Consider the following 57,671-nt stretch of genomic DNA (forward strand, 5'->3'; position numbering starts at 1 on the left):
AGTTCCTCTGTAGTAAGATGTGTATAGATCATTTGTGATCACTCTCCTTGTTTTCTTTGGTAGGAAATACAATTTGAGTGTATCACAAATGATTTTTTAGTTGTCTAGCTTAATTTTACAATCGACGATCTTAAAAAATCGGATTTACCTTATGGAAAATTACAATGAGCACTATTGATGAATAATAAAATATAAATATTTTTGAACAGATTAAAATAACTTCTGAAAATCATTGATGGGTCATTTCGTAATGATTAATAATTTGTCCACAGCTTCTAACTGGTAGCAGAAAAAAGCATTATCAAGAGGTTGCTCCATATGGAAACTACCTCAGATAATGCTTATATCATGATATTCCATTTCATTAAAAGAATTAAAATAAATAAACATTACGATAAACGTATCTCATTTGTATTATTGTCTTTCTAACTTCATAAATTTATTAAGACAATAACCATCTTACTTATTTTCTATTTTTTCATAGCTTCTTGTGCCAATAAGTTTAAGTAATTCCAAGGGCGATCAAAATGAGGTTGGAAGAAAAAATCAGAAATTGCTAAGTCTTCGACAGTCATTTTGTTTTGGATTGCTAATGATAAAGTATTTGCTGATTGAGTAATATCGTATTTAGAGATTAATTGTCCTCCTAGAATACGTCTAGTCTCTTTGTCGAAAACGAGTTCCATTGTAACTTTTTCGTTAGTCGGCATAAATTCAGGACGATAGTTATCTTCGAAGACAACTGATTCAGCATCAATCCCTAAAACTTTTGCGCTCTCTGCAGTTAGACCTGTTGAACCGATTTTCCATCCAAATAGGTAAAGACCAGAAGTTCCTTGTGTTCCACGGTAAGCTAGTTTATTTTCTTTAATATTCATTCCGACAAGCATGCCTTGACGAACGGCGTTTGTAGCTAATGGGATATAGTGAGACGTGTTTGTTGGGTTATAGTGAACAACGGTACTGTCTCCAGCGGCAAAAATATCTGGGTTGCTAGTTTTCATGTGATCATCAACAATAATTGCGCCATTTGGCAACATATCAACTTTTTCTTTTAAAAGTTCAGTTGACGGTTTAAAGCCGACACACATGATGACTAAGTCTGCGTTAAATGAATTTGAAGGTGTATTAACCATTGTTGAACCATCTGCTTGGGCTTCGAAAGATTTTACATTTTCGCCTAATGCTAAATTTGCACCACGGTCAACTAATTCTTTTTCAAGAATATCAGTAAACGGTTTATCTAAATATTTATTTAAAATGCGATTAACACCATCAATCAATGTTACTTGTTTGCCTGAATCAATAAAAGCTTCAACTAGTTCAATGCCAATATAACCGCCACCGACAACAACAATTCGGTTTGCGTGTTCAGCTTGACGAATAATTTCATTCGCTTGATTATAGTTTTTACATAATAAAATACTATCTGATTCAATACCTGGGATTGGTGGAATAACTGGCCAAGAGCCGGTAGTCATTACTAATTTATCATAGGAATTAGTTTCAAAGTCGCCAGTCGCTAAATTTTTTGCAGTTACAGTCTTATTTTCTGTATCGATGGATGTCACATCATGCTCCATTTTTACAGTAGCACCTAGAGAAGCTAACTCCTCAGGATTTGAGTAAAACAAACCTTTTGGATCTTTAACTACACCACCTACGTATAATGCAATACCGCAAGAAAGAAAAGAGATATTATCATTTCTTTCATAAACTAAAACCTCTGCATCTGGTTGGTTTGATAATATTCCTTTAACAGCTGCTGTTCCAGCATGTGTACAGCCCACAACGATAACTTTCATAAAAAATCATCCTTTCAATAAATGTGTATCCCAACGCTAGAAAGCGCTGTGACCTAGCATAAATATAACAAAGTAAAAAAAACAGAACGATTTATTTGCTTGTTCACTTCACAAATAATAACCGTTTCGAAATAACTGGTATATAATACGTTATATAATAATTTAGTTTTATAAATATATTCTATATTTATTTTTATACAAATTTTATATATGTGAAAAACATGATTTTTGAAAATATTGTGAAAATAAATACCTAAAAACATTAGTTAAATGAACTGATATGTTTTGTCCGTTTAAAAAAAACCGACTAATAAACAATTAGTCGGTTTTTGATTATCTCACTGTATAACGTGTGATAAAGATTTTTTCTTGATTTTTAGGTAAATCGATTGATCCCCATTCAGGATGATGAATGATATCAGGCAATTCCTGTGTCTCCAAAGCTAGTCCCGCATGAGAGAACATAGGCTGACCGTTCACTTTGAAAGTATCATTAAAACCTGTTGTGCTGAAGATTACGACAGCTTGTCGATTTGTCGAGATGGTCAAGCTGCGACCACTTTCGGGATCAACTAATCTGATTTGTGGACTATCTCCGTTTAACAAGTAAGCATCATCAATTCCTGATGGGAGATGGGCAAGGTTATCTGCTAATCTAGTCTGATTATAGAAGTCATACGGAGAACCGACATTAGATAAGAGTTTTCCAGTTGGTATCTTATTCTCTGTTAATTCTAATCGTTTTAGACTATGTACCGTCAGTACATGTTCGGTAATATCTCGTTTGCTATTACCAGAAAGATTAAAGTAAACATGATTTGTCGGGTTAACAATAGTTGTTTGTGCAGCATGACAACGAGTAGTCATGGTAATACCTGAATGAGTCAGTTCATACGTGTTATCAACGCTGATTGGACCAGGGTAACCAGATAGTGAATCTTTTAAATGAAAAGTAACGCTAACGCTATCATTTGTTTGGTCAAAAGTAAAACTCCAAAATCGACACCACCATCCTTGGCTGCCACCGTGAATATGGTGTTCCCCTTGATTGCGTTCTAATTGTAGGTTACCCCAAGAAGCTTGTTTGATGCGCCCGGCAACTGGTCCGACAGTTGCACCGAATTGTGCTGTATCAGCTAAAATTTCTTGCGGGGTATCTAGACTCAAAAAGATGTTTTCAGCAACACCATTTTTGTCCGGCACAAAGAATTGGTGCATTCTTGCACCAAAATCAACAAAAACAGCTTTCAACGGTCCGTTTTCTAAAGTGATATAATGGATACCTGTTTCTTGATCTTCAACAACATGATAGGCTGTTTCCATATTATTTGCCAGCCCAAACTTTTTCTAAATAAGAAAATGTAATATGCGAAGTATCACTGACAAGAGCGATATCATCTCCTAAATCACTTGCTTTACCGACACCAACGGGCGAGGCTCCACTTGCTTTAATCGATGTGATTCCAGCTTGAGAGTCTTCAATACCGATGCATTCAGCAATAGGAACGTGAATTGCATCCGCTGCTGCGATAAAAATATCTGGTGCTGGCTTACCAGCAGCTACTTCACTTGGATCAGCAATTGCGTCAAAGTATTGGTTAAGATTCATTTTTTCTAATAGCATTGGACCATTTTTACTAGCAGAGGCTAGTGCGATTTTAATATTGTGAGCTTTTAAGTCTTTTAATAATTGAAGAATACCAGGAAAAACATCTTTCTCAGAAATATCTTGAATCATTAATACATAATTATCATTTTTTTCTTTTGCTAATTCAGCAAATTTTTGATCTGAAATTTGATCAGAGATTCCGCCATGCTCAAGAATCAAACGTAATGAATCTTCGCGGCTGACACCTTTTAGGGATTCGTTGAATGTACGGTCGATTGAAATATCTAAATCATTTGCTAATTTTTTCCAAGCTTTATAATGATATTCCGCTGTATCTGTGATAACGCCATCTAAATCAAATAGTACTCCTTTAAACATAAAAAACTTCCTTTCTTTTTATAAAAACCAGAGACGAACAAAAAGGTCTCTGGTTTTGTTTTATTTATTTAAAGCAACATTGATTGTGTCAGTCACTTTATGAACCTCATTATAAATTGTAACATCTAATGGTTCTCCGCTCAATAAAGTAATTGATACATCTTCTGCGACAACAATATACAATAAACGACCACGATAGTTAATGTGGAAGGCATATTTATTCCACTGTTTTGGTAAAAATGGTGAAAAACTTAAAGTTTCGTTGAAAGTCTTCATTTGTGCGAAACCTTGCACGATTGCTAACCAGCTGCCTGTCATTGATGTGATGTGCAGACCGTCTTCAGTATCGTTATTGTAATTATCTAAATCTAAGCGGGCTGTACGTTGATACATTTCGATTGCTTTATCTTCCATACCTAATTCAGCTGCTAAAATAGAATGAATACATGGTGAAAGTGATGATTCATGAACCGTCATCGGCTCGTAGAAATCAAAATTACGACGTTTTTCTTCCATAGTAAATTCGTTATTAAAGAAGTAAATACCTTGTAAGACATCAGCTTGTTTGATGAAGCAAGAGCGTAAAATATGATCCCAAGACCAATTTTGGTTCAATGGAACATCTTTAGCTGTCAAGTCTGTGACGGGCATTAAATCTTTATCTAAGAAAGTATCGTGTTGAACAAATACACCAAGTTCTTCGTCCGTAGGATAATACATGTTCGCAATAATATCTTCCCATTTTGCAGTTTCTTCTTCTGAAATAGCAACTGATGAGACATTATCGAATGAGCGGTAAGACTCTAGAGTATATTTTAATACCCATGTAGCAATCAGATTTGTATACCAGTTGTTGTTGACGTTGTTTTCATACTCATTTGGTCCAGTAACACCATGAATCATATATTTTTTATTTCGTTTTGAGTAGTGAACACGATCAGCCCAAAAACGAGCGATTTCAGTTAGCACTTGTAAACCTTCATTTTCTAGATAATCTCTATCACCTGTGTAATTAGTATAGTTATAAACAGCATAAGCAATGGCCCCGTTACGATGAATTTCCTCAAATGTAATTTCCCATTCATTATGACACTCAACCCCTGTAAAGGTAACCATTGGATAAAGAGCCCCTTTAAGACCTTGTTGGCGAGCATTGTGATGAGCTTCAGGTAATTGATTATGTCGATATTTCAGTAAATTTCTAGTGACTTTAGGGTCAGCTAAAGCTAGATATAACGGCACAGCGTAAGCTTCAGTATCCCAGTAAGTTGCACCGCCGTATTTTTCACCTGTAAATCCTTTTGGACCGATATTTAAACGTTCATCTTCTCCGTAATAAGTAGAGAAAAGTTGGAATAAATTGAAGCGGATGCCTTGTTGAGCCTCATCATCGCCGTCTATCATTACATCTGCCAACTCCCAACGTTTTTCCCAAACGGAAGCATGCAGTGTTTTTAATTCTGCGAATGAAAGTGCAGTGGCATCTAACATTAACTGATCAGCAGTTTGCAGCTGTTCATTCTCCGCAATATCACGTGATGTCACGATTATTACATGTTTTGTCAAGTCAATTTCATTTCCAGCGGCAACATCGTAGACAAAAGTTTCTGTTGCGGATAAGAAGCCGGTTTCTTTAGCAGGTGTTGCAGCGACGTTTGTTGAGTGAGACATTTCCGCAGTAATCGTAAATTGTTCAATGTTAAAATTATTCGGGATTGTTTGAGCCGTTACGAAAGAATGTCCTTCAGGAGAAACACCTGTGTTACGTTCTTCCCAAAACATTTCATCATAGTTGCTATCTTCATTTTGAACATTGTTATCAAGCTTTGATACGACTTTTAGTGTTCCGCTACCTTCAAGAACGGTTGCTTTTAAATTGATAACAGCTAATTCTTTTGTTACTAGACTTAAGAAACGCTCAAAGTTGAATGTCACTTTGAGACCATCGATATCTGCAGTAAATGTACGAGATAAGATACCGTGCTTCATATCAAGCTCTTGATAAAAATCAGAAATGGATGTCGTTGCTAGATCGATTTTTTTATCATTGATGTATAGGTCCATCGCAATAAAATTAATCGCGTTGATAACTTTTCCAAAATATTCTGGGTAACCGTTTTTCCACCAGCCGACACGAGTTTTATCAGGATACCAGACACCAGCAATGTATGTTCCTTGGTGATGATCACCGCCAAATCCTTCTTCAAAATTACCGCGCATACCCATATAACCATTTCCGGTACTTGTTAATGATTCTTGTAAACGCATATCATCAGAATGTAATTGTGTTGTGGTTAATTTCCAAGGGTCAATATCAAATAATCTTTTTAAGTGTTTCATGAGGGTTCCTCCTTTAGTAAATATCTGTAATGCTATCATAAACGCAAACGGTTGCGAAAGCAATAGAAAAATTTAAAAAAATAAAAAAAGTTAATCGATTTTATTTTTTATGTTTGGCATATATAGAAAGAAGTATAAATTAGCAAAAATAAAATAATAAGCCTTTACAATGAAAACAAATACGATTATAATCTAGTTAAGAAACCGATTGCGTGAAATTGCAAGGGATGGAAAGGTGATAAAAATGAAAAAAATATTTAATTTTGAGTTTTGGCAAAAGTTTGGTAAAGCTCTAATGGTGGTTGTGGCAGTTATGCCGGCAGCTGGATTAATGATAAGTATCGGGAAGACGCTTCCTCTAATTAATCCAAATTTAGCACCGCTTGTAACAACGGGAAGTGTTATTGAGAATATAGGATGGGGAGTTATCAGCAATCTTCATATTTTATTTGCGTTAGCAATTGGGGGCAGTTGGGCAAAAGAAAGAGCCGGTGGTGCATTTGCGGCTGGTATTTCTTTTATTTTAATTAATCGTATAACTGGAGCGATTTTTGGTGTAACAAATGAGATGTTAGTAAATGAAAAAGCTTACACCCACACGTTATTTGGTACAAAAATTATGGTGAAAGGCTTCTTCACAAGTGTGTTAGAAGCGCCTGCTTTAAATATGGGAGTTTTTGTAGGGATTATTGCTGGTTTTGTCGGTGCGGTGGCCTTTAATAAATATTATAACTATCGTAAGCTGCCAGATGCTCTGTCGTTCTTCAACGGAAAGCGATTTGTGCCATTTGTAGTTATTCTTTGGTCAGTGATTGTTTCTTTAATTTTGGCAGTTATTTGGCCGAGTATTCAAGCAAGTATCAATAATTTTGGACTATGGATTGCTTCATCGCAAGATACAGCTCCAATTTTAGCACCGTTCTTATATGGTACGCTGGAACGTCTGTTATTACCATTTGGTTTGCACCATATGTTAACGATCCCAATCAATTATACGCAGTTGGGTGGAACTTATGAAATTTTATCAGGTGTTAATGCTGGAACAGTTGTATACGGTCAAGATCCATTATGGCTGGCTTGGGCAACAGATTTGGTTAATCTGCAAAACGCTGGTGACATGACGCAATATAATTATGTTTTAAATCATTGGACACCGGCACGTTTTAAAGTTGGTCAAATGATTGGTGCTACAGGTATTTTAATGGGATTAACTTTAGCAATGTATCGTAATGTTGATGCTGATAAACGTGCGCAATACAAATCAATGTATGTATCTGCTGCTTTAGCGGTATTTTTAACAGGTGTTACGGAACCTTTAGAGTTCATGTTTATGTTTGCTGCTGTACCGCTTTATATTGTTTATGCAATTTTACAAGGGACAGCTTTTGCTTTAGCTGATATAATCAGTTTGCGTGTGCATTCATTTGGTAATATTGAGTTATTAACGAGAGTTCCGATTGCTGTAAAAGCCGGTTTGGGACATGATTTGATTAATTTTGTTTTAGCTTGTATCTTTTATGCAGTCATTACTTATTTCTTAGCGAATTTCCTAATTAAAAAGTTCAATTTTGCAACGCCAGGACGTAATGGTAATTACGAAAGCGAATCAGTTAATTCTGTACCGGAAAATCCAGTGTCTTCATTAGAAGGTGTCAGCCAGCAAGTCATTGATATAGTTAATTTGTTAGGTGGCCGCGAAAATATTGTTGACGTTGATGCTTGTATGACGCGTCTTAGAGTGACAGTACGCTCGACAGGTGATGTGGGACAAGAACAAGACTGGAAGCGTGCTGGCGCGATGGGTCTTATTCTAAAGGACAATGGTGTTCAAGCTGTTTATGGTCCAAAGGCCGACGTTATTAAGTCAGATATTCAAGATTTACTAGAATCTGGAGTCTTGATTCCAAAGTCTGATAGTTTGAAAACCGACGTTGATATTGAAATTGATACCATGAAAGAAAGTAATCAACCGACTAAAGAAATGGACTTTTTAACTGTTGCAGAAGGTGATGTCATTGAATTATCTGATGTAGCTGATCAAGTGTTCTCACAAAAAATGATGGGAGACGGTTTTGCAGTTAATCCAATAAGCAATCTCGTATACTCGCCAGTGGAAGGTACAGTTTTATCAGTATTTCCAACAAAACACGCTATAGGTATCAAAACTGTAGATGGATTAGATGTTCTTGTACATATGGGACTTGATACAGTAGAAATGGCTGGTCAAGCATTTGATGTGAAAGTTGCAGAAGGTGACACTATAAAAGCTGGTGAAGTGATAGCTGAGGCAAATTGGAACTTGGTTGAATCTGAAGGAAAAGGTACATCGATTGTTGTGGTTATTACAAACAGTGATAAGATAGATTCATTGGAAATGCTTCAATTAGGAGAAGTTAAACCCGGTACATCAGTAATAAAAGTATTGTATTAGAGAAAGGTAGATTCTAGATGAAAATGTTGACATTAAATACACATAGCTGGATAGAGGAGGAACCGATGAAAAAAATGCGGCAAATAGCGGCATTCATTCATGAACAATCGATTGATGTTATCGGTTTGCAAGAAATTAATCAGCATATGAATGCAGCAGATAGTCATCTAGATTCTTATTTTATGCCGATTGAGCATGAGTTGATAGCCGTTAAAGATGATAATTTTGCTAAACTTTTAGCGGAAGAGCTGCAAAAATTGGGCAGTTGCTATTATTGGAGTTGGGCATATAGTCATATTGGTTATGATACTTATCATGAAGGAATCGCCATTTTGGCTAAAAGACCTTTCCAAGCTGATTCATTTTTTGCCTCAACTGTTAAAGATCCGCGTAATCACCGTACACGTAAACAAATTGTTGCAACATTTAATCAGGACTTGCAAATAATGAGTGGCCACTATTCATGGTGGACAGGTAATGAAATAGATGGATTTCAAGCAGAATGGCAGAAAACGTTAGCCTATTTAGGTGAGTTTAAGGGGACACAGGTTTTATTGGGAGATTTTAATGCGCCCAGCCAATTAGACAATGAAAGTTATTCGTTAGTTACGAAGTCTTTTGTTGATTGTTATAATTTGGCAGAGAAAAAGATTGGCTCTGATACGGTAAATAAAAAGATTGATGGCTGGGATGATGTCAGTGAATCTATGCGTATTGACTTTGCGTTCGTACGTCCTAAAGTTGATATCGCAGAGTATCAGGTAGTTTTTAATGGTAAAAATCAGCCGGTTGTCAGCGATCATTTTGGTGTAATGGTTGATATTTCAAATAAGTTTGATTCGATGAGTTAAGGGGGAGGGCTTAAGATGAGTGTCACAATCAAAGACGTAGCACGTGTTGTTGGAGTAGCTCCTTCAACTGTGTCAAGGACATTGCAAGATCATCCAAGTATTTCCCAGGAAACTAAAGAAAAAGTCAGAAAAGCTATGGATAAATTAGGATATGTACCAAATGCTTCAGCACAGAATCTTGCGAACAAATTTACAAATACTATTGGAGTCATTCTACCAACAATGGACTCGAAAGAACGCCGGAGCAATCCTTTTTATTTAGAAGTCATTTCAGCAATGAATGAAGAGGCGCGAAAACAGCGCGTAACCATTTCAATTGCATCCGGGCAAACACATGATGAATTGTTGGAGAATGTTCAGTTGATGTATCGTCAAAAAAGAGTTGATGGCTTTATTATGCTATATGTTCAAGAAGAAGATATTATTCTTGATTATTTAGTCGACAATGCGATTCCTTTTACTATTATCGGTCGGCCGTATCGTTATAATAATGAATCAAATTGTGTAGATAATGATAATCAATTATTGGGACAAGCAGCAACTAACCATTTAATTGAAAAAGGACATGAACGAATTGTTTTTGTAACAAACAATGATTCTGAAAATTTCTTTCAAGAGCGGTTTGATGGCTATCGCAAGGCTATGAAATTCCAAGATAAAACATCTCTTGATTATTTTTGTTTATCCCATCCCGAAGATTACCTGTTATTTGAAGACTATTTAAAAACAAAGAAGCCAACAGGCTGTATTGCAATTGATGATATGTTTGCTTTACGTTTAATTCAAATGTTGAATCTGCTCGGTTATCAAGTGCCAGATGATATTTCAGTAATCAGCTTTAATAATTCCATTTTTACAACATTAATTCATCCGTATATTACCTCTCTTGATATTCAGGCTGAATTATTGGGACAAACAGCAGTGGTAGAGTTCTTGATTCAGTTAAAAGAAGAAAACGCAATGAAAAAACATGTGATTATTCCGCATACATTGATTGAAAATGAAACTGTCCGTGATATTTCTAAAGATTAATTAACTAAAATTATATGATTAAGAATGCTAAAGCCAAAGGGTTTTAGTATTCTTTTTTTTATAGTATCGTAAATATTTGAAAATTTTACTAAATTTAATTGAATTTATTTACTAAATATAATACAATAAATTTAGTAAATAATTAACGGGGTGTTAAAATGATGGAAAATCTAACAAAAGAATTTATAAAAGTATTTGAAGAAACATCTGAAAATACTTTTTTTGCGCCTGGTAGAATTAATTTAATCGGTGAACACATTGACTATAATGGGGGACACGTTTTTCCTTGTGCAATTTCATATGGAACATATGGATTAACACGAAAAAGATCGGATCGGATAGTTCGATTGTATTCCATGAACTTTTCGGATCAAGGAATAAAAGAGTTTAGTTTAGATAATTTGGTTTTTAAAGAATCAGATGATTGGGCTAATTATCCTAAAGGCATGATTAGTTATCTATATGACCTAGATTCTTCACAGGCGACCGGTTTTGATATGTTGATTTATGGCAATATTCCAAATGGTGCGGGTCTATCGTCATCCGCTTCAATTGAGTTATTAACGGCAGTCGCTATTGAAAAAATGTGGCAGATTAAACCGGATCGTATTAACTTAGTAAAACTTGGACAAAAAGTTGAAAACGATTTTATAGGTGTGAATTCGGGTATTATGGATCAATTTGCAGTTGGTATGGGACAGTCAAATCATGCACTGTTATTAGATTGTGACACATTAGAATACTCAGTCGTCCCACTTGAATTGCCCCACGAGAAAATATTAATCATGAACACAAACAAACGTCGTGAATTAGCTGATTCTAAATACAATGCACGTCGTTCAGAATGTAATGAAGCCCTAAGAGAATTACAAAAGGTAATTAAAATTGATACACTTAGTGACTTAAGTGTGACTGACTTTGAAAAATATCAAGGTAGTTTGTCCCGCGATATTTTACGTCAACGCGTTCGTCATGTGGTTACTGAAAATCAGCGTACACTTGATGCGAAAGAGGCGTTAGAGGCAGGGGATTTAGTCGTATTTGGACAATTAATGAATGAGTCTCATCAATCTTTAAAGGCTGATTATGAAGTAACTGGAAATGAATTAGATACCATTGTTGAATTAGTACAGAACCAAGAAGGTGTGATTGGCGCTAGAATGACAGGAGCCGGATTTGGTGGTTGTGCAATTGCATTGGTTGAAGATGATAGTCTGGATCGTGTGATTGATCAAGTCGGTCAAGCTTACGCGGATAAAATTGGCTATGAAGCAGATTTTTATATTGCCAGTGTTGGAGATGGAGCAAAAGAAATAATCTAGGAGATGACAGAAAATGACAGTAGCAGTTTTAGGTGGAGCAGGATATATTGGATCACATTTTGTTAAAGCAAGTGTTGAATTAGGTCAGGATACAATTGTAATTGATAATTTATTAACAGGACATCGACAAGCGGTTCATCAAGATGCACGATTTTATGAAGGCGATATCCGTCATCATGATTTTTTGAAAGAAATCTTAGAAAAAGAAAAGGTGACTGAAATTGTTCATTTTGCCGCAAGTAGTATCGTGAATGAATCAGTGATCAATCCTTTGAAATATTTTAATAATAATGTTAGTGGAACTGAAATTGTTTTAGAAGTTATGGCTGAATTAGGTATTAAACGGATTGTCTTTTCTTCAACAGCTGCGACATATGGCGAGCCAAAAATTGTACCGGTCCCTGAAACGTTGGAAACAAATCCTAAAAATCCTTATGGTGAAAGTAAATTAATGATGGAAAAAATGATGCAATGGTGTGATGAAGCTTATGGTATTAAGTATGTAGCATTACGTTACTTTAATGTGGCCGGTGCTAGTCTGGATGATACGATTGGAGAAGATCATCATCCAGAAACACATCTGATTCCAATCGTCCTACAAACAGCTCAAGGCAAACGCGATGCGATTACTATTTTTGGCGATGACTATAATACGCCAGATGGAACGTGTATCAGAGATTACGTTCACGTGGTAGATTTAGCTCAGGCACATCTTTTAGCGCTGGAGTATTTAAAAAAAGGTAATGAAAGTACCGTGTTTAACTTAGGTAGTAATCAAGGTTTTTCAGTCAAGGAAATTGTTGAAGTTGCTAAAAAAATAACAGGTAAAGATATACCTGTTATTATGGGGGAACGCCGTGCTGGAGATCCAGCTCGTCTAATCGCTTCGTCTGATAAAATTAAAGATATGCTGGGCTGGAACCCTGTTAACACAGTGATTGATCAAATAATGGAAACGGCTTGGGTTTGGCATGAAACACACCCAAACGGCTATGAACAATTGGGGGAATAGTAGTGACTAAAGGACAAATAATCTATCAGTTTGTTTCATTTATTATTGAGTCTAGCGACTGGACAGAGTTGGATCGAATTTATTTACAAAACCGTGTGTTAGCGTTTGTTGGTGAAACTGAAATGCCAACAGTGGAGTCAAATCAAAATGAACAGCTGAGCTATTTAGATTTATTGCAGGCACTAGTTGATCTAGGTGTAGCAAATCAAGTGATAACTGATTTATCAAGTGAACGAGATATTTTAGAGAGTCAATTGATGGATTTAATGACTCCTTCACCATCTAAAGTAAATCAGATGTTTTATGAGTTATACCATGACTCACCAGTTAAAGCTACGGACTATTTTTATGGGTTAAGCCGCCTAAATAACTACATAAAAACAAAACAAATTGCTAAAAATATTGAATTTAAATACGAATCAGACTATGGTAATCTGGATATTACTATTAACCTATCAAAACCAGAAAAAGACCCTAAACAAATCGTATTAGCAAAGAATAGTCCTAAAAGTGCCTATCCTAAATGTGCACTATGTCTTGAAAATGAAGGGTATAAAGGCACTTTAACAAGTGCTGCTCGGACCAATCATCGTTTGATTAGACTAGATTTAGCTGGTGATGAATGGGGAATGCAGTATTCACCATATGCCTACTTTACTGAGCACGCGATATTTCTATCAGCCATTCATCGTCCAATGAAAATAGACCGAGTTGGCTTTACTCATCTATTACAAATAGTCGATAAATTTCCACATTATTTTGTAGGTTCAAACGCTGATTTACCGATTGTGGGGGGCTCCATTTTGAGTCACGATCATTTTCAAGGTGGACATTATGAGTTTGCAATGGCTAAAGCTCCAGTTGAAACGGAGATTGCTGTACCTGAGTTTTCTAATGTGTCTTTTGGTATTGTTAAATGGCCAATGTCTGTTGTTCGTCTAAGCAGTAATTCTAGGCAAGATTTAGTTGCTGCAGCGGACCATGTTTTGAAAAAATGGAAAAGCTGTTCATACCCAGAATTAGACATTGTGGCAGAAACAGCTGATGGTATTAATCATCATACAATTACGCCTATCGCACGAAAAAATCAAGATAAGTTTGAATTAGATTTAGTATTAAGAGATAATAATGTATCAGTGGCTTATCCAGACGGCATTTTTCATGCACACCCTGATAAGTATCATATTAAGAAAGAAAACATAGGTTTAATTGAAGTAATGGGTCTAGCTATTTTACCGCCACGACTTAAAGATGAAATAAACGAAGTGATTTATTATCTATTAGGTGAAACAAACCATATCGCTGACTATCATCTAAAGTGGGCTGAAACAATCAAAAAGGAAGTAACAAGAATTACACCTCAAAATGTCGAAAGCATTGTTCATAATGAAATTGGTAAGGTGTTTGAAGGGGTATTACTTGATGCGGGCGTTTTTAAGCGGGATAAGACCGGGCAATTAGCTTTTAAAAACTTTCTGAATAGTTTATAGAAAAGGTGATTTTATGGCGACAATTAAAGATATCGCTGAGAAATCCGGTGTGTCACCGGCAACTGTCTCGCGTGTCTTAAACTATGATCAGGATTTATCAGTTTCAGAAGAGACGAAAAAACGAATTTTTGAAGCAACCGAACAGTTGAACTATACAAAACATTTAGCTAAACGAAAACAATTTGTTGGGAAAATTGGTTTATTGCAATGGTACGATGAAAAAGAAGAACTAGATGATTTATATTATATGTCAATTCGTTTAGGTATTGAAAAAGCAGCCGAACAATTAAATTATACAATCGAAAAGTTGACCTGGTCGGAACAAGAAATGTCAGAAAGTGATTTAGATGGCATTTTAATTTTAGGGAAAGTTAGTCCCACGGAATTGGCAAGATTACGCAGCGAACATGAGACACTTGTTTTTATTGATTATGATGCGCTAAAAGAGGGATTTACTAGTATTGTGGTTGATTATGAACAGAGTGTCTGGCTAGCTTTAGACTACTTTATTAAGCAGGGAATTAAAGATATTGGTATTTTATCTGGTTTGGAAACGACAAAGTGGGAAAAAATTCCATTGGCAGATAGACGATTGACTTATTTTGAAAACTTAATGAAGCAGTATAATTTATATCAATCAAAGTATATTTATCAAACTAATTTCACAGTAGAAGGTGGCTATGATAAGCTCACCCAATTAATTAAGGAAAAGAAACCATTACCACAAGCTTTCTTTTGTTCCAGCGATGCAATCGCTATTGGGGCACAGCGAGCTATTCAAGAGCATGGATTGAGAATACCTGATGATATCCAAATTATTGGATTTAATGATATCAGTACGGCAAAATATGTCCAACCAGCCCTAACAACCGTAAAAGTATATACTGAATGGATGGGTGAATTAGCAGTAAAAACATTACTAGATTTAGTTGAAAGTTCACCACCTGTTCCTCAAAAAATTACGATTGCCTCAGAATTAATTGTACGAGGGAGTACTAAAAAATAACTAAAGGAAAAGGTTGATTAGTTGGAAATCAACCTTTTTTTATTTTTGTTTAGCAAGTACTAGATATTTAAGTTATAATAAAATGGAGTTAACTAAAAGAAAGATAATTTTTACTAAAATGAGGGATATATATGGCTGGAATCCGTGATGTGGCAAAATTAGCCAACGTATCGATTGCAACTGTTTCACGTTTTTTAAATGAGGATCCAAACCTTTCAATTCAAGAAGATACTAAAAAGAGAATATTAGATTCAGCGTCTAAACTAAACTATGTTCATAAAAAAATTAATCGCTCAGTTGCAAACATTACGCTAATTTTAACCGTATCTGAACACGATGAGCTGAATGATCCGTACTTTCGCTTGATAAAACAGGGTGTAATAGATGAAGCAAATCGTTTAAAGATTAAAATTAGTCAGATAGTTCGTCTAACTGGAGAAATATCCAGAATTAGTCTTGAAAAAGTAGATGGTGTCATTTTAATCGGTCAAGTTCAACAAGGATTTTTAAGCTATCTTTTATCAGTTACACCTAATTTAGTTGTGGTGGATGATGAAACACCTAATATGAACTATGACGTGGTTTATCCTGATTTAGGCAATATTATGATTAATTATTTAGATTCTTTTTATGCGCATGGGTATCGCAATATTTTCTATATTGGTGGCAAACGTTTGTTAAAAAACTATCAAAATGATGTCATCATAGAAGAATCAGATATTCGGGAGAGCACTTATCAAGATTGGATGACAGCCCATCAATTGGATAGTCATTGCTATATTGGTGATTGGAGTATTTTTGATGGCATGAGGCTAGCTGATGAGCTATTAAAAGATGTTAATGAAATAAAAAGTCCAACCGTCGTTATTGTGGGAAGCGATCCAATGGCAGTTGGTGTGTATCGCAGTTTTCAAAAGCACGGTATTCTTATTCCAGAACAAGTGTCAATTGTTAGTTTTGATAATATTGAAGTTGCAGAATTTTTAACACCACCATTAACCACAAACCATATTGAAACAGAAGAACTTGGAAAAATTTCTATTCGATTGATTAAAGAACGAATTGATAATATTCGATCGACACCAGTTAGAGTATCAATTTCTGGAGAACTTATTACTAGAGAAAGTGAAAATATCTTCAAATAAACACAACTTGACGATAGCTATTTATAAAGTTAGTTAAATCAACTTTTTAATAGTTATTGTATAAGTTGTTTTTTTTGTTTACTAAAATATTTTAGTAAACAAAGTTGATTTTGTTTAGTAAAAACAATATAATAAATATATCAATAAGAGAGTTAATTTTTTTAATAGGAGGAAATAGAATGAAAGCGAAAAAGTTAGTAATTAGTGGATTGGTACTAGTTGGCTTAACAAGTGTTTTAATTGGCTGTGGAAAAAAAGAAAAACCAAAAAATGGTGAAGTAGAAATTGAATTTTTTTCACAAAAAAAAGAAATGCAAGCACCATTAGATACAATTATTAAAGATTTTGAAAAAGAAAATCCGAAAATTAAAGTTAAATTTACAAACGTACCAGATGCGGGAACAGTTTTAAAAACGCGTATTGCTAGTAATGATATTCCTGACGTTATTAATGTATTTCCTCAAAATGCTGACTTTCAAGAATGGGCTAAAGCAGATATATTTGAAGATTTGACAGGTAAAGACTATTTGAACCGTTTGAAAGCTGGAGCAGCAGAAGCATATGCTATAAATGATAAAATTTACTCAGTACCTCTAACAAGTAACGCTTGGGGATTTTATTATAATGATACAAAGTTTAAAGAGTTCGGATTAACACCACCTAAGGATTGGACAGAGTTTGAAAAACTAGTATCAACAATTAAGGAAAAAGGGAAAGATCCTTTTGCATTATCTTTGACCCAAGCTGATGCATGGACGCTAAATGGATACCATCAATTGGCATGGGCAACGGTAACTGGAGGATTTAAAGCCGCTAATGACGCATTAGTAAGAAGCCCTAAAGACGGTATTAAAACAAATAAAGCAGCGTTTAAAAAAGTAACACACGAACTAGATTTACTACATGGAAACGGCCAAAAAAACGCAAACGGGGCAACTTATGATGATGCAATAGCAGCTTTTTCTAAAGAGAATGCACTTATTCTTCCAAATGGAACATGGGCTTTACCAGCAATTAAAAATCAAAAACCAAAATTTGATATAAAAATGTTTGCTTATCCTGGACAAAATGAAGGAGACGATTTGACTGTAGGTGCAGCAGACTTAGCCTTATCAATCAGTAAAACATCAGAACAAAAAGAAGCAGCAGAAAAATTTGTAGATTATATGACAACGAAACAAGCTATGCAAAAATATTATGATGTGGATGGTTCGCCAACTTCTGTTATTGATGTAGATACAAAAGGCAAGTTTCCAGAAACAGAAGGTGTAACACAGTATGTTTTTACAGAACATCAAATCATTTGGCTACAAAAAGATTGGAAATCTGAAGAAGACTTCCATAGTTTAACAGTAGAGTACGTAAACGATCCAAACCCTAAAGAATTAGCGAATAATTTAAATGCATTTTTTAATGTTATGAAAAAATAAAAAAGGAGAGTATTAATTATGAAGCAAAAAGGTTTTATAAATCGCTATTGGGCGTATTTATTTTTAATAGTGCCAATTTGTTTACAAATTATTTTTTTCTATTTGCCAATGTTAAAAGGATTCTTTTATGGCTTAACAGATTGGACAGGTTTAACAATGAACTATAGTTTTGTCGGGTTTGACAATTTTAAACGGATTCCAACAGATTCAAAATTTATAACATCGATTAGTTTTACCTTTCTATTTACTATCGTTTTAATTATTGGTGAGGTACTCATTGGCCTGTTTATTGCTCGTATGTTAAATAAAAAAATGAAAGGAACTGGCATTTTTCGCGTAACCTATTTCTTTCCGGCAGTTCTAAGTACGGTGACGTTAGGCTTAATTTTTAAGCAAGTCTTTAATTATGGTATTCCTCAGATTGCTGAAAAGTTTGGTCTTAATTTTTTGAATCAAAATTTATTAACAAATGAAAAGACAGTGTTTTGGGGAGTCATTTTTGTAGCATTATGGCAAGGAATTGCAATGCCTGTAGTTATTTTCTTAGCTGGATTGCAAAGTATACCAGATGATGTTATTGAAGCAGCTTCTATAGACGGTGCAGTTCCAAGACAAATATTTAGACATATTGAGATACCTTATTTAATGTCTTCAATTAGTATGGTGTTTATTATGGCTCTTAAATCAGGATTAACGGCTTTTGATTTGATTTATGCTTTAACAGGTGGTGGTCCTAATAACCAAACAGCCACTTTAGGATTATTAGTTTATAATTATGCATTTAAAAATAACCAATATGGTTATGCCAATGCAATTGCAACGGTATTGTTTGTTTTAATAGCGGTTATTTCAATCATTCAAATCAAAGTATCTAAAAAGTATGAAGTATAGGGGGAGAGAGAAAAATGAAAAAAAAAGCTAATGTGTTTACCTATTTATTTTTAATTTTAGGGACTATCTTAATTTTGATCCCCTTATGTTTGACGATAATTAACTCATTTAAAGACACTAATCAAATTACTAGTAATTTTTTTGGTTTACCAAATCCTTTTACAGGAAATAACTTTTCAAGGCTATTACAAGATGGTGTGGGTCAATATTTCTTTAACTCAGCATTAATTACTGTGGTTTCTATTGTACTTATTATGCTTGTTGTACCAATGGCAGCATTCTCAATTGCAAGGAATATTAGTAAGAAAAAAGCATTTTCTATAATGTACTTTTTATTAGTTTTGGGAATTTTTGTTCCTTTTCAAGTTATTATGATTCCGATTACAAGTATGATGACTAGATATGGCTTATCAAATATTATGGGGTTAATTATTTTATATTTAGCGTATTCTATACCACAGACCTTATTTTTATATGTGGGTTACATAAAAACGTCTATCCCTGTAGAACTTGATGAAGCAGCTGAAATAGATGGTAGTGGTCGATTTAGACTATATTTCAAAATAATTTTTCCATTAATGAAACCAATGCATGCGACAACTTTAATTATTAATGCACTTTGGATCTGGAATGACTTCTTATTACCATTATTAATTTTGAACAAAGACAATACGAAATGGACATTACCATTGTTCCAATACAATTATCAAGGACAATATTTTAGCGATTATGGTCCATCATTTGCATCTTACGTTGTCGGTATTGTTGTCATATTAATCGTTTACTTAGTTTTCCAAAAAAATATTATTTCCGGTATGACTAACGGATCAGTAAAATAGGAGGAGCAACATGCCATTAATTACATTTAACTCAGAAAATAAAACGTTTCATCTATCAAATAATTCAATCAGCTATATTATGACAATTGAGGAAGGTGGTTATCTAGCACATTTGTATTATGGTCGTAAAATTAAAGAGTACAATGGGTTATCCGATTATCCACGGATTAATCGCTCGTTCTCACCAAATTTACCAGGAAGTACTGATAGAATGTATTCATTAGATACTTTATTGATGGAGTATCCTGGTTTTGGTAATGGTGACTTTAGACAACCAGCTCACATGATTTATCATAAAAATGGAACACAGGTAACCGACTTCAAATATTTAACGCATGAAATTGTTAAAGGCAAGCCTAAATTAGCTGGATTACCAGCGACATATACAACGCGAGATGATGAAGCTGAAACTTTAATCATCACGTTAATTGATGAGCTAACACAGATGACGGTTGATTTATTATATACTATTTTTGCTGCTGAAAATGTCATAACACGATCTAGTTTATTTAAAAATAATGGGGTAGACGACGTCAGATTACAAAAAGTTGCAAGTATGTCGATGGATATCGCAAGTTGTGACTTAGACTTAATTCATTTTCCAGGGACTTGGGCGAGAGAACGTCAGTTAGTTCGTGAAAAAATATCTTCGGGCCAAAAAAAATTAGACAGTAAGCGTGGTTCAAGTAGTCATCAACAAAATCCAGTTATTATTTTAGCTGATCCTAAAACGACTGAACAGCAAGGCGAAGCATTTGGCTTTTCATTAGTATATAGTGGTAATCATGAAATTCAAATTGAAAAAGATCCTTACCAACAAACAAGAATTATGTTAGGCATCAATTCATTTGATTTTAATTGGTTATTAACACCGGGACATAACTTTCAAACGCCAGAAGTTATTATGAGTTATTCAAGTCGTGGTCTTAATGACTTATCTGCAACGAATCATCGAGTGATTAATAAACATTTAATTAGAGGAAATTATAAAAACCAAGAAAGACCGATTCTAGTTAATAATTGGGAAGCGACTTATTTTGATTTTGATGAAGATAAAATTATGGCAATTGTCGATGAGGCACACGATTTAGGTATCGAATTATTTGTACTTGATGACGGTTGGTTTGGTAAACGTGAGGATGATAACTCATCTTTAGGTGATTGGTTTGAAAATGAAGGAAAATTAAAAAATGGATTGAAAGGTTTATCTGAAAAAGTGCACGCTAAAGGTATGTCGTTTGGTTTATGGTTTGAACCAGAGATGATTTCAGAAATTAGCGAATTATTTAAAACTCATCCTGAGTGGGTGCTTAAAATTCCTGATAGAGCAAGTTCACCAAGTCGTGGTCAACTAGTATTAGATTTTTCGAGAGCCGATGTTCGCAAATATATTTATCAAAAGATGACAGCTATTTTAGATAACGTCGCGATTGATTATATAAAATGGGATATGAATCGAAATATGTCAGATGTTTATTCAAATAATTTAACATCAGAACATCAAGGTAGTGTGTCTCACCGTTATATGCTTGGACTGTATGATCTTTTGGAGCAACTCACGACAGAATATCCAGAAGTATTGTTTGAAAGCTGCTCAGGTGGAGGTGGACGTTTTGATGCAGGTATGTTATATTACATGCCACAAACGTGGACAAGTGATAATACTGATGCGATTGCTCGCCTAAATATTCAGTATAGTACAAGTATGTTTTATCCAACTTCAACCATGGGTTCTCATGTTTCTGCTATTCCAAATCATCAGACAGAACGTGAAACAAGCTTATCAATTCGTGGAAATGTAGCAATGTCAGGTGTCTTTGGTTACGAATTAGATTTAAGTTTATTATCAGATGAAGAAAAGAATCAGATAAAAGAGCAAGTTGCTTTTTATAAAGAACACCGTCATTTATTACAATATGGTACATTTATTCGCTTATTAAGTCCTTATGAATCAAATGACGTGGCGTGGATGTATGTTAATCAAGATCAAAGTGAAGCAATTGTTTTCTACTTTAGAGTACTATCAGAAGAATCTTATCCATTAGTTAAGTTGACATTGGACGGTTTAGCAAAAGACAAAGTTTATGACTGTCGGGGGCAAAAAGCATATGGTGATGAACTGATGTACAGCGGATTTTATGTTGATCCACAATTAAAAGGAGATTACGCTACAGAGATGTATCACTTTAAAGAACTATCATAAAAAAATAAGATCGCAAGCTATTATTCAGCATGCGATCTTATTTTTTAAAATTTTAATCGATTGATTCGTTCAAATGACTCTGATAAAACTGCTAGACTTTGTGTGGCTGCTAATCTGACATAATCATCACCGCTGTCACCAAAGGCTTTTCCCGGAATTACCAAGACTTGCTGTTCTTTAAGCAACTTCATGGCAAAGTCAACAGATGTTAACCCTGTCTTAGAAATATTGATAAAAGCATACATACTACCTTTAACTGGATGTAAACTTAGAAAAGGACAATTTTGGACTTGTTCGTCAACAAAATCTAAACGTTCCTTAAAAGTATCTGTGATGGTTGGTGTGATTGTTTCATAATGATTTATTGCATAGATTCCTGCTCGTTGAGATGGAGTGGGTGCAGAATAGGTAATATCTTCATTTAATAGTGCACATGCTTCGTTGATATAAGCAGGAGCTATCATATAGCCAATTCTCCATCCTGTCATTGCAAAAGCTTTCGAAAAGCTACTGAAGGTAATGGTGTGATTTGGCGCATATTTAGCCATAGGGACGAAATTTTCATAGAAACTAAAAGCTTCATAGACTTCATCGGATAGAATATAAAAGTTGTTCTTAATGGCCAATTCAGCAATGGCCTTAATTGTTTTCTCAGAAAAAACTGCCCCAGTCGGGTTGTTCGGTGAATTAATAATTAAGGCTTTTGTGTTTGGAGTAATTGCTTTTTTTAATATATCAATATTTATTTGGAAACCGTCCTCTTCGTATGTGGGAATAATGACAGGAGTTCCGCCAGCCTCAAGGACTTGATTTTTATATGGTGAGAAAAAAGGTTCATGAATGATAACTTCGTCACCTTTATTCAGCAGAACCTGCATTGTCAAATACATACCTTGTAGGGCACCGACTGTTGCTCGGACTTGCTCTGGCTTAAAGTCTAACTGATAGTGACGCTTATAAAAAGTGAGTATACTGTTAATAAAATCAGCACTTCCGTTAGATGCCGTATAGTGTGTATGCCCCGCCATCACATCTTTAAAGGCCGCTTCAATAATGCTGTCAGGTGTCTTTAAATCCGGATCCCCGATTGATAAATTTAGTAAATTTTCTGTTTTGCTGGCAGCAGAAATAAATTCCATTAACAAATTATCTGCTGGTTGCTGATAGTATGTTGCTAAATACGTGTTATCCATTAAAATGACCTCCTGTTTTTTAATAAAATAGAACAAAGAATAGATTCTTTGTTCTATAGTTTATAACACTTTCTTTAAAAAGTCTTGTGTTCGTATATTTTTTGGATGATTAAATAATTCTTCTGGTGTCCCTTCTTCTTGAATATATCCATCAGCCATGAAAATAACTCGATCGGCTACTTCCTTAGCAAAGCCCATTTCATGTGTTACTACGACCATTGTCATTCCTTCTTTAGCTAGAGCATTCATAACATTTAACACTTCGCCAACCATTTCAGGATCAAGTGCGGAAGTCGGTTCATCAAATAGCATGACATCAGGTTTCATTGCTAAAGCACGCGCAATTGCAACGCGTTGCTGCTGACCACCGGATAATTGTGAAGGATAGCTGCTGGCTTTGTCTTTTAAACCTACTTTTTCAAGTAGGGAAAGTGCAGTATCACTGGCAATTTGTTCAGATTCTCCCTTGACCTTGATTGGGCTAATTGTTAAATTTTCTAGAACTGTTTTATGTGGAAATAAATTAAAATTTTGGAAAACCATACCCATTTTTTCTCTTAATTGATTGATATCAACTTTAGGGTCCAATAAATTAGTTCCCTCAAAATCAATTTGACCAGAAGTAGGGACTTCTAATAAATTTAAACAGCGAAGCAAGGTGCTTTTACCACTTCCGGAAGGTCCGATAATTACGACCACTTCATTTTTATGTACATCTGCATTAATCCCTTTTAGGACCTCATTATCTCCAAACGATTTTTTTAAGTCTTTAATCTTAATCATTAGCACCCATTCTCCTTTCAGCAACTCCTAATAAACGTGATAAAGTAAAGGTTAAAATAAAGTATAAAATAGAAGCAATTACTATAGGCAAGAATGGTTTGAAACTAGCTCCTTGTACAACACCAGCTTGGAACATTAATTCTGAAACACCGATAACAGAAACGACTGACGATTCTTTGATAACTGTGACAAACTCATTACCGAGTGCAGGTAGAATATTTTTAATCGCTTGCGGCAGAACAATATAGCGCATAGCTTGTACATGATTCATTCCAAGTGAACGAGCAGCTTCCATCTGTCCTTTATTGATTGCATTTAGACCGGCTCTGATAATCTCAGCAACATAGGCACCGCTGTTAAGTGCTAGGGCCAAACAGCCTGCCATCAAAGCACTCATGTTTAATCCAATGGCACCAAATCCAAAGAAAACTAAAAAAATCTGAACTAATAATGGTGTTCCTCTAACATATTCAATATAAACGACTGCAATCCATTTAAACAGCTTGTTTTTAGATAGTTTCATAAAGGCTAGTATTGTTCCTAGAACAGCACCGAATAAAACACCGATAAAGGCTAAGAATAATGTGTAGCCAACACCTTTAACATAATAGCTGCCATATTTTTTGAAGAAAGATTTTTTTTCTATCATTAAATCAGAAGCATTTTTCTTATAGACATCAATCAGATTATCTTTTTTTATTTCAGCAATCGATTGATTAACAGCTGCTAATAAACCGGGTGCGTTTTTAGGAATTGCGATTGCATTCTGTTTGTCTGTGTTTTTAAATTTTACACCATCAGCAAACGCTAAACTTTCATTTTGATTGACATAGGCTTCGGCAACGGCACCTTCTACAACAGCACCATCAATTTTTTTGTTTTGCAGCTGCAACATAATATCTGGAAGCTTTTGTAAAGAAACTGCGTCAGCGTGCAATTCATTTTTAGCTAGTTCTTCTTGTAATGATTGTTTTTGCGCACCTACTTTAACACCGTTAAAATCAGTAATTGATTTATATTTGCTTAAATCTTCTTTTCGAACAATGACATTTTGTGTGGCTTGCATATAAGCGTCAGAAAAGTTTACTTCCTGCAGCCTTTCAGGGGTAGGCGACATACCAGAAATAATCAAATCAATTTTTCCAGTTTTTAACGCACCTAATAAAGCGTCAAAACCGTATTCTTCAATTTTTAACTTTACGCCCATATCATCTGCAATTTTTTTGGCAATATCGACATCAATACCGACGATTTCATCTTTTCCATCAACAGTTGCGTGGAATTCATAAGGAGCGTAGTCAGCTGAAAGCCCTACGGTTAGTGTACCCTTCTCCTTAATTTTATCTAATACTGGATCTGCATCAGCTGCTGATGCGAAGCTTGGTATAATCATCGTCAAGATGGTCGAGATGATGAAAATGGCTGCTGCCATTTTGCTGAAAATTTTCTTCATAGTAACAACTCCTATTAGTCTTTTTTAAAAGTATACTCTTTTATGAATTATTATGCAATAAAAATTTTAAAATATTCAAAAAATAACTGATTAAATAGAATATATTCATTTTACGATGAATATTATTTAAAAATACAGCTAAAGTACCATAATACATTTTATTTAAATATGTTATAATAGTATCATCAAAAAAAGGTGGGGATGGTAATGACAGTTGTTGAAGTAAAAGATTTGAAAAAGATCTACGGCTCAGGTGATACAGCATTTGAGGCGTTAAAAGGGATTAATTTACAAATTAATAAGGGTGAGTCAGTAGCGATTATCGGAAAGAGCGGTTCAGGGAAATCGACATTAATGCATATTCTAGCTTTGTTAGATAAGCCGACAAGTGGGTCGATTCGAATTTTAGATAAAGATGTTAGAGATGTTAAAAAGAAAGAATTAAATCATATTCGTAACGAAACATTTGGCTTTGTTTTTCAACAATTTTTCATGAATCCTCAAGATACCGTTTTAGAGAATGTTGTTCTGCCTTTGAAAATTTCTGGTATGTCACGTAAAGAACGTGATGCGAAGGGGATGGCGGCTTTAAAAGCCGTTGAATTAGAAAGTAAGGCAAAAAATAAGGCCAATGATTTATCAGGTGGTCAAAAGCAAAGAGTTTGTATCGCTAGAGCACTAGTGAATGATCCGAGTATTATTTTTGCGGATGAACCGACTGGTAATTTAGATTCAACAACAGGAGAAAAAATCGAAAAATTACTTTTTTCATTAAAAGAAGAAAAAGGTATTACTTTAATTATCGTCACACATGATCCTGATTTAGCAAAGCGTTGTGACCGTCAAATTCAAATCAGTGATGGGCTGGTTGTTGGGGAGGATTTATAAATATGAAACTATGGGATATTATTCGTTCAGCAAATGCAAATTTATTCAGGAACAGAAGTCGCACGATTTTGACAATCATTGCTATTTTTATTGGAGCCTTCACAATATCTTTAACAGTCGGTATTAATATAGGTGTTAATGATTATGTGGATAAGCAGTTGAGCAGCCTAGGCGATGCTGATCAAATCATGATTATGCCTAAGAACGATGATAACAGTAATAATGTGATGTCAGAAAATAAAGGTCCTAAGGAATATAAAGAAGGTTCTAAGCCAAATTCAGAACAAAATTTTTTGAGTCAAAAAGATATTGAAAAATTAAAAGACATCAAAGGACTTAAGAAGGTACAGCCTTTTGAGATGTACACGATGGACTATATTCAAGCAGATGGAACGAAGAAATATGAAATGTCTGCTCAGCCAGATACGGGTGTAAAGGTTGACCAGGCCACCGGTAAACAAGTAAACAATGATACGTCAGATTATGAATTAAATCTGTCAGAAGATTATGTTAAGACATTAGGTTTCAAAAATAATAAGGATGCTGTTGGTAAAGAAGTGACACTGGGGGTTACAGAAACTGCTTCTGGAAAGCAAGAAACAGTTAAAGCTAAAATTACCGGTATTCGTGCGAAAAGTATTATTCAAAACGGAACAAGTTTAACAAATCAACCATTATCTGATAAGTTAATAGCGATTAACGAAACAGGATTACCCGATAATATGAAACATAAAATCCCATTGGCTACAGCTCTCATGGATTCATCTTATAAAACTGAAGATATCAATCAATTAAAAAAACGTTTATCTAAAGAAGGCTTCACAGGTCAAACGATTGAAGATGGTATCGGCATGGTTAAGAGTGTAATAAATGGAATCACAGGTGTTTTGACTATGTTTGGTGGGATTGCTTTATTGGCAGCAAGCTTTGGTATTATCAATACACTGTATATGTCAGTGCAAGAACGAACTCGTGAAATCGGCTTGATGAAGGCGATGGGGATGAGTGGCGGTAAAATTTTTACCTTGTTTAGTGTTGAAGCGTTATTGATTGGTTTTTGGGGTTCCATTCTAGGTGTTTTAGGTGCAATGGGTGCTGGCAAATTGATTAACCATTATGCGGCACAAGGATTTTTGAAGAATCTAGATGGTTTGACACTGATTGAATTTAGTGTTCAGCCGATTGCTATAATTATTCTCATTATTATGCTGATTGCATTTTTGGCCGGTACATTCCCAGCTAAACGAGCTGCTAAATTGGACCCTATTACTGCTTTACGTTATGAATAAATCATAAAAAACTTTGCCTTTAACTGGTGAAGTTTTTTTGTTTTTCGGTATAATGATAGAAATTGGAAGAGGTGTAGTTATGTCTAAAATATTAGAAAGATTTTTACGTTACGTTAAAATTAATACTCGGTCAGATGCTAATAGTTTGACCATTCCGACCACATCGGGTCAAACGGAACTGCTGTTGATATTACAAGAAGAGTTGGAACAACAGGGACTCAGTAAAATTAAGTATAATACAAAGAATGCATTTTTAACTGGGTGTTTGACTAAAAATACAGAGAATATGATACCTGCAATTGGGTTTATTGCACATGTCGATACAGCAGATTTTCCGGCAGACTTTGCATATACAGTAGATAGCGGCCGAATCGGACATTTTGAGTATGAGACATTTAACGCGGCAAAAGCTATACTGACTATTTCTGGGACAAGTGTGCACCCTGGAACAGCATATGGCATGATGGTTAATGCGCTAAAAATTGCTTATCAAATAGATAGTTGTTTACCCCAAATGGATGTGCCAGAGCATACTAAAGGTTATGAAGGTTTTTATTTACTGCATGATTTATCTGGAACTATCAGCTGTGCACAAATGACCTATATTATTAGAGACCATGACCAAGTATTATTTGCCCATCGTAAAAATGAGCTTAAGCGAATTGTTGCTGAACTAAATAGACAATTTGACTCACCAAGGATTTCTCTTGAAATGAAGGATCAGTATTACAATATGAAAGAAGTCATCATGCAGCAGATGCGCTGTGTAGATTTAGCTTTACATACAATGAAAAAAAATCAAATTGAACCGATTATCACACCATTTAGAGGTGGTACAGATGGCTCAAAAATTTCTTTAATGGGCTTACCGACACCAAATATTTTTACAGGTGGAGAGAATTTTCATGGTCAATATGAGTTTATCACCCTGGAAGCAATGGAATTAACAGCAAACATATTGATAGAAATTGTCAAAGAGAATGTTGTTTTTTATAATTCTTGTGCAAATATAAGATGATGATATAATTAATTCGTACTACCTAATTAAGACGAGGAAGGTGTTTCGAATGATTGATTTAAGAAATAAAAGAATAATTGTCACGGGAGCTGGGTCTGGCATTGGTCGAGCGACTGCGTTAAAATTGGCTGAATTAGGTGCAATTATCGGAGTGATTGATATTAGTGAATCGTCACTAGACGGTATCGTACGAGATATCCGGGCAAACAATGGTGAAGCCTATTATGAGATTGTTGATGTTTCAAAAGAACAGGAACTGATAGATGCAATTGACTCATTAGTCGAAAGAATGGGTGGCTTGGAAGGTTTAGCATGTAATGCAGGAATTAACGGAACTTGGGCTCCGATTGAGACACTGTCATTAGAAGATTGGCATAAGACAATGAATACGAATCTAACGAGTACCTTTATTTCTCTAAAAGCGTCAATCCCTTATTTAAAAGAAAATGGCGGAGCAATTGTTATCACAAGTTCAATTAATGGTAATCGAATTTATAATAATTTTGGAGCGAGTGCCTACAGTACATCAAAAGCTGGACAGGTTGCCTTAATGAAGATGGCCGCTCTCGAGTTGGGACGTGATAATATTCGGGTGAATGCAGTCTGCCCTGGTGCGATAGATACAGCAATAAATAGTAAGACTATCATTGCCAAAGAAACCGAAGAAGTGGCAATCAAGGTTGAATTTCCTGAGGGTGAACGACCATTGAAAGAAGATACTGGTCAGCCAGATCAAGTAGCTAATACAATTGCTTTCTTACTATCTGCAGATTCGGGTAATGTTTCTGGCACAGAGTTATATGTAGATGGTGCTGAATCATTACTATAGCGTTATTTATTTAATGTGCAAGATTTTTAATCAAGTAATTTTACGTTCAATACATGAAGAAACTAACAAGATAGATAAACAAAAAATAAAAGTCATTGATAACAAAATTATCAATGACTTTTTACTTTATGAAGAACGTTTTATAATCTGTGAAAAAATTATAAAAAGGATTGTAATCGGTTAAAAAATAGGGTAAAATCTAGAAGTGTTGTTACATACTGAACAAAACGTAAAAGGAGAATTTATATGAAGAGCAAGTTATTAAAAACAATCACGCTAAGTTCAGCATTGTTGGTAATTCTAGCGGGGTGTGGTGACGGAAAAACAGAGACGAAAGATACTAGTAAGAAAGAAGCTAAAACTGAAAAATCTAGTACAGATGCGGATTCTGGAGCTTCTGCGCAAGCGTATACAAATCCTAAAGATTTAAAAGAAGATTATGATATTATTATTGTTGGAGCTGGTGGTGCGGGCATGTCTGCGGCTATTCAAGCAAAAGAAGATGGAAAAAATCCTGTTATCTTAGAAAAAATGCCTGTGGCTGGCGGTAATACATTGAAATCTTCTAGTGGAATGAATGCTTCTGAAACTAAGTTTCAAAAAGAGCAAGGTATCGAAGATAGCAACGATAAATTCTATGAAGAAACTCTTAAAGGTGGACATGAAACAAATGATAAAGAATTATTGCGTTATTATGTAGACCATTCGGCATCAGCTATTGATTGGTTGGATTCAATGGGAATTCGTTTAAATAATTTAACAATTACTGGTGGTATGAGTGAAAAACGTACACATCGTCCAGAAGATGGTTCAGCAGTTGGTGAATACTTGGTTCACGGTTTACTGAAAAATGTACATGACCGTAAAATTCCGATTTTTGTTAATGCCGATGTAACGGATATTAAGGAAAAAGATGGAAAAGTTGACGGTGTAACCGTTGAGATGAAAGAAACAAAAGAGGAAAAAGAAGTTAAAGGGAAAGCAGTTGTTGTAACTACTGGCGGTTATGGTGCAAATGCTAAAATGATCGAAGCTGAGAAACCTGAATTAAAAAGTTATGTGACAACTAACCAAGAGGGAAGTACTGGTGATGGTATTAAAATGATTGAAAAACTTGGCGGACAAACAGTGGATATGGATCAAATCCAAATTCACCCAACAGTTCAACAAGATACAGGAATCTTAATTGGTGAAGCTGTTCGTGGCGAAGGCGGTATCTTGGTATCCAAAGATGGTACTCGTTTTGTAAACGAACTGGATACACGTGATAAAGTATCAGCGGCTATTAATAAATTAGATGATAAGTCAGCTTATTTAGTCTTTGACAGCGGAGTTCGTAAACGTGTTAAAGCTATTGATTTTTATGACAAAAAAGGCTTTGTTAAAAAAGGTGATTCAGTTAAAGATTTAGCAAAAGAAATTGGTGTCAAAGATACCGATTTAGAAAAAACAGTAACTGATTGGAATAAAGCAGTTGCCGATAAGAAAGATACTTTGTTTAATCGTACAACTGGTATGGATCAACCTTTAGATAAAGGGCCATACTACGCAATTAAAATAGCTCCTGGTATTCACTATACTATGGGAGGCGTAAAAATTAATGATAAGACTGAAGTCTTAACTAAGGACGGAAAGGCAATTCCTGGATTATACGCAGCAGGTGAAGTAACAGGTGGTCTTCATGGTGAAAATAGAATCGGCGGCAACTCAGTAGGAGACATTATTGTATTTGGTCGTCAGGCTGGGGAACAATCAGCAAAATATATTAAGTAAAAATAGTAAAAAAGTTATTATTAAAGCTCACTGGATATTTTTCAGTGAGCTTTTTTTTAAAAAGAAAAATTGCAAAAATATGGAGATTATAGTATAAATTGAATATAAAAGAGGTGATAAAATTGACTGATATGAACGATGTGGCTCGCTTAGCAGGAGTGTCTAGAGGATCTGTATCAAATTATATTAATGGGGTAAAGGTTAAAGAAAGTACACGTATTAAAGTGGAAGCTGCAATTAAAGAATTGAACTATGTACCTAATATGGCAGGACGTTTTTTAAAAACACAAAAGAGTGATATTGTTGTCTTTATTTTACCGACAATTTGGAATCCATTTTTTTCAGAATTGGCGTTTTATCTGGAAAAAGAATTGAGAAATCATCAATTAAAAATGATTCTATGTAATTCAGAAGATGACTACCGACAAGAAATGGAATATATTAACATGGCGAAAGAACAGAAAGTCCAAGGAATTATAACTATTTCTTATAGCGATATTTCTCCATATATTACTTCAGATATTCCAATAGTATCCATTGAACGATATTTTAATAATAAGATTCCGTATGTTACTAGCAATAACTTCCAAGGAGGAGAACTTGCAGCAGACGTATTGCATAGGTTAGGGGCCAAGAGGCTACTAATGGTGGGTCGTGATATTGAAAATAATCTGGGTGTCATTGAGCGCTTAAATGGTTTTAAAAGTTTTTGTTTGAAGTATAATTTATCGTTTGGCACATTTGTGGAACGAAGTGATTCAGAAGATTTTAAGAAAAATTTAAAAAAAGAAATTCAGAAAATTTATAGCCAAAGCGTGAAGTATGATGGAATATTTGCAGCAACGGATAGATATGCACAGTATTGTATAAATAGTTTAAGTGAACTGGGTATTCAGATACCAAAAGATGTTCAAATTATCGGTTTTGATGGAGCAAAAAATTTTAAAAATGAAGAGCAACTAGTTTCTTCAATACGTCAACCAGTAAAACAAATAGCAGAAATTTCAGTAAAAGAATTATTACAGCTGCCGCGAACTAAAGAACAAATTCAAAAAAAGCATATTTTACCTGTCACTTTTACTGAAGGGATAACTACAAAAAGAGAAAGTTAAAAAACGCTTGAAAAATGAAAACGTTCCATTTATAATAATAGGTGCATAGGAATGTTTTTATTTTTAACACTTTTATTGGAACGTTCCAAAAATAAAATAATAAATAGGAAAAGGTGGGTTATTATGGATTACAATCGTATAGCTAAAGAAGTTATAGCGGCAATAGGCGGCAAGGATAATATTGAGAATGCAGCTCATTGCGTTACTAGGTTGTGTTTAGTTTTAAAAGACGATACAAAATATAGTAAAGAAGAATTAGAAAGCATTGAAGGTGCCAAGGGCGTTTTCTTTAATAGTGGTCAACTACAAATTATTTTTGGACCTGGAACAGTTGAAAAAGTTTTTGCTGCTTTTCAAGAATGTGCAGGTATTAAAGAGGCCTCGTTGCAAGATGTAAAACAATCAGGAACAAAAAAACAAAATAAACTTCAACAAGCATTCAAAGTATTTTCTGATATCTTTGTACCGATTATACCTGCGTTTGTAGGTGCTGCTATGATTCTCGGATTACGAGCATTGTTAACGACTCATTTTGGCTTTTTGGGTGGATCTATGGCAGAAAATTGGATGTGGGCTCAAGACTTAGCACGTTTTTTTGAGGTTATTGCCACAACCTTTGCATATTTACCAGTATTAGTCATGTATTCTGCGGTTAAACGTTTTGGTGGGAGTCCTGTTTTAGGCTTAGTCGTCGGTTTTGTTATGGTAACACCGCAACTATTAGACCGGGGTGTTTATCTGGCAGGTGAATTTGATAAATTAGATGTTTGGCATTTTTTCAGTTTTCAAATTCCGCAAGTTGGTTACCAAGGTGGGGTCTTTCCGGCAATTTTAACAGCATGGTTTTTAGCTCAAACTGAAAAATTTATTAAGAAAAAATCACCGCAAACTTTAAGTTTTATTTTAGTTCCAACAGTCACAATTATTGTATCCGCCGCAGCACTATTTCTAGTTTTTGGGCCAATTGGCAATATGATAGGTGATGGATTAGGTTGGGTGATTGATGTCCTATATAATCGTGCAGGTATTTTTGGAGCCTTTGTTTTTGCAGCAATGCTCCAACCGTTAACTGTCACTGGGACTCAGCATGCTATTCAAGGAATTGAAGCTCAATTAGTGGCAACAACAGGGTTTAATTATATCCAGCCGTTATGGTCTGTGTCTATCATTGCACAGGGAGGTGCGGCAATCGGTATGTATTTGTTAGCTAAAAAGAATTCAAAAAGACGTGAAGTTGCGTTATCAAGTTTTATTCCAACATTAGTCGGAATTTCCGAGCCTGCGATTTTTGCTGTTAATATGCGTGATTCAATGGTTCCATTTTTCTCGGCTGCGTTTTCTGCCGGAATCGGCGGAGCCTTCATGAAGCTATTTGATGTTAAAGCTAATGGATTTGCTTTGACGGTCTTGCCGGGTTTAACTATTTCAAATCCGCCAACGATTATTTTCTATGTCATAGGCAATTTAATTTCATTTATTTTACCAATTGTTATCTTATTTGTTTGGAATAATTCACGTGGTGTTAAAGGTGCTGAAGTCGGTAGGGGTAAAGTTTTAACCAATCAATAAATGTTTGTTTTTAACAGGAAAAATAAGACTTGCATAGATTATAAGGAGAGAGGTTTAGTGAAGAAAAAATCAATTGAAAAATATACATTTTATTCTCCTGAATGGGATAATTATTTGGATGAGGTCGCACAATATGTACAAACCAGCCGTTTTTTACCAAAGTACCATCTCTACCCTAAAACGGGTTTAATGAATGATCCCAATGGATTAAGTTATTTTAATGGAAAGTATCATGTGTTTTATCAATGGTTCCCATTTGATGCTGCTCATGGTATGAAGCATTGGGGACATGCGACTAGTGATAATTTGGTTTCATTTGAAGATCAAGGATATGCTATTATTCCAGATGAAGAATATGAACGACATGGTGCCTATTCAGGAAATGCTTTTGAGTATGAAGGGAAATTATACTTATATTATACTGCAAACTATAAAACAGATAATGGTAAAATTGCCAAACAAGCTTTGGCAGTAATGGATCAAACCGGTAAAATCGAGAAATATTCAGGAAATCCTATTATTGAGGGAGCACCGACTGGTTTCAGTGATGAATTACGTGATCCTTTTGTCTTCAAACGCGATGGGAATTTTTATATGCTGTTAGGCGGTAGTCGATTTGCTGATGGACAGCGGCGAATCGGTTTTGGGGATATTGGTGAAATACTACTCTATAAAAGTGATGACTTATTTCACTGGGAATATTTAGGGACAATTGATTTGCCGATTGATAAAGGCTATATGCTTGAATGTCCCAGTCTAACAAGAATAGATGGCAAAGATGTTTTGATTTTGTCGCCAATGGGTGTGAAGCGAGAAAAGTACCGTTTTCAAAATAGATTTGCAGCGATTTACTTAATCGGTAAGCTGGATGTTAAAAATAGAACGTTCCAAGTTGAAATGCTCGATGAATTAGACAGCGGATTTGATTTTTATGCACCGCAAACTTTTTATGGTAGAGCAGATCAATCATTAATGATCGGCTGGTTTGGGTGCGGTGAACAGATATATCCAACCGATGATGAGATGTGGAAACATGGATTGACGATGTCACAAAATTTATCTATACATAATAATCGCTTATACCGTTACCCTATTGAAGAATTAACCAATTCTTTTGAACTGAATCAGTGCAAAAAAGTTAAAGAATTATTCCCGAATACCAAACATTATCACGTATCTTTTGATATAAATATTAATGAAAACTTTGAATTAAAAGTAGGCTCGGAAGATGATTACTGGGTGTTCAGTAATCAAGTAGAAACAGGTTTAGTAAGTATTCATCGTGGATCGCTTTCTGCTAAAATAGACGAAGGCTATGGTCAAGTCCGATCGATTAAGGCAGGGGACTATTTTGAGAATAATGTTACAGTTGATATATTTGTAGATAACAGTTTTGTTGAAGTATATTTAAATAAAGGTGAACGGGTTTTTAGTTTTAGGGTATTTTTAGTTAATGAAAAACAAATAGTAAAATTCTCAAAACAAAAGAAAGCAACTTTAGGGAACTACAGGGAAACACATTACGTCAAGTAGTGTGTTTCTTTTTTTATATACTAGTGTATCGTTTTTTGATACACTAGACAAAGAAAGTCATAGATAAAAGGATGATGAAGTTGAAACGAATCGATCGTGTGTATGATTGGGTGAAATCGCAAACAGTATTATTGGATAAGACTAATTCGGCTGATATTTCAGGTGTTACGACACTCGAAGTGGCCGAGGCTTTGGCTATTCAACGGAGCAATGCAAGTAAGGATTTAAATACTTTGGTCAAAGAAGGGATTTTAGATAAAGTTGATGGTCGTCCGGTTCGGTATATCTGCCGGTCTGTATTACGTCATAAACCATTAACAAAACATGTCGAAAGTTATTTAGAAACATCAAAGTCAGATATCGTTCCCACTAGAAACACAAAATTATATGATACATCGATGTCTATGTCAGGTGATATTTTTAATCGAATTGTTGGGGCTAATGGCAGTATGAGAAATCCTGTGGAACAAGCCAAGGCTTCAATTCTATATCCGCCAAAGGGTTTGAACTGTCTTATTGTCGGTCCGACTGGGTCAGGGAAAACATACTTTGCCCATACGATGTTTCAGTTCGCAAAACAACGGCAGGTTGTGGCCGAAGATAAAGATATGATAGTTTTTAATTGTGCTGATTATGCCAGTAATCCGGAGTTGTTGATGAGTCATTTGTTCGGACATGCAAAAGGTGCTTTTACGGGAGCAACTGAGACAAAAGATGGTCTGTTAGCATTAGCAGATAATAGTTTTCTGTTTTTGGATGAGATTCACAGATTGCCGCCAGAAGGACAAGAGATGGTTTTTTATTTTATGGATACAGGAAAGTACGCTCGCTTAGGTGAGACAACAAAACAGAACAGCGCGAATGTTAGAATAATTTGTGCGACAACGGAAGATCCATCTTCGGCACTGTTAAATACGTTTGTCAGAAGGATACCAATAACTATTCAATTACCGAATTTTGTTGATCGCCCTGAAAAGGAAAAAGTTGATTTAGTCCGGGTGATGATGTCAATGGAAGCCAAAAGAATCCAGCGGCGGATTATTTTAACAGACGACGTTGTAAAAGCTTTGATTGGTAGTGTTGGCTACGGGAATGTGGGCCAATTGAAGTCGAATGTACAGTTAGTGTCTGCTAGGGCTTTTTTAAATCATATGGATAAGGACGAATTGCTTATTACAGTAAATGAATTAAATGAGTCGATTAAAGAAGGGCTTGCCAAGTTGGCCATGAATCGTCAAGATATGGCTGAGTTAGCTTACTTTATTCCCCAGAAGATGATTGTGACACCTAATGAAGAACATTATACATTTGAGACAGACTCATATGAATTACCGTATAATTTATATGAAATTATTGGTGATAAAGCGGCTGTTTTAAAAGATGAGGGGTTTAATCAAGAGGCAATCAATCATTTTATTTCAACGGATATCAACGTTCATTTGAAATCATTCTATCGAAATCATGGATTTAGTTTTGATACTGATAATCAATTACTAGAGATTATGGCCGAGCCCGTCATTAACACAACCAAAATTATCTATGAGTTTGCGAAACAAGCATTAAATTATGATTTTCAAACAAATTTTCTGTATGCAATGGGGTTGCACATCAGTTCATTTTTAAGTCGACTGCAGATGGGAATTCATCAGTCAAATCAAGATAATGAGAGTATCGAAAAAATGGTTATTCATTACCCCGCAGAGTATCAAACTGCTTCAGAAATTAAAACTATTATTGAAGAAGAGCATCATGTTTCAGTTCCTGCTTCAGAAATTAATTATTTAACGGTATTACTTGTTTCACTAAAAGAAAACAAATCAGATGGCCGAATTGGGATAGTTGTTGCAGCTCACGGCAATACAACTGCTTCGAGTATGGTACAAGTTGTTACACAACTTTTAAGTGTAGATAATATTCGCAGTGTGGACATGCCACTTGATATGTCGCCGAAAGATGCGAAAGAAAAAATTGTTAAAGAAGTTGTTGCTGTCAATGAAGGCAGTGGTGTATTGCTGTTAGTCGATATGGGCTCACTAGGGACTTTTTCGGGGGATATTCAAAATCAAACCAATATTTTGGTGAAAACAGTTGATATGGTAACGACTGCCACAGTCTTAGAGGCAGCTAGAAAATCTAGTTTGATTGAAACAGATATTAATCAACTGCATCGTGCATTGGCAGATTTTCATGGTTATTCGAAACAAGTTGCAGAAGTTGAAAATGCTAATTTACTTGATTCGTCCAAAAAAGCCATTGTGGCAATTTGCGCCTCTGGTCAAGGAACCGCTCAGAGAATGAAAACTCTTCTCGACGAATATATTCAAAGTAGCTTGGGAGAAAATCATGATATTACGGTATTCCCAGTTTCGATTTTAGAAGTTACCAAACGGTTAGCTGAAATAGAGAAAACAAATAAAGTTATTGCTATTACGGGCATCACAAAACCAAATACGGATATTCCTTTTATCCCGATGGATATTTTGTTTTCTGTAGAAGGTAAGCAAACAATCCTGAATATTATTAAAAGTCAGTATGAAGAACATCATCCTAAACTAGACATGGTGGAAGCCAAAGAACTTTGTTTAGAATTTATGTTGAAAAGCTTTACATTTATTAATCCTAAAAAGCTATTGGATCCAATTTGGCATGTGGCTGAGTTACTAGTGTCAAGTTTAAAGATGACTGATAATCCAGCCTTTTATACAAATTTTTCACTCCATGTTGCTGGCTCGATTGAACGTGTATTGCGGAATGATACACTAACAGTACTGGACGAAGATATTGATTTAATGAAACATGACCCGATTTATGATCGAGTTGTCCTTGCATTGAGCTACTTACGTGATACACTGAAAATAGAGTTTGATGATAGCGAGATATTTTATACATATCAGATTATTAAAAATACATAAAAAACGATACACAAAAGATACACTAAAAAAGTGTATCTTTTTTGAAATTATTTTTAGTAGATTCTTAATATTACGGCGTTTATACTGTATTAAAAAAGTTGGCATGATACTTGCTTATAAAAGATGAAGAGTTAATACATACATTTTATTTGATTAAGGGGTGGAATCAATGGATATTCGCTTAGTCCGGATAGATGACAGATTGATACATGGTCAGGTCGCAACTGTGTGGACAAAGCACACCAATGTAAGTCGAATTTTAGTGGTTAGCGATGAAGTTGCACAAGATGAATTGAGAAAGCTATTACTTATTCAAGCAGCACCGGTCGGCGTAAAAGTAAATGTTATACCAGTTGTTAAATTAATAGAACTCGCAAAGGATATCCGTGTTTTGACAGATAATTCAAAAATAATGCTATTATTTACTAATCCAAAAGATGTCAGACGTGTGGTTGATGCGGGGATTTTTATTGATACAGTAAATGTGGGTGGTATGAGCTTTCAGTCAGGTAAACGGATGATTACAAATGCTGTTGCTGTCGATGATGATGATATTGCTGAATTTGCTTATCTTGGTAAAAAGAATATCAGTATTGAAATCAGAAAAGTTGTTGCTGACAGTTCTATTGATTTATTAGGACTGTTGCGCAAGGAACAATTAATCAAATAGATAATATAAATTAACACTTAATGCTAATTAGGAGGTAGGAATTATGGTAGGGATCATTTTAGCAAGTCATGGTGAATTCGCTAAAGGTATTTTACAATCTGGTTCAATGATTTTTGGTGAACAAGAGAATGTACAAGCTGTTACATTGATGCCAAGCGAAGGCCCGGATGATTTGAAAGCTAAGTTGGAAGAAGCAATTAAATCATTTGATAACCAAGAACAAATTTTATTTTTAGTCGATTTATGGGGTGGTACACCATTTAATCAAGCAAATACTTTGTTTGAAGAACACAAAGATAATTGGGCAATTGTCAGCGGATTAAATTTACCGATGTTAATTGAAGCTTACGCATCACGTCTCTCTATGGAGTCAGCTCATGACATTGCGGCTCATGTGATTGAAACAGCTAAAGAAGGCGTTAAAGTCCGTCCTGAAGAGTTGGATGTGGTTGAGGAAAAAGTGGCAGTCAAAGATGAGGTTGATTATTCGTCATTACCGACTGAAGGCCAAATGAAAGTTGTTTTAGCACGTATCGATTCTCGTTTACTTCATGGACAAGTTGCAACAGCGTGGACAAAAACAGTTGGACCAAATCGAATTATTGTTGTGTCTGATAACGTGGCTAAAGATGATTTAAGAAAAACGTTGATAACACAAGCAGCTCCTCCTGGAGTAAAAGCCAATGTTATTCCAATTAAAAAATTAGCTGAGATTTGGAAAGATCCGCGTTTTGCGAAGACAAAAGCATTATTACTATTTGAAAACCCTGAAGATGTTGCTGCTGCTGTAGATCTAGGCGTTGATTTGACAGAAGTTAATGTTGGCTCAATGGCTCACTCTGAAGGTAAGGTAATGGTTAATAATGTATTATCAGTTAATCAAGAAGATGTGAACTCATTTGAACACTTAAAAGAAAAAGGAATCAAGTTTGATGTAAGAAAAGTACCAAGTGATTCTTCTAAGAATTTATGGGACTTACTTGCAAAAACAGGAATGACAAAATAAGGAGGATTTATCATGTCAATTATTGCTGTTACATTCGTTGTATTAATAGCATTTTTAGCCGGTATTGGAGGGATTTTAGATCAATTCCAATTCCATCAACCGATTGTTGCCTGTACATTAATCGGTATGGCAACTGGTAATTTAGCAGAAGGTATTATGTTGGGCGGTCAATTACAATTAATCGCTTTAGGTTGGATGAATATTGGGGCTGCTGTTGCACCCGATGCTGCATTAGCATCTGTTGCCGCTGCCATTTTAGTTACCATGAAAGGTGCAAGTGTTTCTGAGGGTATCGCTTTAGCTATTCCTTTAGCTGTCGCTGGTCAAGTACTAACAATTTTCGTTCGTTCAATCACTGTTGGTTTGGCACATGGTGCTGATAAAAAAGCTGAAGAAGGTTCAATTAAAGGTGTGGAAGTGTTCCATATTATTGCACTGGTTCTTCAAGGATTGCGTATTGCGATTCCAGCTGCTATTGTAGTTGCTGTTCCTGCTGAAGCTGTAACAACAGCATTACATGCAATTCCAGATTGGATTACTGGTGGTTTAGCTGTCGCTGGTGGCTTCATCGTAGCTGTTGGTTATGCAATGGTTATCAACATGATGGCAACACCAAAATTATGGCCATTCTTCTTCCTAGGTTTCGCTCTAGCAGCTGTTTCTGAATTAAACTTAATTGCAATGGGTCTTATTGGTTTAGCTCTAGCATTAGTTTACTTACAATTGGCGCCTGAATTTAACGGCGGTGGCGGTAATGGATCTGGACCAAGTAAAGGTGATCCGCTAGACGATATTTTAAATGATTACTAAGGAGGAGACAGAAAATGACTGAACAAAAATTAGTGAAATTAAATAAAAAAGATCGTATTTCAGTATGGTGGAGAAGTCAGTTCTTGCAAGCTTCTTGGAACTATGAACGTATGCAAAACGTAGGTTGGGCATATGCTATGATGCCAGCCATTAAAAAGTTGTATCATACAAAAGAAGATCGCTCATTGGCATTAAAACGTCACTTAGAATTCTTTAACACACATCCATATTTAGCTGCACCGATTTTAGGTGTTACGCTAACACTTGAAGAAGAAAAGGCTGCCGGAGCGCCAATTGATAACGCTGCAATTCAAGGTGTTAAGATTGGTATGATGGGACCTCTAGCCGGTGTGGGTGATCCGATTTTCTGGGGTACCTTACGTCCCGTAATCGGAGCGTTCGCAGCTTCACTTGCCTTGCAAGGAAGTATTGTCGGACCGTTAGTTTTCTTCTTTGCTTGGAATATCATTCGTATGGCTTTCTTATGGTACACACAAGAACTTGGCTACCGTCAAGGATCTAATATTACTCAAGATTTAAGCGGTGGAGTTATGCAAAAAATTACTGTTGGTGCGTCAATTCTAGGGATGTTTATCATGGGGGTACTGGTACCACGATGGACAACTATGAACTTCCCAATGGTCTTATCAAAAGTAGATGTTGATAAAAAATCATTAGTTAACTTCTCAGGTATGGTTGATGCAGCAAATAATGGTAAATTAAATGTAAACATGATTCGTGACGTTGTTAATCAAATTAACGGCGGTTCAAATGTCAACCCTCAAAAAGTCATGACATTAGGCGACATGTTCAATCAATTAATTCCTGGATTAATGCCATTATTACTAACTTTAGGTTGTATGTGGTTGTTAAGAAAGAAAGTCAGCCCAATCACAATTATCTTTGGTTTATTCGTAATCGGTATTTTAGGATATGTTCTTGGTATTTTCGGTTAATATTAATTATTTTAAAGAGACAGACAGTCTTTCCTGTCTGTTTCTTTTTTTGTTATACTGATAAAAAGAGAAAGCAAGGGGGTTTCTGAAAATGGTAGAGAGTCTTAATCAAGAGGTTGATGTTGCAGTCAAAGCAAATGCCTTTTTGAATCCTGTAAACCCTAAAACGGGAATAATGGCAATAGGTGATAAAGGTGTAGAGTTTAGGGAAACAGATGGTGCTGGGTATGTACAAGTTCCCTGGCAAAATATCGTTCAGGTTCGTGCACAAGTGTATCTAAAGGGAAAATACATTCGCAGTTTTGATATTGTTACAGATGCAAATCAAAGTCTCAACTTCGTAACAACAGATGCAATTGATGCATTAAAAGCGATGCGGAAGCATCTAACCAAAGAACAAATGATTCAAGCACCGGGAAATTTTAAACGATTATTTAAATTTGGTAAAAAAAAATAATGTCAGCAGCGAGGAGTAAAATAAACTCTTCGCTTTTTTTGTTGCTCTATTTGGGGTATTCTAGATAATAAAAAGATGTGAGGGGGAGCCTATTTTATGTTGGTCAATAATTTTCAAAAAAATCAGCAAAAACTTAATTCTCAAGAACATGAAATCATTCGTTTTTTAAGGACAAATATTCAGCTTATTAGAGAAAAAACATTAAAAGATGTGGCAGGAGAACTGTATGTTTCACCGAATACTATTGTACGACTTGCAAAAAAACTTGAATTTAAAGGATATTCAGAATTAAAATTAGCAATTCTAATGGAGGATGAAAAAAAACCGACTGTTATTGATGAAGATAAGTTATCACTAATTGATCAAATTACTAAAACTTCAGATGCTTTACGGAATGATCAGATGTCTGAAATCATTAATACTATAAAAGAAAGTAGTCATGTCTACTTTTTTGCATGCGGCCCATCTAAATATCCATGTGAAGAAATGAAAGAAAAGCTAAGAATTTGTGGGATTGAAGCATCGCTGTATTACGAACCGCATGTGATGAGACAACGAGCTAAACAACTAAAATCGACGGATACGCTGATAGTAGTCAGCTTAAGTGGGGAGACAGCCACTCCGTTAGAAGCAACTAAAATCGCCAAAATGACCGAAGCCACAATTATCTCACTAACTGGCTTTTCTCAAAACAGTATTGCAAAGATTGCGGATCATTCATTGTATGTTTTTTATGAGCGAATTCAAGTAAACGAAATGGATGTATCTTCAAGGATAGGTGTATATTATGTATTGAACACAATTTTTGAAAGACTAATTAACTTGTGTTGAGCAACACGCAAATGTGTTTAAAGTGATAGTTTGTGTTGATGTGAGACATCATATTAAATCTATTGTGTTCCTTTTTATTTTTATTAGAATAAGAGTATAAATTAATAGGGGGAACACATTATGACTAAAAGCAAAAAGAATAATATTGTTATTGTTGGTGGAGGATCAACATGGTCACCAGGTATATTAAAAGCATTAACAAAACACCAAGATATATTTCCATTCAACAAAATTACTTTATACGATACAGATGGTGAGCGACAAGAAGTAATCGGAAAATTTGGTGAAATTTTATTTAGAGAAGAAACACCAGATATCGAATTTTCATATACGACAGATAAAAAAGAGGCCTTTACAGATGTTGATTTTGTTTTCTGTCAAATGAGAACCGGCGGATACCCAATGCGAGAAAAAGATGAAAAAATTCCTTTATCAATGGGATTAATCGGTCAAGAAACTTGTGGGCCTGGTGGATTTGCTTATGGATTTCGTTCAATTAGAGACATGATTGAGTTAGTGGAGGATGTTCGTTCTTTAAGTCCAAATGCATGGATATTGAATTATACAAATCCTGCAGCAATTGTGGCTCATGCTTTAAACATGGCATTTCCAGAGGATAAGCGGATCTTAAATATTTGCGATCAGCCCGTGAATTTACTTCGTTCATTCGGTCGTCTGATTAACCGCGACTTTAATGAATTTGAACCGACTTATTTTGGACTAAATCATTTTGGTTGGTTTACTCACATATATGATAAAGAAGGAAATGACTTACTTCCTGAAATTAAAGACTACACGATAAAAAACGGTTTTTTACCTGTCGATGCAGAACAGCGAGATCAGTCTTGGCTTGATACATACGCAATGGTAGAAGATATGGTTAATGATTTTCCAGATTACTTGCCAAATACTTATTTACAATATTATTTATACCCTGAATATAAATTATCAAAATTAGATCCAAATTATACACGTGCGAATGAAGTAATGGATGGTCGTGAAAAACGTGTGTTTGAGGAATGTCGAAGAATTGCTGAAGCTGGAACTGCAAAGGATTCACATATTGTACATAATGATGCTCATGGTGACATGATCGTTGAGGTAGCTGCATCAATCTATGGAAATTTAAGAAGAACATTTATTGTTATTGTTCCGAACAATGGAATTGTTTCTAACTTACCAAATGATTTAATGATTGAAGTTGCAGCTTCATTAGGGGCTAACGGCCCTGCACCATATGCAGTTGGAGAAATAGGTACTTTTTATAAGGGATTGATTGAAGGTCAATATGCGTATGAAAAATTAACTTGTGAAGCATATTTTGAAAAATCTTATGTTAAAGCGTTACAAGCATTAACACTGAACAGAACTATTGGGGATGCAAAAAAAGCTAGACAGATATTAGATGCTCTAATCGTGGCTAATGGCGATTATTGGCCAGAATTAAATTAAGGGATGTTGAATTGAGAGGGCTAAAAAGCTCTCTCTTGTTTTTAATAATAATGAAACCGATTTTATTTAGGGGGATAAGTGATGAATAAAGATAGGCTGTTGGAAGCATTTCAAAAACTTGGGAAGGTATTAATGGCACCGGTTTTGATTTTACCGATTTCGGGTATTTTAGTTGGTATAGGTAGTGCCTTTAGTAATCCGAATTTAATTAAGTCTGTGCCATTTTTAGGTAATACTTTTTTTAATTATTTTTTCCAGATTTTAAAGGCTGCTGGTAATGTGGTTAATGATCATATTCCTGTTATTTTTGCTATATCTATTGCATACGGATTTGCTAAATCTGAAAAAGGAACGGCTGCTTTATCAGGGTTCCTTGGTTATATGACTATGAACACGGTTATGGGAACTTTTCTGACACTTAGAGGAACGATTACACCAGAGGAGCTTTTAACTGGTCAAAAAAGTATTTTAGGAGTACTGACTTTAGACACAGGAGTATTTGGGGGAATATTAATTGGACTATTAGTCAGCTATTTACATAATAGATATTACAAAATTGAATTACCACCAGTATTTTCTTTGTTTAATGGAACCAGGTTTATTCCCGTAGTTACTATTATTGTATCTTGTTTTGCTGGATTGGCTATGTCGTTTATTTTTCCGCCAATTCAATCAGGGTTGAATATTTCTTCAGAATTTATCGTAGCTACAGGATCTTTTGGAGCATTTGCCTATGGTTTCTTGGAAAGAATGTTATTACCATTTGGACTGCATCATTTTATATATCTGCCATTCTTTTTCACAAGTCTTGGGGGCGTAGCTGATATTGGCGGTGAGGTTGTTGAAGGCGCTGTAAATATTTATAACGCCATTTTAAATACACCCGGTGCTATGTTTGATATTAGTGTCAGTCGTTTTTTAATGAATGGTAAAGTTATCTTTGCTATGTTTGGTCTTCCTGGAGCAGCTTTTGCGATTTATAAAACAGCACTTCCAGAAAATAGAAAAAAGATTGGTTCACTAATGATAGCAGTAGTTATTCCGTGCGCATTGATGGGAATCAGTGAACCTTTAGAATATAGCTTTTTATTTGTTGCTCCGGCTTTATTTGGTATTCATGCAGTTTTTTCAGGAATTGCATACCTATTAACGTATATTGTTCAATTTAATGTTGTTGGATCTGCTAGTTTTGGCGGGCCTTTTATGTCTTTGATTTTTAATGGTATTTTGGGTGCAGATAAAGGATCGAATTGGTTATGGGTATTTCCGTTAGGTATCAGTTACTTTTTAATTTATTATTTTGTTTTTAAATTTGCTATTGAAAAATGGAACTTAAAAACACCCGGGCGTGTTCTTGAAACGGAAGATGGGGTACAAGAGGAAATTGGAAAAGAAGAAAGCGAATTTTTAGACACATTAATTCTTGCAGTCGGTGGTAAAGAAAATATTGATAAAGTAGATGCTTGTTTTACCAGATTAAGATTAACATTGAAAGATCCTAAAGATGTTAAAGATAAGGATTTCTTTATTAATAAATTACACGCTAATGGTGTTGTTAATGTGCCATCAGGTATCCAAATTATTTATGGTAATAAAGCAGCTGTGTATAAAACAGAGATGCGAGAGTATTTAAATATGGAATAAATTAATTTTTTAAAAGCTAAATGTCAAAAGGCATTTAGCTTTTTTTAGTATAAATATAAGACATTCTATTGCATTTTAATAATACGTCATATATAATTCAATCATACGTATCATATAGGAGGTATTATTAATGAAACAAGTGTATCAATTTCATGAAGGACAAGGCAGCATGCGTCAATTATTAGGAGGTAAAGGTGCAAACTTAGCAGAGATGACTCGCTTAGGATTACCGGTACCACCAGGTTTTACGATAACAACGGAAGCATGTATTTATTATTTAACTAATGGAAAGCGCTTAACAAATGAATTAAGACAAGAAATTGAAACACATATACTTGAATTGGAAAAACAAACAGGTAAAAAAATAAATGATCCGGATAATTTATTATTATTATCTGTCCGTAGCGGGTCAAAATTTTCAATGCCAGGTATGATGGATACAATTTTAAATTTAGGTTTAAATGATACAAATGTTGAAATATTTGCACAGTTAACTGGAAATCCACAGTTTGCATACGATTGTTACCGCCGTTTGCTACAGATGTATGGTAATGTTGTCTACAATATCGACGGTCAACTATTTGAAGAAATTATTGAATCAACTAAGTTGAGATACCGCGTAAAACAAGATTTTGAGTTAACTGTTGATCAATTAAAAGAAATTATTGAACAATTTAAAGACGTATATCACAGACAAAAAGGTCAAGATTTTCCGCAAGATGTCAATGATCAATTGTATCAAGCCGTTGAAGCTGTTTTTTCTTCTTGGAATAATAATCGTGCTCGGGTCTATCGTGAATTACATGATATTGATCACAATTTAGGGACAGCTGTCAACGTACAAACAATGGTTTTCGGGAATAGTGGAGTAGAAAGCGGAACGGGTGTATTATTTACGAGAAATCCTTCGACTGGAGAGAACAAATTATTTGGTGAATATTTAATTAATGCTCAAGGTGAAGATGTCGTTGCAGGTGTCAGAACACCTCTTGATATTCAGCATTTGGCTGAAGATATGCCAGAAATTTATGAACGATTAACTAAAATGGCGACTGATTTAGAAAAGCATTACAAAGATATGCAGGATATTGAATTTACAATTGATAACCGTCGTTTGTATTTATTGCAGACTCGTAATGGTAAAAGAACAGCACAGGCAGCTGTTAAAATTGCTGTTGATTTAGAAAAAGAGGGATTAATTTCAGTAGATGAAGCGTTATTAAGTATTAACCCTGAATCGATTAATAGCTTACTGCATCCTATTTTTGATGAAACTGCAATTAATGATGATCAAGTATTATCTACAAGCGGTCTGCCAGCAAGTCCTGGGTCAGCTACAGGGAAAATCTGCTTTGATACAATTGCAGCAAAAGAAATGGTTAGTCAAGGATATCAAGTGGTCTTACTGCGTCAAGAAACTTCTCCGGAAGATATTGAAGGAATGGTTATCAGTGAAGCAATCGTTACAAGTCGTGGCGGTATGACATCTCATGCAGCTGTTGTTGCACGTGGCATGGGGACATGTTGTGTTGCTGGTTGTTCAGATTTAGATGTAGATGAGGATAAGAAACAAGTTCGTTGTGGTGATATACTATTAAATGAAGGGGATGTTATCTCAGTTAACGGTTCAAAAGGTCATCTGTACGTCGGTGAGATTCCCCTAATTATTAATGAAAATAACGAGTATTTAGATAAGATTATGATGTGGGCACAAACTAGAGCCCGACTTGATATCAGAATGAATGCTGAAACTGTTACAGATATTCAAACAGGTTTAGATTTTAATGCTTCGGGTATTGGGTTAGTTCGAACAGAACATATGTTTTTTGCTCCAGAACGCCTAAAAGAAATGCGACGTTTTATTCTATCACAAAATTTAGAAGAACGTCAGTCAGCATTAACAGATATCTTAACATATCAGTTGGATGACTTTAAGGCAATTTTTCAAACAATCGCTGATAAACCGGCTGTTATCCGTTTGTTGGATCCACCACTACATGAATTTGTACCAACTAAAGCATATGAAATTAAACGGTTATCTGAAGAATTGGCTGTGTCTGAGGAAATTCTTGGGACAAGAATAAATGAATTGCATGAATTGAATCCAATGCTTGGACATCGTGGCTGTCGATTGGCTATTACCTTTCCTGAGTTATATCTAATGCAGGCAGAGGCAATTATTAGAAGTGCCATAGCTTATCAAAATGAAACAGGTGTCCGTGTTTCTCCCGAAATCATGATACCGTTAGTTGGGATGACATCAGAATTAGTTCAATTAAAAAATCAAATTAGTCAGCATATTGAAAAAATACTTAATGATGAATCAGTAAAAATTGAGTATACTATAGGTACAATGATTGAGATTCCAAGAGCTTGTTTAATTGCAGATGAAATTGCTGCCGAGGCAGACTTTTTCAGTTTTGGAACAAATGATTTAACGCAGATGACATTTGGTTTTTCTAGAGATGATGCTGGGAAATTCATTACTCAGTATGAAGAACAAGGTATTTTACCTAAAGATCCCTTCCAAACGCTTGACGTGGAAGGTGTAGGTGAGTTAATTAAAGTTGCCGTGGAACGTGCTCGTTCTGAAAAGCCAAACTTAAAAATCGGTGTTTGTGGAGAATTGGGCGGAGATCCGGTATCCATTGAGTACTTCAATAAATGGGGACTTGATTATGTATCTTGTTCACCGTTTAGAGTGCCTATTGCTTATTTAGCAGCAGCACAAAGTCAGATTAAACAATCATTATAAGAGTGTATAGAATGAGGGATAGAGATGGAATTATCTGAGCGTCAAAAAAAAATTATTGAAATTGTTAAAGCTAATGAACCGATTAGTGCGGATAATATCGCAGGGGAGTTGGGATTGACTAAACCAACATTACGCAGCGATTTAGCTGTTTTAACAATGACTGGAGTTTTGGATGCCCGACCTAAAGTTGGGTATGTATACTCAGGTATTTCGTTTAAACCACTCTTAGAAGATCAATTGTTTCAGACTAAAGTGGACGAATTGATGTCGTCACCTGTCTTAGTATATCCTGAGACGACAATTCGTGATGCAACAACTTCACTTTTTATGTATGACTGTGGATCACTTTACGTGGTTGATTCTGAATCAAAGGATTTAGTCGGTATTGTGTCACGTAAAGATTTATTGCGGAGTTTACTGAATAATCAAGATAATGAATTAGCTGTAGCTATAATTATGACGAGAATGCCTAATTTAGTCGTTGCTACGGTAGAAATGACCGTCTTGCAAGCTGGCGAGTTGTTAGTTACACATGAGATAGATTCATTACCAGTCGTTGCTAAGGATTCATCAAAACAAATTATCGGTAAACTATCGAAAACACGCATCATGCGTCACTTTATTCAAATAGGGAGTGGTAAGTAAATGAATAGTTTGCAGCAAAGACGAGATAAAAAATTAACACTTTTTGTTATTTCAGATTCGATTGGTGAAACTGCTCAGCGCGTTATTCACGCTGTCTTAGCACAGTTTCCAAAGTTAACAGAATATGATATTAAGACATTTTCATTTATAGATTCTGAAGATGTTTTGACTGATATTCTGACAGATGCATTAAAAGAGAAAGCCGTCATTATAACTACGTTGGTTAATCAAACGTTGAATCAGCAATGTGATAAGTTTTGTAGGAAAACGGGATTAGAACGCATTGATTACATGAGTCCTCTACTAGATATTATCTCTGAACGAACACAGCAAACACCAACTTATGAAAGCGGTTCACAGTATCAGCTCAATCAAGATTATTTTAAACGAGTGGAGGCAGTCGAATTTGCTGTCAGATATGATGATGGAAAAGAATCAAAGGGATTCCCTAAAGCAGACATTGTTGTTTTAGGTGTATCCCGCACATCAAAAACACCATTAAGTATGTACTTAGCGAATAAATCTTTTAAAGTTGCCAATCTGCCTCTTATTCCTGAAGTTTCATTGCCTAAAGAAATTAACGACTTAGAAAATAAGGTAGTTATTGGATTGACAGCTAATGCTAATTATCTAATGAATGTTAGACAGTCGCGCCTAAATTCGTTGGGCCTTGGCGGAAATTCATCTTATGTTGAATTAGAACGGATCAAACAAGAATTGGCTTATGCCAGAGAAGTTTTTGATCAAACAAATGCTTATGTTATAGATGTGACTAATCAGTCAATTGAAGAAACGGCACAGCAAATTATCGCATATGTAACGAATGGTGAATAAAATAATAAAAAAGTGCTTGGATAATTTTTCCGAGCACTTTTTTTGACGTTTAAAAAAGCGATAGTTAAGTTATAGTTATCATATTAAGAAAAGATTAAGAATTAACCTGATAAATCATTAAGAAATAATTGGTATGATTAAGTTAGTTAGGGGGGATCTTTAAAATGAATGAGAAAATACTAGTAGTTGACGATGACGAAGATATCAGGCAGGCTGTTGCAATTTATTTAAAACAAGAAAACTATCAGGTTTTAGAGGCAGCTGACGGAATTGAAGCTTTAGATATTTTAGGGAATCAATCAGTTCATTTAATTATTTTAGATGTGATGATGCCGAATTTAGATGGTATTGTGACAGCTTACCGGATTAGGGAAAAAGCGAATGTGCCAATTTTGATGTTGAGTGCCAAAGGCGAAGATGTCGATAAAGTTTACGGCTTACAAGTCGGTGCAGATGATTATTTGACTAAACCATTTAATCCGATGGAACTATTAGCACGAGTCAAATCAATGCTCAGACGGTATATGACACTCGGCGAATTTCAAAAAGGGCCGGAATCATTGATTGAAGTAGGTGGTCTACAATTAGACACTGCTAGTAAAGAAGTCATTGTGGATGGGCGTAAGGTTCACTTAACTAAAACAGAGTTTAATATTTTAGAACTTTTGATGGTTAATAAAGGGAAAGTCTTTTCTGTGGATAATATTTATGAATCGGTGTGGAAAGAGCCAAGCTTCAATGCTGATAATACCGTTTCAGTTCATATTAGAAAAATACGTGAAAAAATTGAATTAGATCCGAAGAGTCCAAATTATTTAAAGGTGGTGTGGGGAGTTGGCTATAAAGTGGAAGAATAGTTTAATAGTGGTTGTGCTGGGAACTATTATGACATTAGGGTTATTGTTAATTAATATAAAGGTAGAATATCATGTAAGCGACTATACTATGGAAGATATAAATGAGGGTATGACTAACCTGTACAAACAAAAATTATTGCAGGAAATTACGGACAAGGGTGAGGTAGTTCCAACTGATGAAATGGTTGAAATTTATCGTAATTATTATGGTGATTTATCAACCCAAATTAAGTCGATTCAAAAAGAATATAGCCATAAAAAATCATCTAATAAAGACATTCAAAAGGAGCTAGACAAAGAAGAACAAGAAAAGATTAATCGTATTGTGGAAAATTTTACGGATAATGATCAGGTTAAGCAAAAAATTAAGACAGAAAGCCAACGTTATTTAGAGAAAAGCGGACCAAAAGAATTAGCAAAAGTATCAGATCAGGTTGAAAAATTTTCTAAAAATTATCAATATGCTTTTTCTGATGACAAAGGCCATTTTTATACTAATATTCCTGGGGCCACTGCTTCAATGTCTAAACAAGAAATGAAAAAAGCAATGACACCTGTTAAAGGAATAACGGTAGAAACTACTAATTCTATGTTATATCCAGAAACATACCCAAGTTCTAATTATTTAATGACTGTTATGTTAGCAGGTCGTGATACTGTATCAATGACAGGTGTGTATCTACCACAAAAGGGAAGTGATTTAGTCACATCTATCTTAAAATTAGAGAATAAAAATAAAAAAATAGCTACCTATCATAAAATTGGTATCATTTTGTTAAGTTTTACAATAATAATTTGGTTAATATTAGTCTATTTTAAACGACTCAGTCCCAGTATTCCTTGGTTTAAATTACCAATCGATAGTGTCATTATTTTTTATATTATCGGTAGCTTAATTTATCTTTTGAACCTTCCATATCAGAGTTTTCAAATTTTTGAAAGAAAGTTAGTTTTGCATATTATTCCGTTAGTTATCGGATCTTGGATTCTTATATCTGCTATAACGAGCGTCATCAGAGTTATTCAAATTAAAAAGAGTTCCAAGATGTTCAAACAGTTATGGCATCAGACCCTGATGTTTCGACTGAATAAGTGGAATGAAATGAAATTTAATCAGTCATCACTCGTATCACAATTTATTATTGTGATGCTAAATATTATTTTGGCTGGTTATACTGCGTACACCTTAACACATGGTGTTTATGATTGGATTATTCATCCGTTATTCACTTTATTAAGTATGATCTGGTTAATTTATTTCCTTGTTTTTATGTTGAGATATGCTTCTGAGTATAATAAATTACGACAAAAACAAATCGATTTTTTAAAAAAAATAGATGAAGCAGAAACCACGAGTCACGGTTTTAAAGATAATCTAACCAATTTTGAAAAGATTGAGACCATTGTTAATCACGCTAAGCTTAGCGAACAAAACTCTAATTCATTGAAGTCAGAGTTACTAACAAATATTGGTCATGATTTGCGGACACCGCTGACCTCAATTATTTCTTATAGTGATTTGTTAGCGAAGACCAATTTAACGACAGTCGAACAAAATGATTATGTTGATATTATTTCTAGAAAGGCTAATCACATGAAATATCTTGTGGATGATTTATTTACGATTACTAAAATCGAACATGGAGAAATTTCCTTAGTTAAAGAAGATATTGCCGTAGACCAATTGCTGCAGCAGATTATTTCAGAACAAACAGATGAGTTCAAACAACGAGATTTAGCAATACTGTATCGTAAGCCCGAAGAATCTGTAGTTGCATCAGTTGATGGCGGTAAGATGTGGCGCGTATTTGATAATCTGTTGGGGAATGCGCTGAAGTATAGCTTGGCACATACTCGTGTCTATGTGAGAGTTATGGAAGGCGACGATGATATTTTAATTGAGGTCAAAAATATTGCAAATTATCATTTAAATGAAGATGCCGATCGATTAATTGATAAATTTCAGCGAGCGGATGAATCAAGACATACTGAAGGATCAGGCCTTGGTTTAGCTATTGTGCAATCAATTATAGAAGCTCATGGCGGAAGTTTAAAGGTATCAGTTGACGGCGACATGTTCAAGGTAAAGGTTTCGTTGAAGAAATCTTTATAACAGTTTATAACACCAACGGTCATCGGTTGGTGTTTTTTGTGGTAGGATAGACTAAAAGATTAAAAGCTGAGGTGAATAAGTGATGCAAAAAATTTTTATTGTGGAAGATGATCCCGTTATTTGTCAGGGATTGAAACAGCATTTTACACAGTGGGGATTTCAATGTGAAACAGTTGCTGATTTTGAAAGAGTTGCAGATGAGATTAAAGTAAGTCAAGCTGATTTAGTTTTGATGGATATTTCTCTACCATTTTTTAATGGTTTTTATTGGTGTGAAAAACTACGAAAAACGTCTGAAATTCCGATTATTTTCCTATCATCCGCGAGTGATAATATGAATATGGTAATGGCAATGAATATGGGCGCTGATGATTTTGTTGCCAAACCATTTGATATGTCAGTTTTAGTTGCGAAAGTCCAAGCACTATTGAGACGTAGTTATCAGTTTGGTGGCATTCCAGATTTTCAATATGGCGGATATAAACTTAATCCGCAAGAAAATCGGGTTGTTTATCAAGAGCAGTCTGTGGATGTCTCACCTACCGAATGCAAAATTTTAAGTCTGCTGTTTCAATCCAGCGGTCAAGTTGTGACTAAAGAGCTGATTATGGAGAAGTTGTGGGAAGGAGATCACTTTATTGACAGCAATACATTAGCAGTCAATATGACCCGATTGCGTAAAAAGGTTAGTGTTATCGGCTTGGACCAATTAATTCAAACGGTTAAAGGCAAAGGTTATTTGTTGGAGAGGGTTGATTAGTGATGCGTTTTATCTTGATGTATATGAAGGAACATCGAGCACTTTATTTTAATTATCTATTGTTGTGCTTATTGTTTTTTTCGACTTTTTATTTATATGATTTGTCCTTACAGCCTTTTCTAGATAGCTTATTATTTTCATGTTTTACACTGGTGATATGGACACTGTATGCTGCTAGAAGAGATAATCGTCATCATCGGCAATTGCAATTGTTATTAAAACAAGAAATGATAGACAGTCACAGTTATCAACAATTGACAGAGGGTCAGACACAAATAATTCGCGATTATCAACAGTTGTTGATAAAGGTCGGTAAAGAAAATCAACAATTAAAAAATCAAGCACTTGAGGAACAGCAGGAATTGCTGGATTACTATGCGATGTGGAGTCATCAGATTAAGACCCCTTTGGCTGCACTACAAGTTTTAATTCAGACACAGCCTGATGCGGTGCCGCAAATGAAAAATGAAGTAGCCACGATAGACGGTTATTTAACAATGATGTTGCATTATTTAAAAATGGCAACTATTGAACAAGATTTAGTATTAAAGCGAATTAATATCTACCCTGTTGTGAAACAGGTTGTGCGCAAGTATGCGATGTTTTTTATTCAAAAGGATTTGAGTGTTGACTTGGAAAACTTTACTAAAGAGGTTGTAACAGATGAAAAATGGTTAAGTTTTATTTTGGAACAGCTTATTTTTAACAGCATAAAATATACAAATCAAGGAATGATTCGAATCTTTATGATAGATGATCGTTTAGTGATACAAGATACGGGAATTGGAATTTTGGCACAAGACTTACCAAGAATTTTTGAATCTGGATATACTGGTTTTAATGGTCGTGGTAATCAGAAAGCGACTGGTTTAGGGCTGCACATGAGCCATGAAATTGCCAAAAAATTAAGTATAGAGCTTGACGTTGCATCGCAAGTCGGTGTGGGCACAAAGGTTACACTCACATTTAATCAACGTGAAAGAATAGTTGAATAGCCAAACTTACTGACCTGTAAGTTTGGCTATTTCTTTGTAAGTGTTAATATTTTCAAGAAATCGGTAAGATAGATTTAAGTAAACAAGAGATAAATATGGAGGAATTAATAATGAAATTATTAGAAGTGAATAATGTTAAAAAGACGTATCACACACGTTTGGGAGGTAATAAAGTTGATGCATTAAAGCAAATAAATTTTTCAGTAGAAGCTGGCGAGTACGTGGCGATTATGGGCGAATCGGGTTCCGGTAAAAGTACATTGTTAAATTTATTAGCGACTTTAGATCAGCCGTCGTCAGGCGACATAAAGTTAAATGGAATCGATTTGAATCACATTAAAGAGAAGGACGCTGCCGCCTTTCGCCGTGAACATCTAGGCTTTGTGTTTCAGCAGTTTAATTTATTGGATACTTTTTCCGTTAAAGATAATATTATGTTGCCGCTGGTTTTAGCTAAAACAGCTGTTGTTGATATGGAAGCACGGTTGATGATTCTTGCACCGCAGCTTGGGCTGGAGAGTTTATTAGAAAAATATCCATACGAATTATCTGGTGGTCAGCAACAGCGGGTAGCAGCAGCTAGAGCGTTAATAACAAATCCTGATCTAATTTTAGCTGATGAGCCGACGGGTGCACTGGACTCAAAAACATCTGCACAATTGTTATCACTGTTTCAAAAAGTTAATGAAGAGGGACAGACTATCTTGATGGTTACGCATAGCGCAGTGGCTGCAAGTCATGCTAATCGTGTTTTATTTATTAAGGATGGACAAGTGTACAATCAAATCTATCGTGGCAATCAATCCAATGAACAATTTCTTAATCAAATATCTGAAACGATGACAGTTTTACTAACTGGGGAGGTGTAAGCATGTTTTATTTAAAATTAGCGATGACTAACTTAAAAAAGAACAGGCGAGCCTACACACCCTTTTTAGCATCTATGATTTTCTTAATTGTTGTGAATGTTGTGATGCGCGTATTGCTGACCAATAAGGGGATGAGTGAATTGCCGAGTGCAATGGCCGCAAAATCATTGTTTGGTTTCGGCAGTGTCGTTATCATGATTTTTACGGTAATTTTTTCACTGTATACGAACAGTTTTTTATTGAAACAGCGAAAGAAAGAATTAGGTTTGTATAATATTCTTGGGTTGGGGAAAAAAGAACTAGCACGTGTCCTATTTCTCGAAAGCTTAGTTGCATCATTATTTTCAATTGTTGCCGGGTTGATATCAGGTATTATTTTTTCAAAACTATCTTTTTTGATTTTGAAGAAGATTAGCGGTTTTGGAGAAGATTTTACTTACTCGCTTGATGCCAAAAATATTGGCTTGATTGTTTTATTTTTTGTCGCGGTTTTTCTAGTTTTATTCATTTTAAACGTGATTCAGTTAAAAATGGTTAATCCATTAGAATTGCTTGGCGGCAGTCAACATGGCGAAAAAGAACCTAAGGCTAAATGGTTGACAGCGTTAATCGGTATCGTCTGTATTGGTGCCGGCTACTTTATTTCTGTGACAATTCAATCACCGCTAGAAGCTATTACACAATTTTTTATTGCTGTCGTACTGGTAATTATTGGAACATACGCATTGTTTACAGCAAGCAGTATTGTAGTATTGAAACTTTTGAAACGGAATAAAAGGTATTATTATCAACCAAATCATTTTATTTCAGTTTCTAGTATGATGTATCGTATGAAACAAAATGCGGTCGGTTTGGCTAGTATTTGTGTCTTAAGTACAATGGTTTTGGTTACAGTAGCAACGACTGCAAGTCTATATTTTGGAATGGATGATGTGACTAATAACCGTAATCCTTATGATGTCAGTCTATCGACATCCGATAAAAAGCAAATTCAAAACATTGAAAAGACATACAAAGAAACTGCTAAAAAACATGATATTAGAATTAAGGAAGTACAGTCGCTTGAGATGTCGGGTGGCATGGCTATTGTTAAAAAAAGCAATCAATATCAAGTTGTCGATTTCAAAACGGGCAGTTCAATGAAAGAATTAAGTCAAGCAGAGATGTTGAGTTTTATGACCGAGGCTGAGTACAATCGTTTAACGAAAGAAAATTTGTTATTAAAAGATAAAGAAGCGGTTGTCTTTAGTATGGAAAAGCCTTATGAAGAAAAAACAATGAATTTAGCCGGAGACAATTTAAAAGTTGTCAAGACGATAGATAAATTATCTTTTATACCACAAGTACAAGGTGTTTCAAATGTTTTGCTTGTGATTTTAGCTAATCAGTCTGATATTAAGCAGGCGATTCAAAGTTTATATGGCAGTAATCAAGAACAGAAAGAATTTCAAAAAGTTAACTACACGGTCTATGCTAATTTGGTTGGCAGTCAAAAAAATCAGCAAGCTTTTTCAAGGGAAATAAAAAAAGAAATGTCAACACAATATCCTGGTGAGACATTTACTTCAGCTTCATTGGACCGTGAGGAATCTAAAAATTTTATGGGAGGATTTTTATTCTTGGGTTTAATTTTCGGACTAACTTTCACGTTAGCGACAGGAATAATTATTTATTACAAACAAATTTCAGAAGGTAATCAAGATCAGCAACGGTATGATATCATGCAAAAAGTTGGTATGAGTCATGCTGAAGTGAAGAAAACAATTCAAAGCCAAATTTGGATGGTCTTCTTCTTCCCAATTGCACTAGCAGCTCTGCATTTGGCCTTTGCGTTTCCAATGATTCAAAAAATGTTAGTATTATTCGGACTAAGTAATTGGA

Annotated in this window: 45 protein-coding genes (1 of these 45 running past the window's edge); 38 read left to right on the plus strand and 7 right to left on the minus strand. The window is 35.0% G+C overall.

The features are described 5' to 3' along the window. Positions 1 to 470 precede the first annotated feature (470 nt). The 4 genes from CBF37_RS05280 to CBF37_RS05295 all read right to left on the minus strand — a co-directional run bounded on the left by CBF37_RS05280 (position 471) and on the right by CBF37_RS05295 (position 6,132). The gene (locus CBF37_RS05280) at positions 471 to 1,805 is read right to left on the minus strand and encodes an FAD-dependent oxidoreductase (protein WP_125983708.1); all 1,335 of its coding nucleotides are present in this window, start codon (positions 1,803 to 1,805) and stop codon (positions 471 to 473) included. Positions 1,806 to 2,138: 333 nt separating this feature from the next. Continuing rightward, the gene (locus tag CBF37_RS05285; protein ID WP_125983709.1) at positions 2,139 to 3,128 is read right to left on the minus strand and encodes an aldose epimerase family protein; all 990 of its coding nucleotides are present in this window, start codon (positions 3,126 to 3,128) and stop codon (positions 2,139 to 2,141) included. Position 3,129: 1 nt separating this feature from the next. Then, a complete protein-coding gene (gene pgmB / locus CBF37_RS05290) occupies positions 3,130 to 3,792 on the minus strand; it encodes a beta-phosphoglucomutase (protein ID WP_125983710.1) in 663 nt (220 codons plus the stop codon). A gap of 60 nt (positions 3,793 to 3,852) precedes the next feature. Then, positions 3,853 to 6,132 carry a glycoside hydrolase family 65 protein gene (locus CBF37_RS05295; protein WP_125983711.1) on the minus strand — a complete coding sequence of 760 codons (2,280 nt, stop codon included), beginning with the start codon at positions 6,130 to 6,132 and terminating at the stop codon, positions 3,853 to 3,855. A 244-nt stretch (positions 6,133 to 6,376) separates the two neighbouring features. Between CBF37_RS05295 and CBF37_RS05300 the strand changes: the two genes are divergently transcribed. From CBF37_RS05300 to CBF37_RS05355, 12 genes are all read left to right on the plus strand, one after another. Beyond that, the gene (locus CBF37_RS05300) at positions 6,377 to 8,563 is read left to right on the plus strand and encodes a PTS transporter subunit IIBC (protein ID WP_125983712.1); all 2,187 of its coding nucleotides are present in this window, start codon (positions 6,377 to 6,379) and stop codon (positions 8,561 to 8,563) included. 65 nt (positions 8,564 to 8,628) lie between these two features. Continuing rightward, positions 8,629 to 9,414, plus strand: coding sequence for an endonuclease/exonuclease/phosphatase family protein (locus tag CBF37_RS05305; protein WP_165866645.1), 786 nt, complete (start codon positions 8,629 to 8,631; stop codon positions 9,412 to 9,414). 15 nt (positions 9,415 to 9,429) lie between these two features. Further along, a complete protein-coding gene (locus CBF37_RS05310) occupies positions 9,430 to 10,446 on the plus strand; it encodes a LacI family DNA-binding transcriptional regulator (RefSeq protein ID WP_125983714.1) in 1,017 nt (338 codons plus the stop codon). Between the two features lie 158 nt (positions 10,447 to 10,604). Further along, complete coding sequence (locus CBF37_RS05315; protein ID WP_125983715.1) at positions 10,605 to 11,768, plus strand: galactokinase; 1,164 nt, start codon at positions 10,605 to 10,607, stop codon at positions 11,766 to 11,768. 13 nt (positions 11,769 to 11,781) lie between these two features. Further along, the gene (gene galE / locus CBF37_RS05320) at positions 11,782 to 12,780 is read left to right on the plus strand and encodes a UDP-glucose 4-epimerase GalE (protein WP_125983716.1); all 999 of its coding nucleotides are present in this window, start codon (positions 11,782 to 11,784) and stop codon (positions 12,778 to 12,780) included. 2 nt (positions 12,781 to 12,782) lie between these two features. Beyond that, positions 12,783 to 14,270, plus strand: a complete 1,488-nt coding sequence (galT, locus tag CBF37_RS05325; protein ID WP_125983717.1) for a UDP-glucose--hexose-1-phosphate uridylyltransferase — start codon at positions 12,783 to 12,785, stop codon at positions 14,268 to 14,270. 13 nt (positions 14,271 to 14,283) lie between these two features. Further along, positions 14,284 to 15,276 (plus strand): LacI family DNA-binding transcriptional regulator, encoded by a 993-nt coding sequence (locus tag CBF37_RS05330; RefSeq protein ID WP_125983718.1) that lies wholly within the window; start codon positions 14,284 to 14,286, stop codon positions 15,274 to 15,276. A gap of 131 nt (positions 15,277 to 15,407) precedes the next feature. Continuing rightward, positions 15,408 to 16,421: a LacI family DNA-binding transcriptional regulator gene (locus CBF37_RS05335; protein WP_125983719.1), complete on the plus strand. Its 1,014-nt coding sequence runs from the start codon at positions 15,408 to 15,410 to the stop codon at positions 16,419 to 16,421. Between the two features lie 179 nt (positions 16,422 to 16,600). After that, positions 16,601 to 17,851 carry an extracellular solute-binding protein gene (locus tag CBF37_RS05340; RefSeq protein ID WP_125983720.1) on the plus strand — a complete coding sequence of 417 codons (1,251 nt, stop codon included), beginning with the start codon at positions 16,601 to 16,603 and terminating at the stop codon, positions 17,849 to 17,851. An 18-nt stretch (positions 17,852 to 17,869) separates the two neighbouring features. Next, positions 17,870 to 18,742 carry a carbohydrate ABC transporter permease gene (locus CBF37_RS05345; protein ID WP_125983721.1) on the plus strand — a complete coding sequence of 291 codons (873 nt, stop codon included), beginning with the start codon at positions 17,870 to 17,872 and terminating at the stop codon, positions 18,740 to 18,742. Between the two features lie 14 nt (positions 18,743 to 18,756). Continuing rightward, positions 18,757 to 19,581 (plus strand): carbohydrate ABC transporter permease, encoded by an 825-nt coding sequence (locus tag CBF37_RS05350; RefSeq protein ID WP_125983722.1) that lies wholly within the window; start codon positions 18,757 to 18,759, stop codon positions 19,579 to 19,581. Positions 19,582 to 19,591: 10 nt separating this feature from the next. Beyond that, positions 19,592 to 21,784, plus strand: a complete 2,193-nt coding sequence (locus CBF37_RS05355; RefSeq protein ID WP_125983723.1) for an alpha-galactosidase — start codon at positions 19,592 to 19,594, stop codon at positions 21,782 to 21,784. 44 nt (positions 21,785 to 21,828) lie between these two features. Here the strand turns inward: CBF37_RS05355 and CBF37_RS05360 are convergent, their stop codons facing one another. From CBF37_RS05360 to CBF37_RS05370, 3 genes are read right to left on the minus strand one after another with little or no spacing between them, the layout of a single operon-like run. Next, positions 21,829 to 22,977, minus strand: a complete 1,149-nt coding sequence (locus tag CBF37_RS05360; protein ID WP_125983724.1) for a pyridoxal phosphate-dependent aminotransferase — start codon at positions 22,975 to 22,977, stop codon at positions 21,829 to 21,831. A gap of 60 nt (positions 22,978 to 23,037) precedes the next feature. Further along, positions 23,038 to 23,760 (minus strand): amino acid ABC transporter ATP-binding protein, encoded by a 723-nt coding sequence (locus CBF37_RS05365; RefSeq protein WP_125983725.1) that lies wholly within the window; start codon positions 23,758 to 23,760, stop codon positions 23,038 to 23,040. Beyond that, the gene (locus CBF37_RS05370) at positions 23,753 to 25,213 is read right to left on the minus strand and encodes an ABC transporter substrate-binding protein/permease (RefSeq protein ID WP_125983726.1); all 1,461 of its coding nucleotides are present in this window, start codon (positions 25,211 to 25,213) and stop codon (positions 23,753 to 23,755) included. Before CBF37_RS05370 ends, CBF37_RS05365 begins: the two co-directional genes overlap by 8 nt. A 207-nt stretch (positions 25,214 to 25,420) precedes the next feature. Here CBF37_RS05370 and CBF37_RS05375 point away from each other — a divergent pair, with 207 nt between their 5' ends. From CBF37_RS05375 to CBF37_RS05500, 26 genes are all read left to right on the plus strand, one after another. Continuing rightward, positions 25,421 to 26,101, plus strand: coding sequence for an ABC transporter ATP-binding protein (locus CBF37_RS05375; protein WP_125983727.1), 681 nt, complete (start codon positions 25,421 to 25,423; stop codon positions 26,099 to 26,101). Positions 26,102 to 26,103: 2 nt separating this feature from the next. Further along, positions 26,104 to 27,390: an ABC transporter permease gene (locus CBF37_RS05380; protein WP_125983728.1), complete on the plus strand. Its 1,287-nt coding sequence runs from the start codon at positions 26,104 to 26,106 to the stop codon at positions 27,388 to 27,390. 79 nt (positions 27,391 to 27,469) lie between these two features. Then, positions 27,470 to 28,408, plus strand: a complete 939-nt coding sequence (pepT, locus tag CBF37_RS05385) for a peptidase T (protein WP_125983729.1) — start codon at positions 27,470 to 27,472, stop codon at positions 28,406 to 28,408. A 49-nt stretch (positions 28,409 to 28,457) separates the two neighbouring features. Next, positions 28,458 to 29,237, plus strand: coding sequence for an SDR family oxidoreductase (locus CBF37_RS05390; RefSeq protein WP_125983730.1), 780 nt, complete (start codon positions 28,458 to 28,460; stop codon positions 29,235 to 29,237). Between the two features lie 246 nt (positions 29,238 to 29,483). After that, on the plus strand, positions 29,484 to 31,010 hold the full coding sequence (locus CBF37_RS05395; RefSeq protein WP_125983731.1) for a flavocytochrome c: 1,527 nt from the start codon (positions 29,484 to 29,486) through the stop codon (positions 31,008 to 31,010). Positions 31,011 to 31,141: 131 nt separating this feature from the next. Next, entirely contained in the window at positions 31,142 to 32,122 is a 981-nt protein-coding gene (locus CBF37_RS05400) for a LacI family DNA-binding transcriptional regulator (RefSeq protein ID WP_240626670.1), read from the plus strand. Positions 32,123 to 32,245: 123 nt separating this feature from the next. Further along, the gene (locus tag CBF37_RS05405; protein WP_125983733.1) at positions 32,246 to 33,691 is read left to right on the plus strand and encodes a PTS transporter subunit EIIC; all 1,446 of its coding nucleotides are present in this window, start codon (positions 32,246 to 32,248) and stop codon (positions 33,689 to 33,691) included. A 57-nt stretch (positions 33,692 to 33,748) separates the two neighbouring features. Beyond that, complete coding sequence (locus CBF37_RS05410; protein WP_165866646.1) at positions 33,749 to 35,224, plus strand: glycoside hydrolase family 32 protein; 1,476 nt, start codon at positions 33,749 to 33,751, stop codon at positions 35,222 to 35,224. Between the two features lie 74 nt (positions 35,225 to 35,298). Continuing rightward, the gene (locus CBF37_RS05415) at positions 35,299 to 38,136 is read left to right on the plus strand and encodes a sigma-54-dependent transcriptional regulator (RefSeq protein WP_125983735.1); all 2,838 of its coding nucleotides are present in this window, start codon (positions 35,299 to 35,301) and stop codon (positions 38,134 to 38,136) included. A gap of 169 nt (positions 38,137 to 38,305) precedes the next feature. Beyond that, the gene (locus CBF37_RS05420) at positions 38,306 to 38,806 is read left to right on the plus strand and encodes a PTS sugar transporter subunit IIB (protein WP_125983736.1); all 501 of its coding nucleotides are present in this window, start codon (positions 38,306 to 38,308) and stop codon (positions 38,804 to 38,806) included. Positions 38,807 to 38,849: 43 nt separating this feature from the next. Then, a complete protein-coding gene (locus CBF37_RS05425) occupies positions 38,850 to 39,812 on the plus strand; it encodes a mannose/fructose/sorbose PTS transporter subunit IIA (protein ID WP_125983737.1) in 963 nt (320 codons plus the stop codon). A 12-nt stretch (positions 39,813 to 39,824) separates the two neighbouring features. Then, a complete protein-coding gene (locus CBF37_RS05430; protein WP_125983738.1) occupies positions 39,825 to 40,622 on the plus strand; it encodes a PTS mannose/fructose/sorbose transporter subunit IIC in 798 nt (265 codons plus the stop codon). Between the two features lie 14 nt (positions 40,623 to 40,636). Then, positions 40,637 to 41,578: a PTS system mannose/fructose/sorbose family transporter subunit IID gene (locus tag CBF37_RS05435; RefSeq protein ID WP_125983739.1), complete on the plus strand. Its 942-nt coding sequence runs from the start codon at positions 40,637 to 40,639 to the stop codon at positions 41,576 to 41,578. Between the two features lie 91 nt (positions 41,579 to 41,669). Further along, positions 41,670 to 42,035, plus strand: coding sequence for a DUF956 family protein (locus tag CBF37_RS05440; protein WP_125983740.1), 366 nt, complete (start codon positions 41,670 to 41,672; stop codon positions 42,033 to 42,035). A 96-nt stretch (positions 42,036 to 42,131) separates the two neighbouring features. Further along, positions 42,132 to 42,866, plus strand: a complete 735-nt coding sequence (locus tag CBF37_RS05445; protein ID WP_125983741.1) for a MurR/RpiR family transcriptional regulator — start codon at positions 42,132 to 42,134, stop codon at positions 42,864 to 42,866. A gap of 120 nt (positions 42,867 to 42,986) precedes the next feature. Continuing rightward, the gene (locus CBF37_RS05450) at positions 42,987 to 44,318 is read left to right on the plus strand and encodes a 6-phospho-alpha-glucosidase (RefSeq protein ID WP_125983742.1); all 1,332 of its coding nucleotides are present in this window, start codon (positions 42,987 to 42,989) and stop codon (positions 44,316 to 44,318) included. Between the two features lie 81 nt (positions 44,319 to 44,399). Next, positions 44,400 to 45,962, plus strand: a complete 1,563-nt coding sequence (locus CBF37_RS05455; protein ID WP_125983743.1) for a PTS transporter subunit EIIC — start codon at positions 44,400 to 44,402, stop codon at positions 45,960 to 45,962. Between the two features lie 130 nt (positions 45,963 to 46,092). Beyond that, positions 46,093 to 48,717, plus strand: a complete 2,625-nt coding sequence (gene ppdK, locus CBF37_RS05460; RefSeq protein ID WP_125983744.1) for a pyruvate, phosphate dikinase — start codon at positions 46,093 to 46,095, stop codon at positions 48,715 to 48,717. A 24-nt stretch (positions 48,718 to 48,741) separates the two neighbouring features. Continuing rightward, a complete protein-coding gene (locus CBF37_RS05465) occupies positions 48,742 to 49,362 on the plus strand; it encodes a helix-turn-helix transcriptional regulator (RefSeq protein WP_125983745.1) in 621 nt (206 codons plus the stop codon). Then, positions 49,363 to 50,196, plus strand: coding sequence for a pyruvate, water dikinase regulatory protein (locus CBF37_RS05470; RefSeq protein WP_125983746.1), 834 nt, complete (start codon positions 49,363 to 49,365; stop codon positions 50,194 to 50,196). It abuts the gene before it with no gap. Between the two features lie 164 nt (positions 50,197 to 50,360). Beyond that, positions 50,361 to 51,053 (plus strand): response regulator transcription factor, encoded by a 693-nt coding sequence (locus tag CBF37_RS05475; protein WP_125983747.1) that lies wholly within the window; start codon positions 50,361 to 50,363, stop codon positions 51,051 to 51,053. Further along, entirely contained in the window at positions 51,031 to 53,166 is a 2,136-nt protein-coding gene (locus CBF37_RS05480; protein ID WP_125983748.1) for a histidine kinase dimerization/phospho-acceptor domain-containing protein, read from the plus strand. The genes CBF37_RS05475 and CBF37_RS05480 overlap by 23 nt, the downstream gene beginning before the upstream one ends. A 79-nt stretch (positions 53,167 to 53,245) precedes the next feature. Further along, positions 53,246 to 53,926 carry a response regulator transcription factor gene (locus tag CBF37_RS05485; protein WP_125983749.1) on the plus strand — a complete coding sequence of 227 codons (681 nt, stop codon included), beginning with the start codon at positions 53,246 to 53,248 and terminating at the stop codon, positions 53,924 to 53,926. 2 nt (positions 53,927 to 53,928) lie between these two features. Continuing rightward, complete coding sequence (locus CBF37_RS05490; protein ID WP_240626671.1) at positions 53,929 to 54,921, plus strand: sensor histidine kinase; 993 nt, start codon at positions 53,929 to 53,931, stop codon at positions 54,919 to 54,921. Between the two features lie 110 nt (positions 54,922 to 55,031). Next, entirely contained in the window at positions 55,032 to 55,790 is a 759-nt protein-coding gene (locus CBF37_RS05495) for an ABC transporter ATP-binding protein (protein ID WP_125983751.1), read from the plus strand. A gap of 2 nt (positions 55,791 to 55,792) precedes the next feature. Then, a protein-coding gene (locus tag CBF37_RS05500; RefSeq protein WP_125983752.1) for an FtsX-like permease family protein crosses the window boundary here: on the plus strand, positions 55,793 to 57,671 show its 5' portion. 113 nt of this gene lie beyond the right edge of the window; only the first 1,879 of its 1,992 coding nucleotides appear in the window; its start codon is at positions 55,793 to 55,795; its stop codon lies beyond the right edge, outside the window.

Origin of the sequence: Vagococcus vulneris (assembly GCF_003950515.1) — a bacterium.
In the GTDB taxonomy this organism is placed as follows: Bacteria; Bacillota; Bacilli; order Lactobacillales; family Vagococcaceae; genus Vagococcus; species Vagococcus vulneris.

Coding starts and splice junctions, on each gene's coding strand:
- CBF37_RS05405 (WP_125983733.1), top strand. CDS start 32,246: ATGGATTACAATCGTATAGCTAAAGAAGTTATAGCGGCAATAGGCGGC.
- CBF37_RS05350 (WP_125983722.1), top strand. CDS start 18,757: ATGAAAAAAAAAGCTAATGTGTTTACCTATTTATTTTTAATTTTAGGG.
- CBF37_RS05375 (WP_125983727.1), top strand. CDS start 25,421: ATGACAGTTGTTGAAGTAAAAGATTTGAAAAAGATCTACGGCTCAGGT.
- CBF37_RS05365 (WP_125983725.1), bottom strand. CDS start 23,760: ATGATTAAGATTAAAGACTTAAAAAAATCGTTTGGAGATAATGAGGTC.
- CBF37_RS05395 (WP_125983731.1), top strand. CDS start 29,484: ATGAAGAGCAAGTTATTAAAAACAATCACGCTAAGTTCAGCATTGTTG.
- CBF37_RS05445 (WP_125983741.1), top strand. CDS start 42,132: ATGTTGGTCAATAATTTTCAAAAAAATCAGCAAAAACTTAATTCTCAA.
- CBF37_RS05435 (WP_125983739.1), top strand. CDS start 40,637: ATGACTGAACAAAAATTAGTGAAATTAAATAAAAAAGATCGTATTTCA.
- CBF37_RS05440 (WP_125983740.1), top strand. CDS start 41,670: ATGGTAGAGAGTCTTAATCAAGAGGTTGATGTTGCAGTCAAAGCAAAT.
- CBF37_RS05300 (WP_125983712.1), top strand. CDS start 6,377: ATGAAAAAAATATTTAATTTTGAGTTTTGGCAAAAGTTTGGTAAAGCT.
- CBF37_RS05390 (WP_125983730.1), top strand. CDS start 28,458: ATGATTGATTTAAGAAATAAAAGAATAATTGTCACGGGAGCTGGGTCT.
- CBF37_RS05360 (WP_125983724.1), bottom strand. CDS start 22,977: ATGGATAACACGTATTTAGCAACATACTATCAGCAACCAGCAGATAAT.
- CBF37_RS05315 (WP_125983715.1), top strand. CDS start 10,605: ATGATGGAAAATCTAACAAAAGAATTTATAAAAGTATTTGAAGAAACA.
- galE (WP_125983716.1), top strand. CDS start 11,782: ATGACAGTAGCAGTTTTAGGTGGAGCAGGATATATTGGATCACATTTT.
- CBF37_RS05305 (WP_165866645.1), top strand. CDS start 8,629: ATGAAAAAAATGCGGCAAATAGCGGCATTCATTCATGAACAATCGATT.
- pepT (WP_125983729.1), top strand. CDS start 27,470: ATGTCTAAAATATTAGAAAGATTTTTACGTTACGTTAAAATTAATACT.
- CBF37_RS05425 (WP_125983737.1), top strand. CDS start 38,850: ATGGTAGGGATCATTTTAGCAAGTCATGGTGAATTCGCTAAAGGTATT.
- ppdK (WP_125983744.1), top strand. CDS start 46,093: ATGAAACAAGTGTATCAATTTCATGAAGGACAAGGCAGCATGCGTCAA.
- CBF37_RS05465 (WP_125983745.1), top strand. CDS start 48,742: ATGGAATTATCTGAGCGTCAAAAAAAAATTATTGAAATTGTTAAAGCT.
- CBF37_RS05450 (WP_125983742.1), top strand. CDS start 42,987: ATGACTAAAAGCAAAAAGAATAATATTGTTATTGTTGGTGGAGGATCA.
- CBF37_RS05335 (WP_125983719.1), top strand. CDS start 15,408: ATGGCTGGAATCCGTGATGTGGCAAAATTAGCCAACGTATCGATTGCA.
- CBF37_RS05380 (WP_125983728.1), top strand. CDS start 26,104: ATGAAACTATGGGATATTATTCGTTCAGCAAATGCAAATTTATTCAGG.
- CBF37_RS05280 (WP_125983708.1), bottom strand. CDS start 1,805: ATGAAAGTTATCGTTGTGGGCTGTACACATGCTGGAACAGCAGCTGTT.
- CBF37_RS05415 (WP_125983735.1), top strand. CDS start 35,299: ATGAAGTTGAAACGAATCGATCGTGTGTATGATTGGGTGAAATCGCAA.
- CBF37_RS05285 (WP_125983709.1), bottom strand. CDS start 3,128: ATGGAAACAGCCTATCATGTTGTTGAAGATCAAGAAACAGGTATCCAT.
- CBF37_RS05310 (WP_125983714.1), top strand. CDS start 9,430: ATGAGTGTCACAATCAAAGACGTAGCACGTGTTGTTGGAGTAGCTCCT.
- CBF37_RS05490 (WP_240626671.1), top strand. CDS start 53,929: ATGCGTTTTATCTTGATGTATATGAAGGAACATCGAGCACTTTATTTT.
- CBF37_RS05495 (WP_125983751.1), top strand. CDS start 55,032: ATGAAATTATTAGAAGTGAATAATGTTAAAAAGACGTATCACACACGT.
- CBF37_RS05340 (WP_125983720.1), top strand. CDS start 16,601: ATGAAAGCGAAAAAGTTAGTAATTAGTGGATTGGTACTAGTTGGCTTA.
- CBF37_RS05430 (WP_125983738.1), top strand. CDS start 39,825: ATGTCAATTATTGCTGTTACATTCGTTGTATTAATAGCATTTTTAGCC.
- CBF37_RS05420 (WP_125983736.1), top strand. CDS start 38,306: ATGGATATTCGCTTAGTCCGGATAGATGACAGATTGATACATGGTCAG.
- CBF37_RS05475 (WP_125983747.1), top strand. CDS start 50,361: ATGAATGAGAAAATACTAGTAGTTGACGATGACGAAGATATCAGGCAG.
- CBF37_RS05400 (WP_240626670.1), top strand. CDS start 31,142: ATGAACGATGTGGCTCGCTTAGCAGGAGTGTCTAGAGGATCTGTATCA.
- CBF37_RS05330 (WP_125983718.1), top strand. CDS start 14,284: ATGGCGACAATTAAAGATATCGCTGAGAAATCCGGTGTGTCACCGGCA.
- CBF37_RS05345 (WP_125983721.1), top strand. CDS start 17,870: ATGAAGCAAAAAGGTTTTATAAATCGCTATTGGGCGTATTTATTTTTA.
- CBF37_RS05370 (WP_125983726.1), bottom strand. CDS start 25,213: ATGAAGAAAATTTTCAGCAAAATGGCAGCAGCCATTTTCATCATCTCG.
- CBF37_RS05470 (WP_125983746.1), top strand. CDS start 49,363: ATGAATAGTTTGCAGCAAAGACGAGATAAAAAATTAACACTTTTTGTT.
- CBF37_RS05455 (WP_125983743.1), top strand. CDS start 44,400: ATGAATAAAGATAGGCTGTTGGAAGCATTTCAAAAACTTGGGAAGGTA.
- pgmB (WP_125983710.1), bottom strand. CDS start 3,792: ATGTTTAAAGGAGTACTATTTGATTTAGATGGCGTTATCACAGATACA.
- CBF37_RS05355 (WP_125983723.1), top strand. CDS start 19,592: ATGCCATTAATTACATTTAACTCAGAAAATAAAACGTTTCATCTATCA.
- CBF37_RS05295 (WP_125983711.1), bottom strand. CDS start 6,132: ATGAAACACTTAAAAAGATTATTTGATATTGACCCTTGGAAATTAACC.